At 37.3% G+C, this 57671-nt stretch carries 50 protein-coding genes and 1 pseudogene (1 of these 51 only partly in view); 16 read left to right on the top strand and 35 right to left on the bottom strand.

Annotated elements, in window-relative coordinates:
- The 4 genes in view from K2F26_RS12675 to K2F26_RS12660 are tightly spaced (at most 47 nt apart) and all read right to left on the bottom strand, a layout consistent with a single transcriptional unit that may run on beyond the window.
- Positions 1-184: the 5' portion of a type II toxin-antitoxin system HicA family toxin gene (locus K2F26_RS12675; RefSeq protein WP_220608113.1), read on the bottom strand. It extends 38 nt beyond the left edge of the window; only the first 184 of its 222 coding nucleotides appear in the window; its start codon is at positions 182-184; the stop codon falls past the left edge of the window.
- Positions 181-399, bottom strand: a complete 219-nt coding sequence (locus K2F26_RS12670; protein WP_096569157.1) for a type II toxin-antitoxin system HicB family antitoxin — start codon at positions 397-399, stop codon at positions 181-183. The genes K2F26_RS12675 and K2F26_RS12670 overlap by 4 nt, the downstream gene beginning before the upstream one ends.
- A 47-nt stretch (positions 400-446) precedes the next feature.
- Positions 447-1277, bottom strand: a complete 831-nt coding sequence (locus tag K2F26_RS12665; protein ID WP_220608112.1) for a hypothetical protein — start codon at positions 1275-1277, stop codon at positions 447-449.
- A 4-nt stretch (positions 1278-1281) separates the two neighbouring features.
- Positions 1282-2055, bottom strand: a complete 774-nt coding sequence (locus tag K2F26_RS12660; RefSeq protein ID WP_220608111.1) for a hypothetical protein — start codon at positions 2053-2055, stop codon at positions 1282-1284.
- 627 nt (positions 2056-2682) lie between these two features.
- Here K2F26_RS12660 and K2F26_RS25325 point away from each other — a divergent pair.
- Both K2F26_RS25325 and K2F26_RS25320 read left to right on the top strand, forming a co-directional pair.
- Positions 2683-2853 carry a WD40 repeat domain-containing protein gene (locus tag K2F26_RS25325; protein WP_367890299.1) on the top strand — a complete coding sequence of 57 codons (171 nt, stop codon included), beginning with the start codon at positions 2683-2685 and terminating at the stop codon, positions 2851-2853.
- Positions 2854-2880: 27 nt separating this feature from the next.
- Positions 2881-3069, top strand: a complete 189-nt coding sequence (locus K2F26_RS25320) for a WD40 repeat domain-containing protein (protein ID WP_367890339.1) — start codon at positions 2881-2883, stop codon at positions 3067-3069.
- A 55-nt stretch (positions 3070-3124) separates the two neighbouring features.
- Here K2F26_RS25320 and K2F26_RS12650 read toward each other — a convergent pair whose 3' ends face one another.
- The 16 genes from K2F26_RS12650 to rpmB form a co-directional block, all read right to left on the bottom strand.
- Positions 3125-3427, bottom strand: coding sequence for a 30S ribosomal protein PSRP-3 (locus K2F26_RS12650; RefSeq protein WP_220608110.1), 303 nt, complete (start codon positions 3425-3427; stop codon positions 3125-3127).
- Between the two features lie 233 nt (positions 3428-3660).
- A complete protein-coding gene (locus K2F26_RS12645; protein WP_220608109.1) occupies positions 3661-5043 on the bottom strand; it encodes a PP2C family protein-serine/threonine phosphatase in 1383 nt (460 codons plus the stop codon).
- Positions 5044-6097: 1054 nt separating this feature from the next.
- Positions 6098-7762, bottom strand: a complete 1665-nt coding sequence (gene ftsY / locus K2F26_RS12640) for a signal recognition particle-docking protein FtsY (protein ID WP_220608108.1) — start codon at positions 7760-7762, stop codon at positions 6098-6100.
- A gap of 211 nt (positions 7763-7973) precedes the next feature.
- The gene (gene nusB / locus K2F26_RS12635) at positions 7974-8615 is read right to left on the bottom strand and encodes a transcription antitermination factor NusB (protein ID WP_220608107.1); all 642 of its coding nucleotides are present in this window, start codon (positions 8613-8615) and stop codon (positions 7974-7976) included.
- A 200-nt stretch (positions 8616-8815) separates the two neighbouring features.
- Positions 8816-9526 carry a DUF502 domain-containing protein gene (locus K2F26_RS12630; RefSeq protein ID WP_220608106.1) on the bottom strand — a complete coding sequence of 237 codons (711 nt, stop codon included), beginning with the start codon at positions 9524-9526 and terminating at the stop codon, positions 8816-8818.
- 511 nt (positions 9527-10037) lie between these two features.
- A complete protein-coding gene (hpsJ-B, locus tag K2F26_RS12625; protein WP_220608105.1) occupies positions 10038-10874 on the bottom strand; it encodes a hormogonium polysaccharide biosynthesis protein HpsJ in 837 nt (278 codons plus the stop codon).
- A 75-nt stretch (positions 10875-10949) separates the two neighbouring features.
- Positions 10950-11585 (bottom strand): TIGR04282 family arsenosugar biosynthesis glycosyltransferase, encoded by a 636-nt coding sequence (locus K2F26_RS12620; protein WP_220611867.1) that lies wholly within the window; start codon positions 11583-11585, stop codon positions 10950-10952.
- A 285-nt stretch (positions 11586-11870) separates the two neighbouring features.
- Positions 11871-12407, bottom strand: a complete 537-nt coding sequence (locus tag K2F26_RS12615) for a pilus assembly FimT family protein (RefSeq protein WP_220608104.1) — start codon at positions 12405-12407, stop codon at positions 11871-11873.
- A gap of 184 nt (positions 12408-12591) precedes the next feature.
- Positions 12592-13608 carry a hormogonium polysaccharide secretion pseudopilin HpsC gene (gene hpsC / locus K2F26_RS12610; RefSeq protein WP_220608103.1) on the bottom strand — a complete coding sequence of 339 codons (1017 nt, stop codon included), beginning with the start codon at positions 13606-13608 and terminating at the stop codon, positions 12592-12594.
- A gap of 123 nt (positions 13609-13731) precedes the next feature.
- Positions 13732-14433 (bottom strand): hormogonium polysaccharide secretion pseudopilin HpsB, encoded by a 702-nt coding sequence (hpsB, locus tag K2F26_RS12605; RefSeq protein WP_220608102.1) that lies wholly within the window; start codon positions 14431-14433, stop codon positions 13732-13734.
- A gap of 119 nt (positions 14434-14552) precedes the next feature.
- Positions 14553-18974 carry a hormogonium polysaccharide biosynthesis protein HpsA gene (gene hpsA / locus K2F26_RS12600; RefSeq protein ID WP_246605346.1) on the bottom strand — a complete coding sequence of 1474 codons (4422 nt, stop codon included), beginning with the start codon at positions 18972-18974 and terminating at the stop codon, positions 14553-14555.
- Positions 18975-19212: 238 nt separating this feature from the next.
- On the bottom strand, positions 19213-19884 hold the full coding sequence (locus K2F26_RS12595; protein WP_220608100.1) for a PulJ/GspJ family protein: 672 nt from the start codon (positions 19882-19884) through the stop codon (positions 19213-19215).
- Between the two features lie 68 nt (positions 19885-19952).
- A complete protein-coding gene (locus tag K2F26_RS12590; protein ID WP_220608099.1) occupies positions 19953-20465 on the bottom strand; it encodes a pilus assembly FimT family protein in 513 nt (170 codons plus the stop codon).
- Positions 20440-21336 (bottom strand): type IV pilus modification PilV family protein, encoded by an 897-nt coding sequence (locus K2F26_RS12585; protein WP_220608098.1) that lies wholly within the window; start codon positions 21334-21336, stop codon positions 20440-20442. Before K2F26_RS12585 ends, K2F26_RS12590 begins: the two co-directional genes overlap by 26 nt.
- 11 nt (positions 21337-21347) lie before the next feature.
- Positions 21348-21989, bottom strand: coding sequence for a hypothetical protein (locus K2F26_RS12580; protein ID WP_220608097.1), 642 nt, complete (start codon positions 21987-21989; stop codon positions 21348-21350).
- 620 nt (positions 21990-22609) lie between these two features.
- On the bottom strand, positions 22610-22846 hold the full coding sequence (gene rpmB / locus K2F26_RS12575; RefSeq protein ID WP_096569572.1) for a 50S ribosomal protein L28: 237 nt from the start codon (positions 22844-22846) through the stop codon (positions 22610-22612).
- A gap of 53 nt (positions 22847-22899) precedes the next feature.
- On the opposite strand from rpmB, the gene K2F26_RS12570 reads away from it, so the two are divergent.
- Positions 22900-23721 carry an alpha/beta hydrolase gene (locus K2F26_RS12570; RefSeq protein ID WP_220608096.1) on the top strand — a complete coding sequence of 274 codons (822 nt, stop codon included), beginning with the start codon at positions 22900-22902 and terminating at the stop codon, positions 23719-23721.
- Between the two features lie 61 nt (positions 23722-23782).
- Here K2F26_RS12570 and K2F26_RS12565 read toward each other — a convergent pair whose 3' ends face one another.
- Both K2F26_RS12565 and K2F26_RS12560 read right to left on the bottom strand, forming a co-directional pair.
- Positions 23783-24844 (bottom strand): J domain-containing protein, encoded by a 1062-nt coding sequence (locus K2F26_RS12565; protein WP_220608095.1) that lies wholly within the window; start codon positions 24842-24844, stop codon positions 23783-23785.
- A 91-nt stretch (positions 24845-24935) separates the two neighbouring features.
- Entirely contained in the window at positions 24936-26339 is a 1404-nt protein-coding gene (locus K2F26_RS12560; RefSeq protein ID WP_220608094.1) for a carotenoid oxygenase family protein, read from the bottom strand.
- Between the two features lie 79 nt (positions 26340-26418).
- Here K2F26_RS12560 and K2F26_RS12555 point away from each other — a divergent pair, with 79 nt between their 5' ends.
- The 4 genes and pseudogenes from K2F26_RS12555 to era all read left to right on the top strand — a co-directional run bounded on the left by K2F26_RS12555 (position 26419) and on the right by era (position 28980).
- Complete coding sequence (locus K2F26_RS12555) at positions 26419-27057, top strand: histidine phosphatase family protein (protein ID WP_220608093.1); 639 nt, start codon at positions 26419-26421, stop codon at positions 27055-27057.
- A gap of 136 nt (positions 27058-27193) precedes the next feature.
- Positions 27194-27451: pseudogene (locus K2F26_RS25455) on the top strand (succinylglutamate desuccinylase); the annotation flags it as partial.
- Between the two features lie 8 nt (positions 27452-27459).
- Positions 27460-27672: a hypothetical protein gene (locus tag K2F26_RS25450; protein ID WP_437441032.1), complete on the top strand. Its 213-nt coding sequence runs from the start codon at positions 27460-27462 to the stop codon at positions 27670-27672.
- Positions 27673-28023: 351 nt separating this feature from the next.
- Positions 28024-28980, top strand: coding sequence for a GTPase Era (era, locus tag K2F26_RS12545; RefSeq protein ID WP_220608092.1), 957 nt, complete (start codon positions 28024-28026; stop codon positions 28978-28980).
- A gap of 1151 nt (positions 28981-30131) precedes the next feature.
- On the opposite strand, the gene dxs is transcribed toward era, so the two are convergent.
- Positions 30132-32027, bottom strand: a complete 1896-nt coding sequence (gene dxs / locus K2F26_RS12540; protein ID WP_220608091.1) for a 1-deoxy-D-xylulose-5-phosphate synthase — start codon at positions 32025-32027, stop codon at positions 30132-30134.
- 483 nt (positions 32028-32510) lie between these two features.
- Entirely contained in the window at positions 32511-33257 is a 747-nt protein-coding gene (locus K2F26_RS12535) for an S-layer homology domain-containing protein (RefSeq protein ID WP_220608090.1), read from the bottom strand.
- Positions 33258-33501: 244 nt separating this feature from the next.
- Between K2F26_RS12535 and rpiA the strand changes: the two genes are divergently transcribed.
- From rpiA to K2F26_RS12515, 4 genes are all read left to right on the top strand, one after another.
- Positions 33502-34212 (top strand): ribose-5-phosphate isomerase RpiA, encoded by a 711-nt coding sequence (rpiA, locus tag K2F26_RS12530; RefSeq protein ID WP_096569597.1) that lies wholly within the window; start codon positions 33502-33504, stop codon positions 34210-34212.
- 145 nt (positions 34213-34357) lie between these two features.
- The gene (locus K2F26_RS12525; RefSeq protein ID WP_220608089.1) at positions 34358-35539 is read left to right on the top strand and encodes an aldo/keto reductase; all 1182 of its coding nucleotides are present in this window, start codon (positions 34358-34360) and stop codon (positions 35537-35539) included.
- Positions 35540-35584: 45 nt separating this feature from the next.
- Positions 35585-37768 (top strand): aminodeoxychorismate synthase component I, encoded by a 2184-nt coding sequence (gene pabB, locus K2F26_RS12520; protein ID WP_220608088.1) that lies wholly within the window; start codon positions 35585-35587, stop codon positions 37766-37768.
- Positions 37769-38105: 337 nt separating this feature from the next.
- A complete protein-coding gene (locus tag K2F26_RS12515; protein WP_220608087.1) occupies positions 38106-40421 on the top strand; it encodes a 7TM-DISM domain-containing protein in 2316 nt (771 codons plus the stop codon).
- A gap of 39 nt (positions 40422-40460) precedes the next feature.
- Here K2F26_RS12515 and K2F26_RS12510 read toward each other — a convergent pair whose 3' ends face one another.
- The gene (locus K2F26_RS12510) at positions 40461-41768 is read right to left on the bottom strand and encodes a hemolysin family protein (protein ID WP_220608086.1); all 1308 of its coding nucleotides are present in this window, start codon (positions 41766-41768) and stop codon (positions 40461-40463) included.
- A gap of 296 nt (positions 41769-42064) precedes the next feature.
- Between K2F26_RS12510 and mfd the strand changes: the two genes are divergently transcribed.
- A complete protein-coding gene (gene mfd / locus K2F26_RS12505) occupies positions 42065-45547 on the top strand; it encodes a transcription-repair coupling factor (protein WP_220608085.1) in 3483 nt (1160 codons plus the stop codon).
- Between the two features lie 141 nt (positions 45548-45688).
- On the top strand, positions 45689-46246 hold the full coding sequence (locus tag K2F26_RS12500; protein WP_220608084.1) for a Uma2 family endonuclease: 558 nt from the start codon (positions 45689-45691) through the stop codon (positions 46244-46246).
- An 89-nt stretch (positions 46247-46335) separates the two neighbouring features.
- On the opposite strand, the gene K2F26_RS12495 is transcribed toward K2F26_RS12500, so the two are convergent.
- The 6 genes from K2F26_RS12495 to K2F26_RS12470 all read right to left on the bottom strand — a co-directional run bounded on the left by K2F26_RS12495 (position 46336) and on the right by K2F26_RS12470 (position 51297).
- Complete coding sequence (locus K2F26_RS12495; protein ID WP_220608083.1) at positions 46336-47451, bottom strand: LptF/LptG family permease; 1116 nt, start codon at positions 47449-47451, stop codon at positions 46336-46338.
- A 174-nt stretch (positions 47452-47625) separates the two neighbouring features.
- Positions 47626-48354: an LPS export ABC transporter ATP-binding protein gene (lptB, locus tag K2F26_RS12490; RefSeq protein ID WP_194053455.1), complete on the bottom strand. Its 729-nt coding sequence runs from the start codon at positions 48352-48354 to the stop codon at positions 47626-47628.
- A 26-nt stretch (positions 48355-48380) separates the two neighbouring features.
- Complete coding sequence (locus K2F26_RS12485; RefSeq protein ID WP_220608082.1) at positions 48381-48878, bottom strand: LptA/OstA family protein; 498 nt, start codon at positions 48876-48878, stop codon at positions 48381-48383.
- A 296-nt stretch (positions 48879-49174) separates the two neighbouring features.
- Positions 49175-49567, bottom strand: coding sequence for a DUF309 domain-containing protein (locus K2F26_RS12480; protein ID WP_220608081.1), 393 nt, complete (start codon positions 49565-49567; stop codon positions 49175-49177).
- 6 nt (positions 49568-49573) lie between these two features.
- The gene (locus K2F26_RS12475) at positions 49574-49939 is read right to left on the bottom strand and encodes a ferredoxin-thioredoxin reductase catalytic domain-containing protein (RefSeq protein WP_220608080.1); all 366 of its coding nucleotides are present in this window, start codon (positions 49937-49939) and stop codon (positions 49574-49576) included.
- Positions 49940-50139: 200 nt separating this feature from the next.
- Positions 50140-51297, bottom strand: a complete 1158-nt coding sequence (locus K2F26_RS12470; RefSeq protein ID WP_220608079.1) for a DUF58 domain-containing protein — start codon at positions 51295-51297, stop codon at positions 50140-50142.
- Positions 51298-51484: 187 nt separating this feature from the next.
- Between K2F26_RS12470 and K2F26_RS12465 the strand changes: the two genes are divergently transcribed.
- Both K2F26_RS12465 and K2F26_RS12460 read left to right on the top strand, forming a co-directional pair.
- Positions 51485-51928, top strand: coding sequence for a DUF29 domain-containing protein (locus tag K2F26_RS12465; protein ID WP_220608078.1), 444 nt, complete (start codon positions 51485-51487; stop codon positions 51926-51928).
- A gap of 27 nt (positions 51929-51955) precedes the next feature.
- A complete protein-coding gene (locus tag K2F26_RS12460; RefSeq protein WP_220608077.1) occupies positions 51956-52744 on the top strand; it encodes an endonuclease/exonuclease/phosphatase family protein in 789 nt (262 codons plus the stop codon).
- Positions 52745-53019: 275 nt separating this feature from the next.
- Here the strand turns inward: K2F26_RS12460 and K2F26_RS12455 are convergent, their stop codons facing one another.
- Positions 53020-53298: a hypothetical protein gene (locus K2F26_RS12455; protein WP_220608076.1), complete on the bottom strand. Its 279-nt coding sequence runs from the start codon at positions 53296-53298 to the stop codon at positions 53020-53022.
- Between the two features lie 296 nt (positions 53299-53594).
- On the opposite strand from K2F26_RS12455, the gene K2F26_RS12450 reads away from it, so the two are divergent.
- On the top strand, positions 53595-54632 hold the full coding sequence (locus tag K2F26_RS12450) for a hypothetical protein (RefSeq protein ID WP_220608075.1): 1038 nt from the start codon (positions 53595-53597) through the stop codon (positions 54630-54632).
- 34 nt (positions 54633-54666) lie between these two features.
- On the opposite strand, the gene K2F26_RS12445 is transcribed toward K2F26_RS12450, so the two are convergent.
- The 3 genes from K2F26_RS12445 to typA all read right to left on the bottom strand — a co-directional run bounded on the left by K2F26_RS12445 (position 54667) and on the right by typA (position 57638).
- A complete protein-coding gene (locus K2F26_RS12445; RefSeq protein WP_220611866.1) occupies positions 54667-55302 on the bottom strand; it encodes a Uma2 family endonuclease in 636 nt (211 codons plus the stop codon).
- A gap of 63 nt (positions 55303-55365) precedes the next feature.
- Positions 55366-55527, bottom strand: a complete 162-nt coding sequence (locus K2F26_RS12440; RefSeq protein ID WP_220608074.1) for a hypothetical protein — start codon at positions 55525-55527, stop codon at positions 55366-55368.
- 320 nt (positions 55528-55847) lie between these two features.
- Positions 55848-57638, bottom strand: coding sequence for a translational GTPase TypA (gene typA / locus K2F26_RS12435; protein ID WP_194053471.1), 1791 nt, complete (start codon positions 57636-57638; stop codon positions 55848-55850).
- Positions 57639-57671 lie beyond the last annotated feature (33 nt).

Raw genomic sequence — 57671 nt, 5'->3', positions numbered from 1 at the left:
CTTGTCGAATAATTCCCCGCAAAGTACCCCTATCTAGTTCTTTATGATCTGGTACTGATATTGTAGTTCTAGGTTCTTCACGAACCAAGATAATGTGACTTCCTCTTTGTCTATCTACAAAAAAGCCGATTTTTTCTAATGCTTTCACACATTCTAAACCTGAGATAATAGGTAATTTACTCACACCAATACTACCTCAACTGTATCTTCTGGAACAGGTTCACCTCTATCTTGTAAAACTTCAATATATAAAGATATTGCTTCTTCAATATTAGCTAAAGCCTCCTCACGGGTTTTACCCTGACTAATACAACCAGGTAAACTGGGTACTTCGACAACAAAATACCCATCTTCACCATGAGATAATAGCACTTTTCTTTGAGATTTCATCGTTTTCATAGTTCAAGTAGTTTCTTGATGGAATGACAAATACAATGATATATCTTTTACTCAGGTAAAGCATCTATATCATATAGCTTATTTTGCAAGGTTGCTTGATTAATTTTTTCCAAATACTCCGCTATTAAATTAAATTCATCCGATGAAAAAATGAATGTATCTAAACTTCCACGTACTATTTCTTCTTCTGTATTTGAACCATTTTTAATCCTTAAATAATAAGAGTACATTCCTCCTTGATAGTAGAAAATCGAGAATTTTGCTACAAAATCTCCCGCACTAGCTATTCCTGAAATAGTTTCTGAAGCTTCCACATCTGGTTTATATTTATACTCAAATTTCCAAGTTTTTCTAATTACTCCATTGTGGATTTTTTCAAATAATTTTTTCATATACTCTAAACGAGTAATTTTTTGCTCGTCCATGTTAAAAATCATTTCTTCTGGCATATTTTCACCTTGTCCATTATTTTGTAATATGAAAATGCGGTATTTTGCTTCGTTCAAAATTTCTTGATTATTTATATCAGGAAGTTTTGCACATTCTAATTCTAACCTTTTAACCAAATAACCATAAACCTCTAAACCCTTTTCCTGATTTTTTGGCTGATTCAATAAATCATCACAAGCATTCAAAATATCTAAAGCAAATTGATAATTTCCCTGTTCACAATGATGATAAAAAGCATCAAGATAATCTGTTAAATCATCTTCCCAATCCCAATTTTCTAGCCAATCACCTTCTATATCATCAACATAAAGATGAATATAATCAGCACCATAATTTTGCTTATCTAGCTGCAACTGTTGGGATGCTTCCAGATACTTCCAATCTATCTCATAACTGGACTGATTATAAATCTTTACATCGTTAGTCATAATACTATCCAGGGAAGGGTATAACAGTAATAAAATTATTTGGGCGATCGCTACTCTCTTTTAGCATAACATCAGCTAACTTGAGTAGATGGTTTGGACTGTTCACTTGAGCATCATGAGCAACTAATAAAGCCCGTTTAATACCCCAACATGATAGAGTGTTATTCCATCGCTGCTGCTTATTCAAAAAATCAGGGTTAGGTTGTCCATCCCGCAGGTTAGAAATACCCGTAAGCTGAACAAAAACAGGCTCAAGTGTACTAGGAACATGACTAACAAGTAAATCTGTAGCCATAGATAAATCTAGAATGTAACGATTTGAAGCACTCCCATCAGTTCTAGAGTTGATAGTTTTAGTCAAATTAAAAATTAAATCTTCATCATTACCAGTATACTCTTCTTGTATAAGTTTTTCAACCCAGTAAGAAAATTTTGGATCTTCTTGACTCAACCACTTAGGCAAGATTACCGTATACCAATAATACTCAGTTACAGATATATTCTTTTGCTGGCAAAATTTTTCTCTTTCTGCTGGCGATAACTTTAAAAGTGGTTGGATTGTATGTAGATAAGTTTGAATATCGTAATAAAATTCATTCAGAAAGTCTATTAAAAACCGTTTTTTCTCCAAAATTTCGTTTTTATATTTAGATAGTGTAGTTCCAATTTCATTAATCCTAGCTGCTAACTTAGGTTCTATAAATAAAGCTTTCTTTTTTAGAAGTTGCAACCTGGGCTTAATCTCATTTGCTTGTAGTCTAATTCTATATTCTGTCAATTCAAATCTCCATCAATCTTTATTAAATTAATTTAATAAAATTTCGTATGTCAAGTTTATCAAACATGGGTATTCCAGAGAAACACCCCATCACAATTATTTAACATTCAACCTGGCAAGAACTAAAATGTAAATCCTGTAACTCTTTATATTATCATGCCCTGGACTTTTTGAAACTCTTAAAAATTCCCATCCTGTAAATCCTTAAATCCTGGACATCCTGATTCAGACAAAAATACATTTAAATCATCATTATTAAATATCTTCCTCATCTTTATTTATTTCTTTTTCTGTTTTCTCAAGTCCTAAAAATGATATATTAGCTAGGGCTTGCTGAATAAATGTAAAACCCAGATAGAACAAAGGTTACAGGCTGATAAAAAGGAAAAAAGTGCAAGGGTTTTCAAGGGTATACCTGAAAAAGTGTGCATTTTTTTGGATTTCTAGAGATAGTAAAGAAATTTTCAAACCTCCTCCTGACTCCTGACTCCTGACTCCTAACTCCTGACTCCTAACTCCTAACGAAAAGACTTTTTCAGCAACCCCTAGCTAGTTATAGTTGCGATCGCACAGTGCGTCTATGGCAATTACAAACAGACCAAAAACCAAAAAAACCGTCCCTATAACTTGTTAACAACCCTTTTAGAGCATACAAGGACAGTTTTAGCAGTTGCCTTTAGTCCCAACGGAGAGATTTTAGCAACAGGTAGCGATGATAACACCATTAAATTATGGAATGTTAATACTGGTGAAATAATTAGCACACTTTTAGGACATTCCTGGTCAGTAGCAGTATGAGCTTTTAGCGCCGATGGAAAAACCCTAATTAGTTGCAGTTGGTATAAAACCATCAAACTTTGGCATATCAGCACCAAGACAAAAATAGCAACTCTTGTAGATCATTTTAACTCAGTATCTACAGTGGCACTTAGTCCTGATTCCCAAATAATTGCTACTGGTAGTAGAGACAAAACCATTAAAATATGGAAAAATTGGAAAATCGGGACTGGGTAGTAATTGATAATTACCAATTACCAATTACCAATTACCAATCACCAAATTAAAACAATCAGGCGCTACCTGTAAAGGCAACTTCAGGAAACTTCAACTGCGCTTCTGCCATTGGGCGGTTTCTGCCTTCTTCTTGCCAGTAGTTAATCACTTCAGTTGCTTTGTTGAGCAACTCAACGCGATCAATATCAGTAATCCAGTGTTTGGATTCTAACTCTTTTTTAAGTTCTTCCCACGCATCATTACGAGGCCAGAAGAAGTATTTAGTTAAGGGGCTTGTGCCTTTACCAACAACCTGATCAACTGCTAAGGCTACATTCTCATCTAACCAGAGAATTTTTAAGATAAATTTTGTGGTCAATCGTACCTCCGGGACAAATCCGGCTATAACTTACTAATGTTTGCGACCATTTATTATAACTGAATATCTGTCCAATTGACCAATGAGTTTAGAAGCGTGGCGTTAGCCATTCTCCTGACTCCTGTACGGGCGTTCGCGAAGCGTGCTGGAAGCATCAGCATTCGGGCGATAAATTATCAATTTTTGTCCAAGGTTGTTTTCCGAATGCTTCGCCCCTACGACTCCTCCTGTAATCACAAAATTTGTAAAACCACCAAAGTCATATCATCAGTATTTTGTCGTTCAGAACCGATAAAATCCTGAACCTTATCAAACAAATAATCAACAATTTCCTGGGGTCCATTGCAATAACGACAAGCAGCATTAAACGAAGTCACAAAATTATCTTCATCAAAGCGATCGCCACCAGCCGCCGCCGCATCCGTTAAACCATCTGTATAATAAATAACTGTATCCCCTGGTTCTAATTGTGCTTCCCCATTCTCATATTGACTATTTGCATCCAAACCAATCAACATCCCCATAGTATCCAATCTCGTCACTGTTTTAGTAGCCGCGTGCCACCACAAAGGCGGATTATGTGCTGCATTACTATAAGATAACAATCTTGTACGGGGATTATATTCTGAATAAAACAAAGTGACAAACCGGTGGGAATTTTCCAAATCAGCATACATCACACGATTCAAATTTTGCAAAATTCCCGCCGCAGAATTACCATGTAATACTTCACCTCTGAGCATTCCTCGCAACATGGTCATAATTAAACCAGCAGGAACACCTTTACCCATCACATCCCCAATTACCAAAGCCCAACGGGCATCTTCTTTACTGCTATTAAGATTAGATTTAAACTGATTATGATTTGTGGGAATAAAATCATAATAATCTCCACCCACACGATTAGCCGGTTTACAACGTGCGGCCAAAACAGCACCAGGAACATTAGGACATTGACGCGGTAAAAGTCGCCGTTGAATCTCAGCACCAATTTCTAATTCTTGATCTAATCGTTCTTTTTTCCTCAATTCTACTGCTAGTTCATCGTTGTCAATAGCTACGGCTGTTTGATCTGCAACTAACCTGACTAACTTTTGTCTAGTTTCTGTCCAACTATATTCTGGATCACGGCTTAAAACATAAAGCCATCCCCTTTCTGTATGTTTAACTATAATTGCTGTACCAAAAATCTGCACATCTGGTCCTAAATATTGATGCATCTGAGCATCTAAAATTCCTGTGGTTGTCAGTGGTGCAGAATTAGGTAACAGTGTAATTTTACTTGTAGCATTTTCTAGGGCTTTGCGGATAATTTTCCGTTGTTGACTATCCTGCCAATGTAGCTGCTCTAACCTAATTTGACCATTTGGTTTATAGAGAAATAGGGCGCTACCTTCAGCATCGGTAACTCTGGTGGCCATGAGAGGAATCAGTTCCAAAAACTGATTCAAATTATTGAAACTTCTGAGAGCAAATCCTAAAGAACTCAGCAAATCTTGAATTTTGTTCTGTTCCCGATGCAGTCTAGCCACAAGTTCTTTCAGTGCCACAACTGGAGTGACATCTGTGGTGGCACTACTATTAATTTCGGTGGAGTGAGAAGGAACTTGAGACACAGGTAAATATACTATTGCATTTGATATTAACAGATGGCAGATTGATGATTTATGAGCAATTTTTTATTTAGTGTTGCTCAATCATATTCGACAAGATTAGTCATTTTAGCAAGAGTAGAAAGATTGAAGATGTAATTTTGAACAGTATTGCATTTGCTGGTTTTATTGTTTGCCATTTATCAGGAGTTTCCGGTCATTGTATTTTTAGTTAAACCCTGTCTAGTATAAAACAGTAATTTTGATAACGCTACAGACGGCTTATAATTTTTTCATGTCTTAATTAGTATTTCATATATCTTGGGAAATAAAGCTTTTTTGTGATCAGATTCATCTCTTACACTTATAGAGTAAGTCTGGAGATTTTTAAGTTAATGGATTTGAAAGTGCTTGATGGCTAAGGTGTTCTGGATAGCAACGATTTTTTCTTTAAGTAGGAATTAAGTGCAAGGTTTTTCAGTTGCCACCTCATAAAAGCTTGTACTTTTTGAAAGTCAAAATAGCTAAAACCCTTTACCTGTAAAGTTTTCGGATTTATTTAGCAAACCCTACTTACCAAGTTTCTGTATCCAGTTGATTAGCTATGAAATTTTGAATGGCTAAATATGCAATTTAGCTCAAGACAAAAGATATAGAATCTATAAGAAATAGAACCTAGACTCAGGATACTCTGGAATCTTTCAACCAAAACCTATATCGAGTGTTTTAGTTAAACCATGATAATTTACATCTGTAAATGGTCAAGAAAGAGTATTTATATGTAATTTTGCCAGTAGAACCTGATAACCAAGTTAGGAGTCATTAGCTACTTTGTTGACACTCATCCACTTGTGTGTGAATACCTTTTACAGTCATCCATGAACCTTGGTGCTGCATTAGATAAACTCCTTGGGCAGTGATAAAAATAGCTTTAGTGTGCAATTCTACCAGAAGTTGGCCATTTTTTGTAAAAAAAAAGAATTATTTTAATTTATGGGACTGCAAGGGACTGGTGACTGGGGACTGGTGACTGGGTAATCAATTTTATGTTTCCCAATCACCAATCACCAATCACCAATTACCCATTTAAAAGTGCTTCGACAAATTCATAACTAGAGAAGGGGCGTAAATCTTCAATTCCTTCTCCAGCACCAATAAAGCGAATGGGCAAACCTAACTGTTGTACAACTGCTAAGGCCACTCCTCCTTTAGCCGTACCATCTAGCTTGGTTAAGACAACGCCGCTGAGTTGGGCAGCTTGGGAAAATACTTCAGCTTGTCTCAGTCCATTTTGTCCCAAGGTAGAATCTAAAACTAAGAGAGATTCCACATGGGCATTTGGGGCTTTTTTGTCAATAATTCGCCGAATTTTACTTAATTCGTCCATTAAGTTTTTCTTGTTTTGCAGTCGTCCAGCGGTATCTACTAATAATAATTCCGTGCCTCGTGACTGGGCGGCGGCGATCGCATCAAATACCACGGCGGCTGGATCTGTATTCTTCCCAGGATTAGCTATAACTTCTACTCCGCTTCTTGTTCCCCAAACTTTCACTTGTTCTACAGCAGCAGCCCGGAAAGTGTCAGCAGCACCAATTAAGCAGTTATAGCCGGATTTTTGGGCTAAATGGGCAATTTTACCGATTGTTGTAGTTTTACCAGCACCGTTAACTCCTGTAATTAACCAAATGGTTAAGTTATCTTTTTCTGGGGCAAAGCTGGATCTGGGTGATGCTTCAATTGGTGCATCTAGCATATCCCGAAGGATTTGTTTCAGGTAGGCGATCGCCTGTTCTGGTGGCGTAACTTCATCCCGCAATTTTTGCTGTAAAGCATCAATAATCAAATCTGTGGCTTCTACACCCACATCAGCTTGCAGCAGTAATGCCTCAATTTCAGTTACAGCAGCTTGATTTAATGGTCCTTGTCCAACAATGGCTTTGAGTTGGTTAAGGATATTGCGCCGAGTTTTATCTAAACCTTGGCGTAATTTTTTCAACCAGGTAATTTCTTCTATAGAAATATCTTCGGCCTTTCTACCTTGTGCTGCTAAAACTTCTGCTGACCATACAAACCCATCATCAAATTCTATGACGGGAATTTCTGCTGCTGTTTCTGGTGTGGTTGTAGTTGATGTTGAAGTTGGTGTTGAAGTTGGTGTTGTTTCCGGTTGTGCAACTTCAACGGCACTGGCTATCAATCTTTCCTGTTTGGCTTGCCTTTCTGCTGCTGCCCGTTCTAAAAACGATAAAGTTGCTGGTTGTTGATCACTAACTGGAGTTTCTGAGCTAGTAACTTCTAATTCCTCAGTAACAGATGTTGCTTCTACTGATGTTGGTGCAGTTACTTCTTCTACAGATATTTCTGCGGTTTCTTCAGTAACAGAGGTTGTTTCTACTGGTGTTGGTGTAACTGCTTCCTCTACAGATGTTTCTGCTTTTTCTTCAGTAACAGCAGTTGTTTCTGCTGGGGTTGGTGTAACTGCTTCCTCTACAACAACTGTTTCTGGTGTTTCTTCAGTAACAGATGCTTCTGCTGGTGCAGTTTCTTGGGGCTGAGATTGTTGTTTTTGCTGAATATTTTTATAAGCAGCTTTAGCATAAGCCAATAGGTCCGCAGTATCAGGTGTAGTTTCTGCGGCTGGTTCTGGCTGTGCTTCTTGTGTAGGCTGAGTTTCCCCCTGTGGTTGTGTTTGGGGGGGTTGAGAAGAATCGTTATGTTGACGGCGGAACCAATTAAAAACCATTGCAGCAATATTATTAGTTAATTAGATATCAATTATCAGTTATTAGTTAGCTAGTCACAGTAATCTACCAGTCCCCAGTCCCCAGTCAAGGGTCTCCAGTCACTTGCTATATCAGTTTAATTTAATTTGCCACTTTTTCCGGGGTGGGAAGTTTTCCAAATATCCTCACTTTTAACGCACTCAAAGATCGGGAAGAAGTGAGGATATCACTCTATGCTATTTGTTTCTGCTCTGTAACACGACGGAGAACACCATTAATAAAGCGATGTCCTTCATCTCCACTGTAGCGTTTAGCTAATTCTACGGCTTCGTTGATGGCAATACTGGCGGGAACTCCCATAAAGTTCATTTCGGCTACGGCAATTTGTAAGATATCCCGATCTATTTGTGCTAGTCGTGTTACTTGCCAATCTACTAAAGCTCCAGAAATTATTTGATCAAGGACGTTGCGGTTTTCATCAACGGTGATCACTATTTCTTTAGCATAATTGCGAACTTCCTTATCTTGATTGGCTAACTGAATCAATTCTGGAAAATCAACGGCTGTACCTAATTGATTGATAGCTGTCTGGGTATAGGTGATCGCTTCTTGCAGCATGGTTCTAGCTGTATTTAGGTCTGAAGCCCGCGTTTGGCTCGTTAAAAGGCGATCATTACTGCGTTGTAGTTCTGCGGCCGCATTATTGAGGGTGTCTTGCACTTCTATAGTCAAAGTGCGGACTGCACCCAAAACTAATTTGGCTACCAGTTGTTCATCTGGCAGTTTCTCTAATTTTTTGGGGTTGACTGGCAGTTGGCTGAGGCTTAACAATGCCAGTTCTCTGGCTATTTGCTGGGGTTTACGACGTTGCATAATGGTGGTTCTGGTTAGGGAAGAAGTAATGAAGTAAATGGGGCAAACTTATTAGTATATCAAGTTTGACACATTTTCACAATTAGATTATCTGTTGGTAGTGGGTAATTGGTAATGGGTAATTGGTAATGGGTAATTGGTAATGGGTAATTGGGGGATGCTGAATAAACCAAAAAGCCTCTTCAATAATTGACAATTGATCAAGCTTCTTCTACAGAAATAACGTGATTTTTGGGTTCTATCGCTGACACTGCGGTTGGTAAAACCAATGGGGCTATGCCAGTATTGGAGGCAACGATACCACCAGAGACTACTATTTTAAAAGCGTCTTCTATGGACATTGAGAGATTTACTACTTCGGTTTCTGGTACTACTGCATACCATCCAGTGGTAGGGTTAGGGGTGGTGGGGATAAAAACGCTCAACATTGGTTGATTCATCTGGGTTTGGATATCGCTGCTCACTGCACCAGTGACAAAGGCGATCGCCCAAATTCCTTTTCTGGGATACTCTAATAAAACGACACGGCGAAATTTACCATTGGAATCTTTGAGTATTGTTTCTAATAATTGCTTGAGGGTTTTGTATACCTGACCAGCTAAGGGTATAGCTTGCAGTATTCTCTCCCCAAAATCTAGCAACCACTTACCAACTATATTCCGAGCCATCAAACCAATGACTAGGATGCTCAGTAGTGGTACTGCCAGTCCAACTAGCAAATTCAATAAATTGACTAATATCGGATGTAGACCATCAAAGGGATTTAGCTGTTTGGGGATTTGGGTGAGAAAGTTAACTACCCAACTGGCAATAGTAATAGTCAGCCAGATGGTAGTTGCTAGGGGAATCACTACCAACAAACCAGCAATCAGGTCATTTTTTAAGTCCTGTTTCAGCCGTTCAATTACCAAGCCCCGATTCTCCTTTTTTTAGGTTACTACAATTTTTCTGACTGCTCTGAAAAGTCCCATAACCATGATCAGGTGCGATAAGACACCTTTTATGATCAGGTTAATAGCTATTGGGTATTATGGTTAATTAACCAGTGTTACTTTTCGTTGTAATACTTGTAAATGATTGTTGCAAGTTTCTCAGGTATTATCAATCCTAACGCGCTATTTGACTAGATGCTCAAAATTTATAGATGATAATTCAGAAGGCAGGAAGCACAAGGTAGGAGTCGGGGTTGGGCGTTGGGAGTTAAATAAGTTTTGTTAACAATTTTAATTGTCGTTATTCACAAGCTGTTATTTGTTGGGTAAAGCATAATCTGTCAAGGAGAGAGTAGCATACATCATGGTGACTGCCCCTCAAGGGGCAATTCGTTCGCCTACATCCACTGTTCCTTAGCACAGCAAAATATCTTCGCCACGCTCAGATACTTTGCTTCAGTGGTTTTGGCTCACTCCATTTTCTTATAAATTAACGCGCTGGCGCTTTCCGTTTCCCACCTTGTAAAGATCCCATCCCTTTTAATCCTGTCCAACCGATGATGATATAACCGATAGCTAATAATAAACTGCTAATACCTATCCTTAGTCCAGACTTCCAAGCACTTTCTTTCGCTTGTTTTTCAGCTTCTTCTTTCTGTTGGCGAATTTGATTGATTCTTTGTTGGGCTACTTGATTAGGATCTGTTTGTTCAGCAATAAATTTGTCCAATTCTTGAGGATTGGCTTTAAATTTCTTCAGTAATTCTTTTTGATCTGCGGGCAGTTGAGGGTTTTCCAGTGCTTGCTTATATCTCTGCTCGTCTTTAATTAGTTCAGTAAACTGTGCCTTGGCTTGGCTTCGGGCTTGTTCTAACTGTGCTTTGGCCTGATCATTATTTAGCTGATTGAGAAATTGAGATAGCTGGTTGTTAAGTTGGGTTTCTGCTTGTTGGGCTTCTTGGGAAATTTGATTGACTCTTTGTGTGCTGGCTTGACGGACATTGTTGAGATGGAGAGGGAAAATCAACAAGAACATCAAACCTAAGAGGCTGGCAAGTATCAAAGAGGGAAATCTGAGATCCAAACTTGAGCGATCGCCTCCCTCAGCACTATCAAACCAATATGCAGCCAAGATCATCCCTAAACCTACCATTGGTACAATTCCCCGATCAACCAGGGCTGTTGTTAAGCCAATTTGTGCTTGCTTGTCCGTGGGACTAAAACCCAACAACAAAATCACAAAATCAACAAAAAAAGACAAAATGCAAACTATCCCAACTACCTTGAGTGCGAGGGAAGTATTAGAGGAAACAACACGGTTAACCATATTTTTGTAAATTTCTTGTGAATAAACTGATTGACATTTATCAAGTTACAACTATCAAGTTACAACTCTCGTCTGTCACCTACAAAATATCTGTTCCCAAACCGGTAAATCTTCTGGACGGTCAACATCAGCTAAACTAGGTAAGTATCCAGATAATAAATTTAGTTTCTGGGCAATTTCTATAGTTTCTTGGAATACTTTGGCAGTTCCCCATGAGATTTGAGAAAACAACTCTGGGACGACTCGACGTAAACCAATCAAGTAATAACCACCATCCAGTGCCGGTCCTAGCACTAAATCACAAACCTTAAGTTTCTCCAAGGCTGATGCTAAAATGTGTGAGTTTAGACCAGGACAATCAGTACCAATGATGATTACCTGTTCTGCATTGTTACTAAAAGCATCTACAAGCGATCGCATCATCCGCTCACCTAAATCGCCTTCACCTTGAGTTTGATATACAAAACCAACACCTAACCAATTTTGCATTAATTCCCAATTACCCCCAGCAAACCGCACTTCCACATTTATAGCAGATATCTTTTGTAATTCTTGCACCTGCAATATGGTATGTTCAGTCATTTGCTTTTGCAGATCAGCCGCACCAACTTCACCCAAAGCAGGTATCAGTCTGGTTTTGGTCTTCCCTGGTTCTGGATAACGGGTAAAAATAATTAGATGCTGTTTTGGGATATTTAGTAATTTCTGCACAGCAGCGCCCTTTTTCACAAGTCTAAAGTCACAAGTTAAAAAATAGAGAATTGGGAATAGGAGGCAAAAGGCAAAAGGCAAAAGATACAGCAGATTTCGTTTTTATGAGGTACAAATCATAATCATGAAACTCTTGTGGGGTGGGCATCTTGCCCGCCCCTAGTGTACCTCATGACACCGGAAAATGCTGTAAATATTCTCGCCCTGCTTCCCCTGCTTCCCCTGCCTCCCCTGCCTCCTGCCTCCTGCCTCCTGCCTCCTGACTCCTATTCCTTAGCAACTTGGTTAATAACAATATTTACCATCTTCAGGAGTCGGATTTTCTTTTGCGGTTCGCAATGCTCCTAAAATTGTCGATACAAAAACACAACGCTTTGCTTTGCCACCAGATTTACTAGATAGGGTGATTCTACCTAATGGGGGTTTTCTGACACTACCTAAATAATCAAACTGAATATGTCTTATACCATTAGACTGCTGTAAAATTGTTTCTGCATCTAGACGAACTGTAGCATCTAAACTATTCCATATAGCATTAAGTGGGTTAACTGTTCCTGGATGAATAGCCCATTGAAGTATATCATTTTCTTCTCTAAAACTAACTTGCCAAGTCAATTTCTCCTTTTTTGCTTGACTTTGAGCTTGACGTATTGCTTGATAAACTTGATTTTGAGCAGTATTCAAACGCAAATTATTCAGAAAAGACATCCAACTTGGTGCTGCTATTCCACCCAATATACCAATTATTAAGAGAATTATTAAATTTTCTAGCAAAGTAAATCCGTTATTTGATTTCTCAGATATTTTGTGCATTGTATTCATTGTTTGTTTCAAACTCAACTTTTTTATATACCAATCACCAATTACCAATCACCAATTACCAATTACCAATCACCAATTACCAATTACCAATTACCAATTACCAATTACCAATTACCAATTACCAATTACCAATTACCAATCACCAATTACCAATCAGCAATCAGCAATCACCAATCATCAATCACTATTTATATAAATACCCACGTCCTTTAACTTTAATATTCGCGGTGGGAAAATAAGTTTTTTGATCGTTACTGTAGTCAATACCAATATGATGATTAAGACGAGCCAAGGCATTACCGCGAATAAATATTTGTGCAGTTGTATTCAAACTATCAACGCAAGCATAAAAACTAGTCATTTTACCTGTTGTAGTTGTATTAAAACTATCAGGAGTTACTTTTGACCAAGTAATATTAGGATTTGTAGAATTAGGAGGACAAATTGCTGGGGGTGGATTATTTGTAGTTTGATCAATATAATCAACCAAAACTAATGTATTAGCAGTATAAGCATTACTTCCCTTTTGCCAAGCATTCATAATTTCTTTGATAGTACCTTTACCATTGATATCAAAAGGAGCAAAACCATTACTAGGACAATATTCATTTGGTTGACTAGAAGAACCTTTTACATATTTACCTGGATATCCATTACATGATATTGTTTTCTTATCAGCGATATTAGCGAGGACACCATCTCTAATTTCCCATCTACCAATACGAGCTATTTTAGACCAATTAGAATTAGAATTATTAGTATCTTGCATTAAAAAATAAACCACTAGGGAATAAACAAAAGTATCATTTTTACCTCTTCCAGAAACTGGTAAAACATCAGTGATTAATTCTCGTTGCCAAAATACAAGTACCGGATCTCTATCAATACCTCTGGGGGGTGCAGGTAGTTGATTTTTGATAGCTTCTATACCTTGAGCATCATAGATATAAAAAGCCTGTTGTAAATCGCGGGAAATATACTCTAATGCTGCTTGAATTTCCTGTTCTGATTTGATTTTAGCTTGTTCTCTGCGGTCAATTTCCATCACATTAATCATGAAACCTAATAATGTCGTGATAATAATAGATGACATTACCAGACCTACCATTAATTCAATTAATGTAAAACCACTGTTGACTTGAACATTTTTACGTATTTTATACTGGCGAAAGATGATTAAGGTATCTAAGATAAATTTCATGGTGATGTTCCAATTCAATAATATTAAAACCCCAAAAATAAATTAACAATTGAAAATTAAATTTACCTTAAAAGGGCAGGTTTTAAACATTGAAGGCAACAATTATCAATTGTCAATTGTCAATTATCTACAAGGTGCAGATAAAGGAGTACCTAAACGCTGACATAAAGCTTGAAATGTCGTCCTATTATTGCCTATATCAGTGGTCATTTCTATTAATGGTGCTTGTTTATCACCGAGTCCATCAGTGATAGGAGAAGCAGTTTGTTGACTTGTTGCACCAGTATTGATTTTGATGGTTTGGCTAAAATCAATATCTGCGCGATAGACTCTAATTGCTAACCGATAACCGTCATTTTTTTTGGTGGTTTGGACAATTCTTCCGGCTTGAATATAAAACATATTATTTGTACAATCTGTGTTGTGAATAATGCCATATTGATTAGCACAATATAGTTCACTAGGTGATGAAGGTGGAGGCATTTCTGATGTATTGATTAAATAATCATCTGGAGTAATAGCAAGATTTCTTGGTGCATCTTGAGTAGATGTCAGTTGAGATACTATTGTTGGTTTATTGATAGAACCAATTCTCACTCCGTCAATAAATGTTCTTGCAGTTTGAGATGCCATTTCTACTCTTCTAGCTTGCATACGAATGGCTGTTGACATCACTAATACTGGGGCGATCGCTGCTAGTAATATGGAAGCTACAACCATTCCTACTAATGCTTCCAAAATAGTAAAACCAGAGTTATTAAAGGTGACAGGGAACAGGTGACAGGTTACAGGGTTTAAAGTTTTTTGATATCTAGGTTTTCTCATTACTAATACCACGAAATTGGTTTAAAAAGTAATAGTTTACGGTTTTGTCTGTCTAGCTGCGATTTATAATCGCTGGGTGCTATTATTGATGATTAATCATCAAATTAATCACAAGAAAATTAATCACAATCAGGACGTTGATCCTGATCTACTGCATAAGTGCCAGTGGCAGTTTTGGCACATAACAAAGTTTCTATCCAGTCATCATCTCGACTGACTTCTCTAAAGTATTCATTGGGTAAATTATTGGACATGGTGACTAATTTTTGAGAAAATAAATCAGGTACTTGAGATAATATTCCTACGTCATAACTCCATTCTCTTTTTGGTGGTAGGTGGCCAGAAGACATCCCATTATTCAGGCTAATTTTGTACAGAAATTCGCTAGATTGAGTATTAATTGCTGTACTATAAGTTCCTGTGGCGTAAGCACTTCGTTTCATTTGAATGAACGCACCGTTAATTTTCATGGGAATAGCATTACCTCCAGGATGCCAGTTTTCTAAAAAGCGGACTAAGTTGGGTAAACCTCCGTTATCTTCTGTGGGACGACCAGGATTATCTCCTGTGGCTATAATTAAATTAAATGTATTTTCTGTGGCAACTTGTAACCAGTAATTATGTGAACCTGTGGTAATGCTGTTAGTATTATTGGGATCATCAGGGGTAGCAAAGGGTTGTTTAATTTGTAAAACTGGTTGCCAATTGCCATTTTCATCAACTTTTAACCAAGGAATCAGAAAAGTGTTGCCTTTGTCGTCTTTTGCAAGTCTAGGTAATGTTGAACCTGACACCGGAAATGCTTCAATTTCATTTTTGTCATTGACTCCATAAAGAGCTAGAGGTGTAATTAATTCACCTGTGTCAATATCTCGTTTAAAAGCTATTCTTTTGGGTAAATTTTGAGCATCCCAACCATTGGATGGTTTGTTTGCATAACCAAGAGATCCGGTTTTGATAGCACTCATTGATAAACCATCAATATTTCCTCCATTGCGCCAGCTATTTTGCGATTTACTATCATAACTATTATAAGGAACGCTAGTAATTACCCATTGTTTTGGGTCATTATTACAAAATTCAATATCTGGAACTGCACAAACTTCAAAGAGAAATTCTCTAGCTTGTATTTGTTTGACTATGGGTGTGACAAAGTTGTGAAAATAAGAACTACCTTGAATACCGCTAGTATTAGGATCTAGGTCTACGTTGGGGATACCTTCGCTGTTATAATTTTTTGTAACTGTGGGAGCGTAGGCATTATATTTAAAGGGAACTGGACGATTTTTTAATGAGTCACTATCACCAATGTTATTATTCCAGTCGTAGTCTCCCTCATCACGAAAACCAAATCTGAAGTTATCAGAAAGTAAGGTGATAGAGTCGGCTAAAACTACAGCATTGCGCCATTCATCTCCACTCTGGCAATTTGGGCGTTTTGGATCTCCTGGACGACAGGCAAAGTTATTATTAGCTTCATTGCGAGTGTAGAAGTTACTCCAATCCGATGCTAGTTCTGTGGTAAATTCTGTTTGAGTATGTTTATTGAAGTCGCCTTTAATATAAACAGGTAAATTGCTGGCGAAAATTAAACCTTTTGCCCCTGGTATGTAGGTATTATTTGTACCCCGAAAAAGTTTAGTTGCTGACCCATCACTGGTCATGATCATAATTCCGTTGGGACGACGGGTGGAGTCAAGTTTATAGTCTACGGGACTTTCTAATTTTGCTGCTGCTGATGTTCCTGCACTCATATCCGCTAGGGCATCATCACGGGTGGCATAAATAATGCCACTATTAGGTAGTAAGTATTCTGATCCTATGGGAGTGGTACGTAGTTGGTTGAGGTCGATAACTGTGGTACGAATTTCTAAGGGTTGTCGGTCTTGTAGTGGTAAATTATAAGACAAGTCAGCATCTATACTGCTGGTTTGATTTGCTTTGACTTGTCTAGAGTCTAAAAAGGCTATTTCTTTAATTGCACCGTGGGGAATAGGGGGAGTATCTGTAACTGGACTGATGCTACCATCCATAATTTGCAGGGCGCATAGGGCTGCATCTATGGCAGAATGTTCGGAAATTGTGCGATCGCTCTCTGTTTTTCCTAATGCTTTTCTCAATGGTTCATTTACCCAGCGGCCATTAGGATATTGCAAGCTGGCTTGATAATTCAGTAAGTTATTATAGCTACTTGCACTTTTATTTGGCGGTGTATAAACTATACCATTGTTAGATAATCCATTCACATCTTTTTCTATCCCTAACGCATCAGGTAATGTTCCTATATTTTTCGCTGTGGTACTATTTGTGGGAATATAAAAACTACTGATACAAGCTAATGGTCGGGGATGTTTCTGACTGTAATTAGCTGATTTATAGTGATAAACTACTGTTGCTCTCATCTTTAAATAAGGGGTAGTTATGTCACTTCCAAGCATTTGAGGCAAATGAAAATTTAGTGATGAATCATAAATTGAGTATGGGTTAAATGTTGTCGATGTTGGTGGTTGTGCTTGTTCTTTGGGGACAGGCAACATATCCGACCAGATTTTTGTAGAAGCTGCTGTGAAGTTAGTGCTGTTGGCGGTATCATTTCTCGGTAAATAAATTCCTGCCCCAGTAACTACACGCAAACCACCAACTAAATTTTCTTGTTCTCGGTTTTTTGGTACTTGCGCTGCTGCATATTCCCAGTCTCCATCTCTCTCGGTTGCAGCTAAGTCAGCTAATATCTGCAAACTTGTTCGCCGAGTTCGGGGTGTAGGTTTATGACTCAGATCCCAATTAATACCTTCAAGTTCCTGAGTATCGTCTATGTTTGCACCACGAAATTGCTTTGTTTCCTTATCCCACCACTGTTCAGGTAAGTTATTAGCAACTATGGTTCTATCACCTAAATATTGTTCTACATTAGCTAATTCTTTTTGTAGTTTATCAATGGGTTCGGTAGCCAGAGGTTTATGTGAACTACCAGTTATATTTAAGGTGATTTGACTATAGCCAGATCCGGTTATACCATCACTGTCATAGGGATAAGACCACTTATCTATAGGGCGTAGTGTATCACCACTACCTTGCAGCTTACCCCCACTATTAGCATCGTTTTCTTCATCACCAAAAGCAACTTCTGCAAAAGGTACGCGGCGAGTACGTCTTCTAAAATAAAGTTCTAATTGATGACGACGAATATTGTCATATTTATCTGTTGTATATCCTGTGTCTAATTGTCTTTGTTGTTTCTCTATTCCGTCTTTGACTTCTTGTGGATCTGTGGTTAAAGAATTAGCAAATTGAGCATCAACTAATTTATTAATTCTTTTGGCATAAGCTAAACTATTATAAGCTAAATCTTTAGGGGCATTGGTTACTGATTTATTAGTTGTAATTTGAGGATTATAACCTGTGACATTTTCAGGATTTGTATTTTTATCTTTAAATAAATCGACTGTGGTTGCTGTTCCTAAATCACTATCATCTGTAAATCCTCCAGCGCCTAAATTACCACCAACAATAATCTTAGAATTGTCTGCTTCGTAAAAACAAGAATTGGGACTGCTAACTTGATAAAGTCTGACATGGGCTGATTTTCCACCCGTTAAAAAGTTGCCATTAGTAAAGATGCGTCCGTTGATTTTAAAATCTTCATTTGGTGTGATTTCTAAATCATCTTCATAAATTATCGCGTGGTTGGTAGGGAGAATTTGCTCTCTGTCTTGTTGATATTCTAGGGCAGAAAAGCTTTGATTGCCTTGATACATTTCATAATTCTTTGCTTGATCAGAGGCAATATTATTTGTGCTAGTAATAGGAAATGTGATAGTGCTAGTAATAGGAAATGTGATAGTATAAACAAATAGAGCTTTTTTCATTTTACCACCCATTTTAAACCAGCCATTAATATCTACTAATTTGGGATTTGTCCCAAAAATAAGGTGACATTTGCTAGTTAAATCACTATGATTTATGGGTGTACTTCTGGCTTCTAAGGTATTTCTAGTCCGAATATATTGATTATTATCGTTATTTTTAGGAGGATTTCTATAATAAATTGCGTAGAGTGTATAACTATCAAATTTACCGTTATTATTTGTATCTACAGGATATTTCCAGGCTGTTTTTAGAGGTTGATTATTATTAATATTTAATTCTAGGGGTGTTTCATCTCCGAAGGTATATTCATTAATATGTTCGGTTAAGAGTTGATCTAAATCTTGATCTGATGGTAAGGATCTGGAGATGCGTTGATCTTGAAATAGTTTATTGATTTTTGCCCTTCCTCTATCAATAGCTGGCATAGCAGCATTAATGACTGTTTGATTTACTCGGACATTACTGGCGTGTTTAGACCTTTCAAATGAGCGAATCATGATAGCAAGGGTTAATAATACAACTACCATTGAAACCATTGTTACTGTTGGTAATACAAAGCCAGAATTAGTTGAATTTCGTCTTTTTTTATTGCCAAAAATAGCTTTTAATAGCCTAGAGATGGTTTTTTTAATTGCACGTGATTTTATTGCACGTGAACATTTGAGGATCATCTTTTTAGCTATCCTAATTATAACCTTGGTTGGCTGATATGTTTTGGTCATAAATGGAGATGCTACCCTGTCAGGTATTGGATAGGTGTAGATAATGTTTTATTGACCTCTGTAGAGACATTACATCAATGTCTTTACATGGGTTTATAGTTGTTATTGTTATATGTTTGGCAGGATTTTATATACCGTATTTATACGGTTTTTTTGTTAGATAATGGTTACTTAAACAAATGTTGATTTAATTTAATTCATTGGCTCTGGTATATACTCTAGTTCTCGCTAGATAAGGTGGTGTGGTATCGCTAGATATGTTATTGCTCTTGATCTTGCCATACAAAAAAACTTCTGCGCTTTTATTAGCTGAAGGCGCTGTTGAAGATATACAAGCATAAAAACCGTTACCACCGCTTTGAGTACCACTTGGACAGCTAAAAGATGATGGTGCTTCAATACCATCAACTAATAAGTTGTCAGTAGTAGGATCTGGTACTGTGGTGGTGGTATCATTACTGGCTTGAAAACGCATAATTGATCTTGGCGATTCCCATCCCGTCAAACTATTAGATATATAATAAATTACATGATAAGGGGTTGACACTGCGGGATCTGGGTTAGGGATGGTCAACTTGAGAACACCTGTTGCACCAGAAGGTAAAGTTAACCCAGTAGTAGACTCTATTGTTTTTGCCATTCTAATGTCATTAGCAATATAATCTAAGGCACGATTTAAATTAGTACGTCTATCGCTTTCAGCTTTTGCTTTTTGATTTTGTTGGAGTAGGGCTACAAATGCAGTGCCGGCTAGAGTCACAACAATTGACATTATGGCTGCTGCTACCAAGATTTCTATCAAAGTAAATCCTTTATCAGCAGCATGATTAGATTTGATGAATTTTAGGTAATTTTTCATTTTTCGACACCTATATAAGCAATAAATTAAGCAATGAATATTGATGCTACTGATGTTGATAGAACAGGTTATTCTGGAACGCAACTACTAGAAGTCGTTGTACCACTAGCACCAGTGTAATTACCTCTTCTAATTAAGCCGAGAGGTTGGGATAAAACTAAACATTTGCGGAAGTTATTACTGGAATAATTGGCAGACGGAGCAACCACAACTGTTATTTCACTGGTAGTATTTCCTAGATGGTCAAAATTAAGAGATGTCGCTGATGCTGCTAAAGTTACATCGCTTAATGTGCGATCGCCTGTCAGAAGACATTTTATTTTTGGTGGGCTAGTGGTTCTAACGTTCGGGGAAGATGTATCCAATGTCACATTACAATATCGTGACATAGCCATAGCTTGTCTTTGCGCTTCTTTAATTGCTCCCTCAATGCTAATAATAGCATCATCTACAGCCCTTCTTTGTGACCATGCAAAATAGCTCGGTCCAGCCATAGCTGCAAGAATACCAGCAAACACTACTACTATTAGTGCTTCTAGGATTGTAAAGCCCTGATTATCTGATACATTGGAATGACGCATTGGGTATTACCTCAGTAGACAATTCAGCTAGGATTTCAATATCTAGTTTCCCGTCTTTATCTTGATCTTTACTTCTGACAACTACATACTTGACTTGCAAAACGTCGTAGGGACTCCGAGCAAGTTCTTCAGGTACTATATCTTGTCGGATCATCCACAATTCCAAACCTGTGTTAGTAATCGTATAAGGACTGTAATCATTTACAGCTTGATAATCAGTGAAACTTTTAGCCTGCTCCTCAGTGAAATTATCAGCAAGTTCAGAAGGTATTGTAGTTACATTAGTTGCTATTTTATCCTTCAATTTTTTACCCAGTCCTGTATCTGGATCTGGAGTAGTTGAACCTGGACTTGGAGGTATGGCACTGCATGATGTATTACTGACAACTCTAGTACCAATTTCTACTGGCGTTGGAGTTACTGTTGATACTAGTGATGGTGTTGGTGGTGGAGTTATACCAGGTGATATTGTAATAGTTGGGGTATCTGTGGGAATTGAGGTAGGTTCTGTAATAGTATAAACATTTGGCGAGCCTGGAAACTGGATTTTGTCATTATGTTTTAATCCGTTGTCTGATGATAAAACTAAAACACTTGGAAAAACAGTTGGACTATCAGATGGACTGGGAGTGGGACTGGGAGTGGCAGAAATTGTAGGAAATTCATATTGATTAGCTATACTCCTAATATTTTCCAAGTCCTGTTGAATCAAATTGGCTGCTGTTGCATACTCCTTAGCTCTAGCTCTAAAAGCTGTAGAAACTATCACCATTTGCATTGCTACTGTAGTAAAGAAAGTCACTATTAAAATAGCAACTAGAACTTCAAGTAAGCTAAAGCCTGAGTCGGGATGAAATCTTGGTTTGTTCATAATTATTTCTTTTAATTCTCATTAACCGTTTTTTTTTCCCATTTGGTGATAGCTCCTAGTGAGGGGTTGCTATTACAGTTGACAGGTATAACCACCTGTAACCTAGTAATGGCTTTTGTCTCTTCGTTGTTACTTGTTGAATTAGCCATGCGCCCTTCAACAATGAGTGTACCTTTGCCTGGGTAATAAGATAGATCATCGTTAGGATCAGGATTGTTATTATCGGGCGTATATCCGTAAGAAACAAGTCTAAATTGCCCTTTTGTGACATCTGTAGAGTCTACTGCTTGCCAACTTGTGCGTTTTGCATCGGCTATAGTCTCTGGATCTGCTGTACCAGGATTACTACAACCTGGGCTAATTCCTGAAAGTTTTGTAGTCCAAGTCGAATTTGGATGTGCTGCCAACATCCGATTAGTATTGATCAATTGCTGATAAAAAACAACGCCTTGTTCTGCTGCGGCTAATGCTTGATCTGTGGCTTTTTGCTGTGAAGCTGTTATCTGATCACCTTGCGATCGCATAGTCATGGTTAACCCTACCAAGATCATAATTAACCCTAGTGAAACAGCGATTACCATAGCAAACCCTGATTCTCTAGAGTGGAGTAGCAAAGCCATTTTTAATCTAGTATGCAAAGATTTAGTATTCATAATTTTTCCGGGTATGGTTAATTTTTGACGATAAAAGATATATGATTAGAGCCTGATTGCAGAAAAGTAACTTTATCAATTGATAATTGACAATTGATAATTGATAATTGTTTCATTCAAGGTTTAAAACCTCCCCTTTCCAGGGGAAAAAAGAGAAAAATTCCGATTTTTCAATCCTCTCCCTTCAACGGAGAGGTAACTGTCAATTGTTCATTGTTAATTGTCCATTATTGAAGTTTTTATACTAATTGAATAAAGCTGTTAAAAATGATAAATCACTTCATACAATCACTTCTCACACTGATTAAACAGCTTTGGTGATGTCAGGCTACATGAAACTGTGATCATCAGACACAGGCGCAGGTGTTGATTTATTCTTAGCATACCCTATTATCAGGCTACTAATTTCAGTAATTGTACTGAATTATTCAAGTAGGGGCAAACCCTCCGTGGTTGCCCCAAAAACAGGGGTAGGCACGGAGGCGCTCTCCCTACTTCCTTGAAAACTGAAGATTAAGTAGAAAGGCGCGAAAAAACAGAAGTATGTAACAAAAAGCAAATTTGTCTAAAAACCTCTTCTCTGCTGCCTTCTCATCACAACAATTTTTAACCCTGACTACTTAATAGTGATTTAAATTGATACCAGCTTCTTTAGCCATTGCTTCTATACCTTTGCTATCTAAGGTTTTAATCGCTTTGGTAGAGAGTTTTAGTTTCACCCAACGATTACCACCAGGCCACCAAACGCGCTTAGTTTGCAAATTAGCGTGTTGTAAACGCTTGGTACGACGGTGAGAGTGGGAAACGGCCATTGCGTTATTAGCCTTTTTACCAGTAAGTTCACAACGACGGGACATGAAAAACCTCCAAAATTCTATTCTATTTAAGTACAACCTTTCTATTTTAGATCATGAATAAACAACGGCTCAAAAAACTATTAATTGGGGATTTTACTTGGAAGCGGATGATTCGGTCTTTAGTTGTAATATATACCTTATTTGCCGTCTATGTGTATTTTCGTGCGGATAGCATGATTTTTTTACCCCAACCTTCCAGCTATGAGGATACAAAAGACATTATTAAGCTGAAAACCAGGGAAAATCAACAAATTTCGGCAGTTTATTTGCCAAACCCTAGTGCTAAGTACACTATTCTTTATGTTCATGGAAATGCGGAAGACTTGGGAGATATTAGAGCAACTTTAAAAAAAATACGGGATTTGGGTTTTAGTGTCTTTGCTTATGATTATCGGGGTTATGGTACGAGTCAGGGAACACCTACAGAAAATGCTGCTTATCAAGATATTGATACTGCTTATTATTATTTAACTGAAGATTTAAAAATCAAACCAGAGCAAATTATTGTGTTTGGGCGTTCTGTAGGAGGAGGTTCAGCGGTAGACTTAGCAGCTAGAAAACCGATAGCGGGTTTAATTATTGAAAGTACCTTTACTTCTGCTTTTCGGGTAGTTGTACCTTTTCCCATTTTACCTTTTGATAAGTTTAATAATTTAGAGAAAATCAAAAAAGTCCAAGTTCCGGTTTTAGTGATGCACGGTAAATTAGATGATATTGTTCCTTTTGAGCATGGTGAAAAATTGTTTGCTGCTGTTACTGCACCGAAACTTTATTTGTGGGTTGATAATGCAAATCATAATGATTTTTTAGAAGTTGCACAAGAAAAGTATGGTAAGAAGTTGAGGGAGTTTGTTGATTTATTAGAGCAATATTAGCAAAAAATTGATCCCCCTTTTTAAGGGGGGTTAGGGGGGATCAGGGGGTTGCCCCTACTCCTTAAAAAATAATTCTTCCCCCCAATTCTTCCATCATTTCTTCTAATAGTTCTTCCATCATTTCTTCTCTGAGGGAACGCAAACTAGGAGGACCTTCCAGAAATTCTTTGATGGTAATTTTCTTATCTCTAAACTTCTGAATAAAATCACGAATATCAACAATAATTTCAATTTGAGATTCTAATTGATTTAACATGACACCAATAGAATCAATTCCGTATTTAGCCGCTTTACGAGCATCAGAAACCATTGCTCCTTCGGGAGTATTTTTAGCTAATCTTAGTTCTTGTTTTAATTTATCATATTGAGTTTTGAGAATTTCATTTTGCTGTTCTAAATTTTTACATCTGCGATTTAAATCATCTTCGCTATTATTATCAATTGTTTCTCCTAACTGATGTTGTCTTTCAATTTCCAATAGTCTGGCTAAATCTCCTTCTTGGTAAGCTTTATTAATTTCTTTCATGATTTCTGTATGAGATTTATGTGTTTCAGAATCTTGTACTTTGTCTGGATGAAAGATTTCTGCTAGTTTTAAAAATGTCTGTCTAATTTTTCGAGAATCTTCGCTTCTACTAGCAGAGGTTGATTCTACTTCCTGTTGTGAATCCCAATATTGATGTTGATGATGTTGATGATGTTGATGATTGTCTGTTTCTGGGTTTTCAAACATTTCATCTAGTTCAGTATCTTCATCTTTTTCATTAATAGCTTTGGGGCTAATTATTCCTGACATTTGTAAATTCATGTACAGGGATTCTATTTTGTTTTGGGTTTGTTTACCAAATTTTCTAGTAGTCAGAAGTTCCTGAAAAAGTGCATGAATTTCTTGATCCAAATCTGACATTTTTTTCATGCAAGGACTAGCTTTTTGAAATATCTCTGTAGCTAGAGAACGCATTTTTTCAACAAAATTATTGATTTCTGTGCGCTTTTTCTTAATCTGTTTCAATAAGGATTGATGTTCTTTTTCTAGAGATGCTAAATATATATGCAGGTCAGAAAGTGCTAGTGTGGTGGTTGTTGGGGATGTTGGTGATGCAGACTTGGTTTTTTTAGGCATAAAATTGAGAATGGGTAATGGGTAATGGGGAATAGGGAATAGGCAAGAGTCTATTAATTTAATTTTACAATGCCCCATGCCCCATACCCAATTATCTATTTAATTGTACTGCGGATATCCAAGCACCGTGAAAACCATAGGGTACTCTTTGGGGAATAATTATTCGTGCAACGGGTTCACTGGTGATATCTTGAGCATTGATAACTACTAATTCAGAAGTTTGTGAATTTTCATCATAAACAAAGGTGATCAACCAACCATCATCTTCTGTGCTTGCATTTGTGGTTGTATTTAAACGTGGTGCAAATACAGCTTCACCACCATAACGCCCTTCTCCAAATTCATGGGTTTGGGTTTTGCCATCTGGGAAATTATACTTAATTACACCATCAAATAAAGGCATAGGACTATTAGCCATTTTCCCAGCATAACCGTATTGGGTTTTTCTCCCTAGCAGGTTTTCGTTAAGACGGGGAAATTCTGCGGGTACGTCGTCTAACATTTCTTCTGTGACTGTACCTGTTTTGAGGTTAAAACGCCAACGATGTAAGAGGGGTATATTTGCGGTGGGATCATTTGTTGATATATCGGTTTCTAATACGGTGGTGGAACTCATGCGACAAGCAATAAGGATGATTTCGTCTTCTGTTTCATAGGCGTTGAGGGTGTGGAAAACGTAACAGGAAGGACCCTCAAACCAGCGGATATTGCTGTTGTCTCCGTGACGGGGTAAAATGCCAAAACGACTGGGGCGATCGCTCTCAAACATCATCATTGGTTCTCCCCTCTGCATCCGTTCTACACTGAATGTCAGGGGTAAATCCATGAAAATGGTATAATTTTCAGTAATGGCGAAATCGTGCATCATTACCCCTATTGGTAGTTCAATGGGTACTGTACGCAATATTTCCCCTTGTGCGGAAACTACGCCATATTGTAAGTATGGGGGTGCAAAAGAATAACCAAAGAACATCATTTCCCCGGTAACTGGATCTACTTTGGGATGGGCGGTAAAAGGGGAAGTTAGTTTATTATTGTAAGTATATTCACCAATGGTTTGTAATTCAGGAAGTTGGATATTATGGGGTGATCCTCCTTCCCACAGTGCTAAAAATTGTCCAGCGTGCCAAACTAAAGCAGTATTAGCGGTGTTTTTCCCTGGTCCATAAGGGTTGTCCATTTGCGGTGGTTCTAAAAGTCCACTCCAAACAGCTTTACCTACTTGGTTTTCAATGTTCCAACCTCTGGTACGCACATAACGGTTACGATAAATAGCTTTACCATTGGTAATTTCTACACCGTGCAACATTCCATCACCATCAAACCAGTGATATTGTCCTATGGGTGAATGTTGGGGGTTTGGTCCATTACGAACAAACATCCCGGAAAGGTCGGAGGGTAGTTCACCAATGACTTTGAGGGTGTCTGCGGTAATTTCTTGACTAACTGGGGCAAAATTCCCATCTAAATAGGGATTTACTAAGGTGGTGGTCATTGTTATTGTTGAGTTTTATAACGCACTTTCTCTAATATAGCCATACCTCAAAATCTAAAATCTAAAATCTAAAATTGTTATGAGCTTAACTCTTTACCTACTGCGTCACGGTGAAACAGAATGTAGTCGCAATCATGCCTTTTGTGGTTCGATAGATTCAGAATTGACTCCTGAAGGTGTGGAAATGGCTCATGCTTTTGCTGCTGGTTATAGTTCTACTCCTTGGGAGGCGATTTTTTCTAGTCCCATGCGTCGCACTATGGAGACTGCAAAACCTCTATGTACAGTGTTAGGAATACAACCAGAACTGAGAGATGGTTTAAGGGAAATTAACTATGGTAAATGGGAAGGAAAAACCCCAGAAGTGATCAGTCAGGAATATCATGATGATTATTTGCGCTGGTCTGCTGATCCGGCTTGGTATGCACCCAATGGAGGAGAATTAGCTGTAACAATTGCTTCTCGCGCTATGCAGGTGATTGAAGAAATTAAACAGCTTCATAAAAGTGGTAATGTTTTAGTTGTGACTCATAAAGCAACAATTAGAATTATTCTGTGTAGTTTGTTGGGTATTGATGTCGGGCGTTTTCGTTATCGTTGGGGATGTCCTGTTGGTTCTGTCAGTGTTGTGGAATTTACAGAACATGGTCCGATGTTGTTAACTTTAGCAGATCGAACTCATTTAGATGCAAGATTGCGAAGTTTAGGAGGAACGTAAATTGGTAATTGGTAATTGGTGATTGGGAAGAATAAACTCTTGGTTTTTTACTGTCACCTGTTACCTGTCACCTGTCACCTGTTAGCTATTCCCTGTTTTTTAAGCAGTTTTTGTATTATCAAGTAGGAATTTGATTATGTTGCCTGTGATTGAAACTATTCCTTTACGTCAAATGGCTTCGGGTGATATTCTATCACTTCAAGTTTACAAATTTATCGGAGATCATCCTGGAAAAAAGGTTTATATTCAATCTAATTTACATGGAGCAGAAATAGCTGGTAATGCAGTTATTTATCAATTAATTGAATTTTTATCATCACTCAATCAAAGTGATTTATTTGGAGAAATTTGGTTAGTTCCTGTTTGTAATCCAATGGGAACAAATCAACGCGCTCAAGTGGTATGATTCTATTGAGAGTCGAATTAGGTAGTGCGGTCAAAGCGGGAGATAAACTGTATCAAATTATCAGTTTTAATAAAGAAGGTAGATTACCGATTATAATTGATATTAACGCTGAAGCAGATGGATTAGTTTATGATATATCAACAAATCAGTCTGTAAATCAAGGTGAGTTTGTCCTGGGAGTGCTTGAAGAAGCAATCGTCAGAATCTAGGAGTTAGCAGTCATAATAAGTAGGTGGGCGTTAAAAATTGTCGTTATGACAAGGCAGGAGGCAGGAGGCAGAAGGCAGGAGGTAATAAGCTTTTGGGCAACTTTACTTTTTGTTACATACTTCTGTTTTTTCGCGCCGTTCTACTTACTTGTACTTTTACAATTTTTATAAATTTTTATCATTTTTTATCATTGCTAGATTTTTTTTGACGAGGAAATTAAAATAGATTCAGTAATAGATTAAACTAAGAATAAGGACATACTCGCACATACCAGGGTGATTTTATGTCTGTTGTATTTTCGGTAAAAAACCAAACTATTCTAATTTGAAAATATCAAGGTGTAATTAAAAGTGAGTAATATTGATAATTATAGTTTTACAGTTGCTGAAGAATTTGCCATTCCTCAAGCACCTGCTAATTTTAAATCTGGTTTTATCGGTATTATTGGTCGTCCTAATGTCGGTAAATCTACTTTGATGAATCAATTAATAGGACAAAAAATAGCGATAACATCACCGATAGCACAAACTACCAGAAATCGGTTAAGGGGGATTTTAACAACTGAGAAAGCGCAGTTAATTTTTGTGGATACTCCAGGGATTCATAAACCTCATCATCAACTGGGGGAAGTGTTGGTACAAAATGCCAAAATAGCCATTGAATCGGTAGATGTGGTATTGTTTGTTGTTGATGGAACAGTTGCTTGTGGTGGAGGCGATCGCTTTATTGCTGAGTTATTAAGTCGGAGTGAAATCCCGGTAATTTTAGGTATTAATAAAATAGATCAACAACCAGCAGATGCGGAAAAAATAGATAATAGTTATATTGAATTAGCGCGAGAAAATGAATGGCAAATTGTCAAATTTTCAGCGGTGAATGGTGAGGGTTTACTAGAACTGCAAGATTTATTAATTGCACATTTAGAACCTGGACCTTTTTATTATCCACCGGATTTAGTGACAGATCAACCAGAAAGATTTATTATGGGGGAATTAATCAGGGAACAGATTTTATTGTTGACTCGTGAAGAAGTTCCTCATTCAGTGGCGATCGCTATTGACTTAGTAGAAGAAACGCCAACTATTACCCGTGTTATGGCAACTATTCACGTAGAAAGAGATTCCCAAAAAGGAATTTTAATTGGTAAAGGTGGGACAATGTTAAAATCTATTGGTAGTGCGGCACGTCAACAGATACAAAAGCTAATTGCGGGTAAGGTTTATTTGGAATTATTTGTGAAAGTGCAACCAAAATGGCGACATTCACGGGTGAGGTTAGCAGAGTTAGGATATCGAGTGGAAGAATAGAAGATGGGGGGATAGGGATTTTGGGGATGTTATTTAATGATGGTTGGTTACGCACAAGATATGAAGGAATGAACCACGAAGGACGCAAAGGACACAAAGGAAAGAGGTTTTAGAGAGATTTTCTATTTTCATCCTGTACATCCTTTAATCCTGGTTATCCTGATTCAGACAAAATTTATCTATTTCCTCACGCAATCTCCGTCAGGAGATCCCGTGAGTTACCTTAACAATTCTTAACTCAATTTTCTCAAAAAAGTTTTAACACCCTTTTTTACCCCGAAAATTATTGAGAATGCTTGCGAATGACTAACGTAATATCAAGGGTCTTGACTTCTGAGACGGTTATGTTATGATAGGTTTTAGAATAATCCAAGGGAGTAGTATTTTCTGAATCAGGATTTCCAGGATTTTAGGATTTACAGGATAAAAACGCAGATAAACGCGGATAAACGCAGATTATCAGAATCAGGATCTCCTCTTTATTCGAGATATATTAATCAATAATTAGGGGTTGCTGAATAAATGCAAAACCCAGATAAATCAAAGGTTTGGGGCTGAACAAGAGGAAACAAAGTGCAAGATTTTTGAAGGTTAGACCTGAAAAACTGTGCATTTTGGGGCTAAGAAATCCAAAAATTTGGGGATGACAGATAGCTGAAACTGTTCCCTGCCTCAACGGAAAGACTTTTTCAGCAAACCCTAAATATATTACTTGATGATAGCATCTTGTCTGAATCAGGATTTCCAGGATTTTAGGATTTACAGGATGTTATTTGATGATGGTTGGTTACGCACAAGTCATAGAAGAATGAACCGCAAAGAACGCAAAGAACACAAAGGAAAGAGGTTTTAGAGAGATTTGACAATTTCGAGTTGTAAATATTCACTCTGAAAATCTGCGTCTATCTGCGTTCATCTGCGTTCCCAACCCAAGCTGTTAAAAACCCTATATATATTGCGCCCACAGATTCCCACTCATAACATAAGTGTACAAAATTATGAGCAGCTTGTCAAGTCTAAAAATAAAATATGTAGGGTTTGCTGAATAAATGTAAAACCCATATATATCAAGGGTTACAGGTGGTCAGTGAGCTTGCGGTAACAGAAAATTACCATTCCCATACTAAAGTATGGGAACGAAAAAAAGAAAACTACTTAACAGCAGCTAGTTCTTTCTTAAAGAAAGCTTGCAAAATATTTTCTGCAATTTGCTGACTGGTTAAACCTAAAGTAGTCTTAGATTCATCAGGTGTGGCATGATCTACCAACTCATCAGGAACACCAATTCTTTTAACTGGTACAACAACATCCGCATCCAGTAAAGCTTCCGCTACCGCAGAACCAAAACCACCCATTAAACAACCTTCTTCTAAGGTGACAACTTGGCCAATTTGTTTTGCCAAAGGTACAATTAAATCTGTATCCAAAGGTTTCACAAATCGGGCATTAATCACAGTCGCTTCAATTCCATGTTCGCTGAGAATTTCTGCTGCTTGCATTCCAGGGTAAACCATCGTACCATAGCCGACAATTAACACATCATCGCCTTGACGCAAAATTTCCCCTTTACCAATTTCCAAAGGTTCCCAACCTTCTTCCATCAAGGGAACACCATGACCATTACCACGGGGGAAACGCATGGCAATGGGTCCATCGGTATATTCAATACCTGTGACTGTCATCCGTTGTAATTCTGCTTCGTCCTTGGGTGCCATTAACACCATGTTGGGAATACAACGCAGATAAGCTATATCATACATCCCTTGGTGAGTTGGACCGTCAGCACCTACAATTCCTGCCCGATCTAAACAGAAGAAGACAGGCAAGTTTTGAATGCAGACATCATGGATAATTTGATCATAGGCACGTTGTAAGAAGGTGGAATAAATAGCAGCTACCGGACGCATACCTTCACAAGCTAAACCCGCAGCTAAGGTAACGGCGTGTTGTTCAGCAATACCCACATCTATATATTGATTAGGTAATTTAGCTTGTAATTTATCTAAACCTGTACCTGTGGCCATGGCGGCCGTAATACCGACAATTTTCGGGTTTTGTTCTGCTAATTTCACCAAAGTGTGAGAAAAGACTTTGGCGTAAGCAGGTGGTTTAGGTTTACTGGAAGGAATAGCTTTACCAGTGGCTAAATTAAAGGGGTTCTGGGCATGATAGCCTACTTGGTCTTTTTCTGCCATTTCATAGCCTTTACCCTTGACGGTGGCTACGTGAACCAGCACTGGACCAGTTATTTGATGTGCTTGTTGGAAGGTGGCAATAAGTTCTTCTAAGTTATGGCCATCCACTGGACCCATGTAGGTAAAACCTAGTTCTTCAAAAACTGCGCCAACTTTGGAAACAGCTAACCGTTTCATCCCTTCGGTAATGCGTTCTAGTTCATCACCAACAAAGGGAATATTTTTAAATTGTTCCTCAATGTTATCAGTGAGAAATTGCATCGGGGGGCTAAGACGCATTTTATTTAAGTAGCGGGGAATAGCGCCGACGTTGGGAGAAATGGACATCTCGTTGTCGTTGAGAACCACCAACAGGTTAGTTTTAGGGAGGTGGCCTGCGTGGTTAATAGCTTCTAATGCCATACCGCCGGTTAAAGCACCATCACCAATGACAGCTACTGTTTTAAATTTTTCCCCTTTTAAGTCACGGGCTAAGGCCATACCCAAAGCGGCAGAAATACTTGTAGAAGCGTGTCCTGCGCCAAAATGGTCAAATTGGTTTTCACAACGTTTGAGATATCCCGCTACTCCGTCTTTTTGTCTAAGGGTGTGGAAGTCGTTGTATCGTCCGGTAATTAGTTTATGGGGATAAGCTTGGTGTCCTACATCCCAAATTACTTTATCCCGATCTAAGTCTAATGTCTGGTAAAGTCCCAAGGTTAATTCTACAACTCCCAAACCTGGACCCAAATGTCCCCCACTTGCTGCTACGGTTTGTAAGTGTTTGTCTCTAATTTGTTTGGCTATTTGCTGTAACTGCCGAATAGACAAACCGTGCAACTGGTTAGGATGGGTAATTTCACTCAGGTGCATATTATAAGGTTTTCCTCTCTAACTCTACTTTTTGGCATTAATTGATTTTCCCACTTCCGGGACTATAAAAATCTCACTGTTACCAATGTTTTATTACTATAACTTTGGAAGGGAATAGGGAATAGGGAATAGGGAATAGGGAATAGGGAAAGGCAAAAGGCAAGAGGCAAGAAGTAATATCTTGTTAACCCCATCTCCCCACCCTCACAGGGGTAGGTTTTTAATATTATCTGTTAAGGCAGGACAAGGAAGACAAGGAGGGAACGTAGACAAGGAAGATTTTATACAAAAAATGGTCTGTTGAGCGGCGCTTTTTGTTACCAATTGTACATTATTTGTACGGATTTCCGCCCTTGTCCACTGTCCTTCCTTGTCCTCCAAGTCTTGCCCTCACGACAATGTAAAATACCTACCCTTGTGAGCCTCCCCCACTTCCCCCACTTCCCCTACTTCCCCTACTTCCCCTACTACCCCACCTCTCCGTTAAAATTGCAGAATAGTGGGAACTATAGGTGTTTCTGCCTGTTTTTGCTGGCGTTGCAAATATCTACTTAACAAGTAGGCCATGTCACCGCGAGTCATAGGACTTAATGGGTTAATATTTCCGTTAGGGTCTGTGTTGATAAAACCTTCTGCTATGACTGTGGCGATCGCCTTTCTCGCCCATGTCGGTATAGAATTTTGATCAGGGTATTTTGATAAAATCTCGTTCACAGTTTTATCGGGAAATTGAAATACTCCATAAGCTTGGGCAAAAATTGCTAACCCTTCTGCCCTAGTGACTTTTTGGTTTGGGAAAAACATATTCCCCCTATATCCTTTCATAATATCAGTTTTCAGCACTGTTTGAATATCTTGATATGCCCAATGATATTTCGGAACATCTGGTACATTTATGGATTTTTCTTGTTTCGCTGCTTGGCGTTTATCTAAATAAAATGCTTTGACTAAAATTGCTGCTAATTCTGCTCTACTGATTAATTTTTCTGGATAAAATTTTCCATCGGGCAAGTTATCCATTAATTTGGATTCTACAACTTTTTGGATATAATCTAAATCGCCGTTATCTGTATTTTCAACAGGATTTTTAACAGGATTTTTAACAGGATTTTCAACATTATTTTCAATAGATGGCTTGGCTGTGTTGACTTCCTGCGCTATTATTGGCAAAGTAGGAACAAAGGTTAATAAATTTAATGTCCCCAAGGTCAAAATTGCTAATTTATTCATATCCCAGATTATTGTAATTGTTTATTTTCAACTTCGTTCTTGGATATTGACGGTTACTGTTTTTTAATGTTTCTGATTTTCCGAGAAATCTATAATTAATGTAATTGAAAATTATATATTATTTATTTAGCCAATTACCCATCACCAATTACCAATTACCCATTACCCATTACCAATCACCAATTTTGTAGTATATTCGGCTATGAGAGTATTTTTCATGTTGTGAAATTTTCAGGAGTTGAGAATGTCCGTATCAGCAGATCCCGTAAAGTTAATGAAGCAAGAAGTTGGTAAAGCAGCAGCGAACCTAGTAAAATCAGGTTCTATTGTTGGGTTGGGTACGGGTTCAACTACAGCTTATACTATACAGTTTTTGGGCGATCGCCTCAAGTCTGGTGAACTCAAAGATATTGTCGGTATCCCTACTTCTTTTCAGTCGGAAGTGTTAGCAAAACAGTACGGTGTTCCTCTCACCACTTTAGACGCTATTGATCATATTGATATCGCTATTGATGGTGCTGATGAAGTTGACCCCCATAAAAACTTGATTAAAGGTGGTGGTGCTGCTCATACCCGCGAAAAAGTGGTAGATTATTTAGCAAAAGAATTTATTGTGGTGGTTGATAGCGGTAAGTTGGTTGACCGTTTGGGTTCTGTTTTTGCAGTACCCGTGGAAGTAATTCCGATGGCTATCACTCCTGTAATTAATGCTATCAAAAAACTCGGTGGTCAGCCAGAATTACGTATGGGTGTGAAAAAAGCAGGTCCAGTCATCACTGACCAAGGTAACATGGTGGTAGATGTCAGATTTGATAGTATTGATGATCCTGTAACTTTGGAAACAACACTGAATAATATTCCCGGTGTTTTGGAAAATGGCATCTTTGTTAACTGTGTCAGTCAGGTTTTAATTGGTGAAGTTATTGATGGTCAACCTGTTGTTCGTCAAATGTAGCTAAAATGAAAAGGGTGGGTTTTTCCCACCTATGAGAAAAGCTCACGCAATCTCCGTTAGGAGATCCCGCAGGGTAGACGCAAAGGCGCAAAGATATTGCTGTTTTCAACTTATACTATCGTCATCTAAAATCTAAAATTACGCGATGTTATACAGAAGATTTGGACGTACAAATTTACAAATGCCGGTGTTTTCCTGTGGAGGAATGCGCTATCAATTTAAATGGCAAGATGTTAAACTAGAGGAAATTCCTTCAGATAATCAGGATAATTTAGAAGCTATTATTCGTCGTGCTGTTGAGTTGGGTATTAATCATATTGAAACTGCACGATTTTATGGTACTTCGGAAATGCAGTTAGGTCAAATATTGCCTAAATTGGCACGAGAAAAGTTGATTATTCAAACAAAAGTTCCTCCATTTGCAGATGGAAAAGAATTTAGAAAAACATTTGAAACATCTTTATCATATCTCAATTTAGACTATGTTGATTTATTAGGTTTACATGGTATTAATAATGCTGAATTTTTAAATTATAGTCTTGGTGATGGTGGTTGTTTAGAAGTTGCTAAGGAACTACAAAAAGAAGGAAAAGTCAGATTTATCGGTTTTTCAACTCATGCACCTTTAGATATAATTTTACAGGCAATTAATACCAATCAATTTGATTATATTAACCTGCATTGGTATTATATAAATCAATGGAATTGGTCAGCGATTGAAGCTGCTAATAAGTTAGATATGGGGGTGTTTATTATCAGTCCTTCTAATAAAGGAGGTTTGTTATATCAACCTTCTGAAAAGTTGGTTAATCTTTGTCAACCATTAAGTCCAATGGTGTTTAATGATTTGTTTTGTTTAAGTCATCCCCAAGTAAATACATTAAGTATTGGTGCTGCAAAACCCAGTGATTTTGATGAACATTTAAAAACCTTAGAATTATTAGACAAAGCTGATGAAATCTTACCTCCAATTATCACCAGGTTAGAAAATGCTGCTATAGATGTTTTAGGGGAAGATTGGGTAAAATCTTGGGATCAAAATTTACCAAGTTGGGAAGAAACACCAGGACAAATTAATATTAAATTTGTGTTATGGTTGTTGAATTTAGCTTTAGCTTATGATATGGTGGAGTATGGAAAAATGCGTTATAATCTATTAGGTAATGGTAATCACTGGTTTCCTGGTAATCAAGCAGATAAATTAGATGAATTAGATTTGAGAGGATGTTTAATTAATAGTCCTCATGCTGAGAAAATCCCCCAAATGTTAGCTAAAGCAAATGCAATGTTAAAGGGTAAAGATGTAAAAAGATTATCTCAAAGTTAGTTGAGTTATCACCATTCCCTTATTACTGTCACCTGTCACCTATTCGTGAAAACATTAATCATTGATAATTATGATTCTTACACCTTTAATTTATATCAATTCATTGCGGAGGTAAATGGAGAAAATCCTATTGTCATCCGTAATGATGAAGTTGACTGGGAAAATTTGACCAAGATTAATTTTGATAATGTGGTCATTTCTCCAGGTCCCGGTAGACCAGAAAAAATAGAAGATTTTGGTATTTGTGGTCAAGTTTTAAAAAGTCTCAAAATTCCTGTTTTGGGTGTCTGTTTAGGACATCAAGGTTTAGGTTATTTTTATGGTGGTAAAATTATTCATGCACCAGAAATTAAACATGGTAGATTGAGTGAAGTTTATCACAATAATTGTGAATTATTTCAAGGTTTACCACCTTCATTTTTAGCTGTTTGTTATAATTCCTTAGTTGTTGCGGATGACATACCCGAATGTTTAGAAAAAATTGCTTGGACTCCAGAAGGTGTAGTCATGGGTTTGCGTCATCGACATTTACCTTTTTGGGGTGTACAATTTCATCCTGAATCAATTTGTACTGAATACGGAAAAGAGATTTTTAAAAACTTTAGAAATATAACTGCCAAATTCTATAATTCTCAAATTCCCGAAAACATAGATAAGAGAAATATATTTTTACCCAAAAAAAATCAAAATCAGCAACAGAAACAATATCAAGTTTATAGTAAAAAATTAGATATATATCCTGATGCAGAACAGGTATTTACACAGCTTTTTGGTGACAAGGTAAATAGCTTTTGGTTAGATAGTAGTAGATATGAACCTGGGTTATCTCGCTTTTCCTTTATGGGAGATAATAGTGGTATTCATAGTTTATTAGTTGAATACTGGACAGAAAATAAAGAAATTAAAATTACTCAAGGTGATAAAATAACAACTTATCAAGAAAGTATCTTTGATTATTTACAACGAGAAATTAAAAATAGACATTTTGTAAATGAAGAATTACCCTTTAATTTTAACTGCGGTTTTGTGGGTTATTTTGGATATGAATTAAAAGCAGAATGTGGAGGAAATTTAGGACATAAGTCTAATTTACCTGATGCTGTGTTTATTTTAGCAGATAGAATCATTGCTTTTGATCATCAGGAACAAGTTATTTATTTAGTCTGTTTAAGCACAGAAGAAGAAACTGCAAAATCATGGTTTTTAGAGACAGAATTAAAATTACAAAGTTTGTCATTATTAAAACCAATCATTAAACCTGCACAGCAAAAAAACAAAACCATTAAATTTCATTTACAACAGATCGAAAAAAACTATCTTGACGATATTCAAACATCATTAAAAGAAATTTATGAAGGTGAAACTTATCAAGTTTGTTTAACGAATAAATTATCTACAGAAGTAACACCTGAACCTTTAGAATTTTATCGCACATTACGGAAAATTAACCCTGCACCTTATTCAGCTTTTTTGAAGTTGGGAAACTATAATAAAAATTTCAGTATTGCTTGTTCTTCACCAGAAAGATTTTTAAGTATAGACTCTCAAGGTTGGGTAGAAACAAAACCCATCAAAGGAACATTAACCAGGGGAAAAACACCCCAAGAGGATGAACTTTTAAAAGCAAGTTTACGTAATAGTGAAAAAGATCGTTCTGAAAATTTAATGATAGTCGATTTATTGCGTAATGACTTAGGGAGAGTTTGTCAAGTTGCTAGTGTTCATGTTCCCAAATTAATGGATGTAGAAACCTATAGTACAGTACATCAATTAGTAACTACAATTAGGGGTTTATTACGTCCAGAAATGGATGCTATTGACTGTATTAAAAATGCTTTTCCTGGTGGTTCAATGACAGGTGCGCCAAAAATTAGAACTATGGAAATTATAGATAAATTAGAACCCAAAGCAAGAGGTATTTATTCTGGTGCAATTGGTTTTTTAAGTTGTAATGGTGCAGCAGATTTAAATATAGTCATTCGTACTGCAATTTTAACATCTGAAAAAACTTCTATAGGTGTAGGAGGGGGTATTGTAGCTTTGTCAAACTCTCAAGCAGAACTAGAAGAAATGTTGTTGAAAGCAAAAGCATTAATTGAAGCTTTAGTCATTACTGTTAACGGTGAATTTAATTCTGAACAATATCAAATTGTAGATGCTCACAACTTTGTATTTAGGGATCAAGAAATTCCCGATCCAGTAATTTTATTTATGAAGAAAGTTAATTAGATTAACAGAGATAATTGTTTATTTGATAAAATAACCCACATTCCGCACTTCGTTTTGTAACATACAAAGACTACAACAATTGGGGTTAATGGTCGTTGAATAGCGAACTGCTTGCAGCAGCGCTTCGCTATCGCCAAAGGTCTGTAGTTTATACGTTTAAATACTGAATTATGTCAATATTTTTTGTAAAAATAATTGAAGTATTACTGTATTACATTTTGAATTGCGGAAAGCCGATAATAACAATATTTTATTTTTGTCAATAAAAATGCGTAAAATATTTAAATTACCTAAACTACTGAGGTATTGTATAAGTATATCATGCCTGTTAATATTATTGCTTGGCTACTTACTGGTATGGGAAATTTACTTACCTGTAAAAGCTACCAACTCCTCCTTGACAAATACTGTAGTCTTAAATGACGAACAGGGAAAATATCAACTGGGAAAATATTTAGAAATTTTAGTAGATCCCAGCCAAAAATTAACTATTGCAGATGTCACCCAACCGCAACAAAAATTTACCCCCAGTCAATCTGATATTCCTAATATGGGTTTTTCTCGTGCTGCAACTTGGGCTAGAGTAAAATTACGCAACGAAAGCAATATTACCTCAGAATGGTATCTGCAAGGTGGACCTAACAATATAGATCAGGTAGAGTTATATATTCCTCAAGGAAATTCTTGGATTAAAAAACAAATTGGCCGGAAACTTCCTTTTTCTGGACGTGAACTGCGTGATAGTAATCTTGTGTTTGTTCTCCCCTTAGCAATGGGTGAAGAAAAGAAAGAAGAAAAAACTATTTACTTGCGGTTTACCAGTCAGGGAACTATTGCTATGAATGTGATTCTTTGGCAACCTGTTACATACTATCAAAATAATTTAACTCAGCAATTCTTAATAGGTGGATTTTATGGGATTTTATTGATTATTATCGGTATCAATTTACTGCTTGTCTTATTGTTAAAAGATATAATTTATAGATATCATGTTGTTTCCCTAATCGCTTTGACTGCCAATTATTTTATCAGAGATGGTTTAGCCTTTGAGTATTTATGGCCAAAATTTCCTGAATGGAATATTAGTATTATGTTAATATCTGCGGGCATTGCTTTAGCAAGTGCTTCCAGTTTCTATATTTCATTTTTACCAGTGCGTCTTTACAGTCGTCAACTCTACACACTGATGAACTGGGTACGCTGGATTTGTGTGGGATATACTTTAATTGCTTGTTTTTTACCTTTTAGTAAGACTATAATTGCTGGTCTACTTCTGGTAATAATTGTTTGTGGATTGGTGAATTATGCTTGTTTATACACATGGCATAAAGGATTCATGCCAGCTAGATTCGCAATTTTAGAGTGGGGCTGTATTTTATTAAATACAAGTATCTGGTGTTTAAAAGCCTTTGCTTTGTTACCTGCCAATATATTGACTGAAGACTTGCATCGTTTAGGGTTAATCGGTTTAGCCTCTTTTGTAGGGTTAGCATTGGCTGATAATATCAATTTAATAAAAACAGAACGTAATAAGCTGCAATCTGAACAAAAAAAACTAGCATTAATAGTTGAAAAAAGTTCTGAATTTATTAGTATTAATAATCTGAATGGGGAGATGGTTTTCATTAATGATGCTGGGATGCAAATGATTGGTTTAAATACAGAAAATGCTTTAATAGAAGGTAATATTTGGGATTATTTCTGTCAAGATGATAGATATTTATTCCCATCAAATATTTTTCCTACTGTCTTAAAATCTGGATATTGGGAAGGAGAATTAACACTTGTCAATGGTAAAACTAGAGAAGAAATTTATACCATAAGTTCTTTTTTCTTAATTAAGGATCAGCAAACGGGAGAAGCTACAGCTTTAGCATCTATTATCCGTGATATATCTCAACTGAAAAAAGCTGAACAGGAGATTTTGGAAACTTTAGAAAAAGAGAAGGCAGTCAGCGAAATGCGATCGCGCTTTATTGCAATGGCATCCCATGAAATTCGTACACCTTTAGCCATTATTTCCTCATCTACAGGCATTTTACAAACTTTTGGCGATCGCCTGAATGCCGAAAAAAAATATAAACATCTCAATACTATCCAAGAAACTATCAAACGCATGACTCAACTGCTGGATGATGTCCTGATGATCAACCGTGTCGAAGCGGAAAAGATGGAATTTAAACCACAAGCATCAGATATCATTGCTTTTTGTCATCGTCTCAAAGAGGAAACAGAAATAACTACTACTAAACATATAATTGATTTATCCTATAATTTAGATGAACAAATGGCAGATGGTTCTTTAATTGTGCAGTTTGATCAGAAACTATTACAGCAAATTCTCACTAATCTTCTCACTAATGCTATTAAATACTCTCCTGAAAATAATTTAGTAAAGTTTACTTTGACTAGAGAAAATGAGCAACTGGTCTTTACAATTACTGATCATGGTATTGGCATTCTTGAAGCAGATAAAGTAAAATTATTTGCACCTTTTTTTCGGGGTTCTAACGTCGGTAATATTTCTGGTACAGGTTTAGGACTATCCATAGTGAAAAAATGTTTGGACTTGCACCAAGGTAAAATTAGTGTAGATAGTCGACAGGGTGAAGGAACAACATTTACAGTTAGTATTCCCTATTTGAAAGGCTAAAATTAATGACGTGGTTAATCACCAATCACCAATCACCAATCAACCATTACCATTCTTAGGAATCACCAAAACTTTATCAACTCGATTTCCATCCATATCCATCACTTCAATCCTCATACCTTCCCATTCAAAATGATCTGCTGCTGAGGGAATACGCCCTAAATGAGTAATAACTAAACCGCCTAAAGTTTGAAAACTTCCTATCTCTTCAATATTAATTTCTTCTAAACCAAAAAGTTCAAAAAATTCTTCTATTGGTAACATTCCATCCACCAACCAAGAACCATCTTCTCTTTGTACTGCTTGAGGTTCTTCCTGTCCAGGTCGTGCAGGAACATCACCGACAATTTCACTCATAATATCATTGAGCGTTACTAATCCTTGAATAACTCCATATTCATCAACTACTAAAGCAATATGAGTGGCGGTTTGTTTAAATAACTCTAAAACTTTTAAACCCTTGGTACTTTCGGGGACAAATATGGGTTGACGTAATCCTATTGTTAAATCAAAAGGTTCATGGCGTAAACTCCTGGCTAATAAATCAGTCACAGGAATAACACCTAAAACATGATCAAGTCCCTCTTGACATACCGGATAACGAGAATAACCACTGGTAGACATTTTCTGACGGTTTTCTTCTGGGGAGTCGTCCAAGTCTAACCAAACAATATCAGGGCGGGGTGTCATTAGAGAACTTACAGGGCGATCGCCTAAACGAAAAACCCTTTCTACCATATCCTGTTCTGCTTCCTCAAAAGTCCCCGCTTCTGTTCCCTGTTCTATTAAAATCTTGATTTCTTCTTCTGTAACTTGCGGTTCTTGGGAAGGTGTAATTCCCAAAAGTCGCAATACTGTTTCTGTGGATAAACTTAAAAGATAAACCACAGGAGAAGCTAACGCCGCTAAAGTTCGCATGGGAAGGGCTACAGATGAGGCTATTTTTTCTGGGTTGTTTAATGCTAACCGCTTGGGTACAAGTTCACCCACAATCAATGATAAATAGGTGATGACTAAAACCACCACTCCAAAAGCAATAGGTTGGCTATAATCTGCCAAAAAAGGAACTAACTGAACATATCTCTCTAGCCTTTGGGCAATGGTAGCACCACCGAACACACCATTGAGAATATTAATCAGTGTAATCCCTACTTGTACAAGAGATAAAAAATGATTAGGAGACTCTGCCAGTTGCAGTGCAGCTTGGGCGTTGAGGTTTCCTTGATTGGCTAGTTGCTGTAATCTGACCTTACGGGCGGAAACTATGGCCATTTCAGACATGGAAAACACACCGTTGGCAAGAATTAGCGCCAAAATGATTAAAATTTCAACAGAGATTGAGGACATTTTATTTGGGAGTCGGGAGAAAGAGGTGACAGGTGACAGGTGACAGGTGACAGTAGAAAGGAGTTAGGAATAAGAATTATTTTTTTCCACACTCTACAGTCTGTTACCTTTAACCACTGACTTTATAAAATAGTGGATATGGCAAGAACAAAGGATGAAGGATATTGATCAATGCTAAACATAGATACTAAAAGACTGTTTACACTGTCACCTGTCACCTGTTCCCTGTCACCTGCTATATCTAACTACAATCTAAATTTTCCCATTTTTCCAGACTTCTCACTCTAGTAACACTTATGGCTTTTTCTTCTATTGTGCGTGCCTTGGCGCGATTGCCTTTGACCGCAGAACTCAACACCAAACTGAAAAAAAATCAAGAACTGCATTTAAATGGTATTTCCCGCTTACCCAAGGGTTTAGTTACTTCCGCTTTGGCTCATCATGAGGGTAGAGATTTATGTGTAATCTGTGCCACTCTGGAAGAAGCTGGGCGGGTTTATGCCCAAATGGAAGCTATGGGATGGAATACTGTACATTTTTACCCCACTTCGGAAGCTTCTCCCTATGAACCTTTTGACCCAGAAACTGAGTTAAGCTGGGGTCAAATGCAGGTTTTGGCAGATTTGATTAGTAGTGGCATTCCGAATAAAAATACAGCTATTGTTGCTACTATAGGCGCACTACAACCACACCTTCCACCCCCAGAGGTATTTAAATCTTTTTGTCTCTCTTTACAAAAGGGGATGGAATATGATTTAGATGAGTTCAGCGAAAAAATTACCGCTTTGGGTTATGAACGGGTTTCTTTAGTAGAAACTGAAGGTCAATGGAGTAGACGAGGGGATATTGTTGATGTTTTTCCCGTATCTTCTGAGTTACCAGTCCGTTTAGAATGGTTTGGGGATGAAATTGAAAAAATTCGGGAATTTGACCCCTCTACCCAACGTTCTGCTTTAGATAAAGTTAATCAAATTTCTCTTACTCCTACTAGCTTTGCACCTATTGTTTTAGCAGCATTAAAAAATCATCCCAATTTTACAACTATTGTAGAGACGTTTCATGAAACTTCTCTACAGGAATCGGAATTACAATCATTAGAAGGAAGTAGAAGATTTTTAGGTTTAGCTTTTAATAAACCGGCTTCAATTTTAGATTATTTATCTGAAAATACCCTGGTTGCTATTGATGAGGTAGAACAATGTCACGCCCATAGCGATCGCTGGGTAGAAAATGCTGATATTCAGTGGTCAGTAATCAGTGAACAGCTATCAGCTAAAATACCAAAAATACATTTTACTTTTGATGAGTGTTTAACAGAAATTGGCAGTTTTCACAAGTTGTATTTATCAGAATTAGCGGAAGAAAATAGCGGTACTAATTTAGCGAGTAGACCTTTACCTGTTACACCTCATCAATTTGCTAAATTAGCAGAAACCCTCAGACAAGAAAGAGAAAGAAAATTTGCAGTTTGGATCATTTCTGCTCAACCTTCCCGTTCTGTTTCTCTCTTACAAGAACATGATTGTCCTGCCCAGTTTATCCCTAATCCTCGTGATTATCAAGCAATTGATAAATTGCACATCAATTATACACCAGTCGCCCTGAAATATTCGGGTTTAGCAGAATTAGAAGGTTTTATTTTACCTTCTTACCGCATCGTCATTGTCACAGACCGCGAATTTTACGGACAACATTCTTTAGCTAATTTTGGTTATGTTCGTAAACGTCGTCAAGCTAAATCTAAACAAGTTGATCCGAATAAATTAAGACCAGGTGATTTTGTTGTTCATCGTAGTCACGGCATTGGTAAATTTGTCAAGTTAGAAAGTTTGACAATTAATAATGAAACCCGTGATTATATAGTTGTTCAATATGCTGATGGTGTGTTAAGAGTTGCGGCGGATCAAGTTGGTTCTTTATCTCGATTTAGAACTAATGCTGATAACCCCCCCGCACTCCATAAAATGACGGGTAAAGCTTGGGAAAATACTAAAAACAAAGTTAGAAAATCTATTAAAAAATTAGCGGTAGATTTGCTAAAATTATATGCTGCCCGTTCTCAACAACAAGGTTTCTCTTATCCCCAAGATATGCCTTGGCAAGCAGAAATGGAAGATTCTTTCCCTTATCAACCTACCACAGATCAACTCAAAGCTGTGCAAGATGTCAAGCGGGATATGGAAAGTGAAAGACCAATGGATCGCTTGGTTTGTGGTGATGTGGGTTTTGGGAAAACAGAAGTAGCAATTAGAGCGATTTTTAAAGCTGTTACTGCTGGTAAACAAGTGGCACTTTTAGCCCCAACCACAATTTTAACTCAACAACATTATCACACTATTAAAGAACGATTTTCACCCTATCCTGTGAATGTCGGTTTATTAAATCGTTTCCGCAGTGCAGAAGAAAAACGCAACATTCAAAAACGTCTAGCGACTGGAGAATTAGATATTGTTGTGGGAACACATCAATTATTAGGCAAAGGTGTGCAATTTAAAGATTTAGGACTTTTAGTAATTGACGAAGAACAAAGATTTGGAGTTAATCAAAAGGAAAAAATCAAGAGTTTAAAAACACAAGTTGATGTGTTAACTTTATCTGCAACTCCTATTCCTAGAACCTTATATATGTCTTTATCTGGGATTCGGGAAATGAGTTTAATTACCACACCACCCCCAACCAGAAGACCAATTCAAACCCATTTAGCACCTTTAAACCCGGAAATTGTTAGAAGTGCAATTAGACAGGAATTAGATAGAGGTGGACAGGTTTTTTATGTCGTTCCCAGAGTCGAAGGAATAGAAGAAACTACAACAAAATTAAGAGAAATGATCCCAGGGGGAAGATTTGCGATCGCTCACGGTCAAATGGATGAAAGTGAGTTAGAATCAACTATGCTCACTTTTAGCAACCATGAAGCTGACATCTTAGTTTGTACCACAATTATCGAATCTGGTTTAGATATTCCGCGAGTTAACACCATTTTAATTGAAGATGCTCATCGTTTTGGTTTATCGCAATTATATCAATTAAGAGGACGAGTAGGACGAGCAGGAATCCAAGCTCACGCATGGTTATTTTACCCCAAACAAAGAGAATTATCTGATGCAGCCAGACAAAGATTGAGAGCAATTCAAGAATTTACTCAACTCGGTTCTGGTTATCAATTAGCAATGCGAGATATGGAAATTCGCGGTGTAGGAAACTTGCTAGGTGCAGAACAATCTGGTCAAATGGATGCGATAGGATTTGATTTGTACATGGAAATGTTAGAAAAAGCAATTCGAGAAATTAGAGGTCAAGAAATACCCCAGGTTGAAGATACCCAAATTGACCTGAATCTCACTGCATTTATTCCTTCCACCTACATTACAGATATAGATCAAAAAATGAGTGCTTACCGTGCAGTTGCAACAGCAAAATCTCAAGAAGAATTAAAAGGAATTGCCGCAGAATGGACTGATAGATATGGTGCAATTCCTGTTCCTGCGAATCAACTTTTAAGGGTGATGGAATTAAAACAATTAGCGAAAGCTTTAGGATTTAGTCGCATTAAACCAGAGAATAAACAGCATATAGTTTTAGAAACTCCAATGGAAGAACCTGCTTGGAATTTGTTAGCAGAAAAGTTAACAGACTCGATGCGAAATCGCTTTGTTTATTCTCAAGGAAAAGTAACAGCAAGAGGTTTAGGAGTATTTAAAGCTGAACAACAATTACAGACATTAATTGATGTTTTTTCTAAAATGCAAGGAGTTATTCCTGAAGTAGCTTTAGTCTAGTTTTAGTAGGTTGGGTTGACGCAAGGAAACCCAACATAATTAATATTGTTGTTGGGTTTTGTGGCTTGCGCGATCGCTTCACCCAACCTACTATAAAATAAACATCTCAATTAATTCAATAAAATTCCCATAGAGGTGACAATGGTTGTACAACTACTCAGACACCAATTTACAGTTAAGCAATTTCACAAAATGGCTGAATCTGGTATTTTATCAGAAAATGATCGAGTGGAATTAATTCGGGGAGAAATGATTGATATGTCACCTATTGGTACAAGACACTCAGGTTGTGTTCTATTTCTAACAAATTTACTAGCTTTACTATTGGGAGGACGTGCGTTAATTAATGTGCAAAATCCTGTAGAATTAGATGAAATTTCCGAACCACAACCAGATATAGCATTATTAAAACCCCGTCCTGATTTTTATAGAAATTCACATCCCCAACCAGAAGATATATTTTTAATAATAGAAGTGGCTGATACAACTGTAAAATATGATCGCCAAGTGAAAATTCCGTTATATGCAGAAGCAAATATTCCTGAAGTTTGGTTAATAGATGTGAATCAGGAAATCATAGAAGTATATCGCCATCCTCACCAGGGAATTTATCAATATATCCAGACTTTAGAGAAAAATCAAAGTTTATCAATTTTAGCTTTTCCTGGTGTGAGTATTAATGTAAGTGAGATATTTTAAAGAAGTTGGGTATTTGTTTTATTAGCAATGAAGGTTATGCACTTTTAATTACCAGAGAGGAATAGTTTTTCAGTCAGTTAATTAAGACCTTACCTTTGGGCAACTCGCATTAACAGAAATACACCGACTCCCAAACCAAACAAATTAGGCAACCAAGCACCGACAACGGGAGAAAGAATTTCCGCCTGTGCCAAAGCCCCAGAAACTGATAATAATAAGTAATAACTGAAAATGACGATTACACTAATACCAAAACTTGTACCTCTACCAGTACGTTGAGGTATAGTTCCCATCGCCGAACCCACTAAACCAAAAATAATACAAACAAAGGGAAAGGCAATTTTTTGTTGAATCCGCACTTCTAATTTTCTAATTCTTTGGGGATTACCTGCTAAACGTTCAATTTTTAATTGTTCTAGGGCTTGAGAAATATTCATTTCTCCATAATCTCGACTATTTTCTGCAACATTTAAAGGCGTGCGGGGAAGTTGCAATTGTTGATGTTCAAACCGCAAAATATTCCGATAAGAACGGTCTGGAGCAACTAAATAAATTGTACCATTATAAAAATCCCAAACTTGTTGAGCAGGATTCCATGCAGCAGATTCGGAAACTAAAATTTGATTAACTCCTTCTCTAGAACGGTCGATAATTGTTAAACCTTTCATTTGCTTACCGTCAAATTGATCGGCATAAAACAAGCGAGAAAGGACTTTATTTGTGCTACCATCGGCTGCTTTTTCGTCCCGGTATTCAGGATAATAAATATTTTGTTGTTTAAATGATGGTTTGTCTGATTGCAGTGCTTGTTCTAAAGTTCGAGTAGCTTCATAATTGGCGGCTGGGGCTATTTGTTCATTAAATACATAAGTCATACCTGTGACTAAACTACTTAATAAAACAGCCGTGAATACCATCCGATAAACACTTACACCACATCCCCTTAAAGCAATTAGTTCACTTTCACTAGATAACTTGCTGTAAGTCATCAACGTAGCAAGTAAGGTGGACATGGGGAAAGAATAAACCATTACATAGGGTAATTTTAATAAAAAAACTTTTAATGCAATATTAATTGGTAGTCCAGATTCTACGACTTTTCGTAATAATTCAAATAAACTATCAATGGCTAAAACTACAGAAGTAAATGCCCCAACTCCAAATAAAAAAAGCGGGAGTAACTGCATCGCCAAATAACGATCCATGATCGAAAAAGGCAGCAGTGAATTAAGGGTATAGAAAGATTTAATTGGCTTAGATGTCATAAGAGAAATTAAAAATAAAAATGTCAGGAAGCATGAGTCAGGAGTCAGAAGAAAAATAATTATTACCAATTACCAATTACCAATTACCAATTACCAATTACCAATTACCAATTTTTAAACATTAAAATTATCACCTAAATAATATTGTCGAACAAGGGGATTATTATAAAGTTCATCAGCAATGCCAAAAGCGAGAATTTGCCCTTCGCGCATAATGTAGGCACGATCAGTAATAGCGAGGGTTTCGCGGACATTGTGATCGGTGATTAAAATACCCATACCGCGATCGCGCAGTTGTGCTACAATTTGCTGAATTTCTGAAACTGCTATAGGATCAACTCCGGCAAAGGGTTCATCCAACAATAAAAATTTCGGACCTTCTCTACCTGCTGCTAAAGACCTGGCTAACTCTGTGCGTCGTCGTTCACCTCCAGAAAGTTGAATACCTTTACTATTGGCAACTTTTTCTAAGCGAAACTCTGTTAATAAATCACCCAACCGTCTTGACCATTCCCTACGTGGCACATTAGTTTGTTCTAAAACCAAGAGAATATTATCTATAACAGACAGTTGACGAAATACACTAGCTTCCTGTGCCAAATAGCCAATACCCAATCTAGCTCGTTTGTGCATTGGCATTCCCGTAATCTCTAAATTATCTAACCACACCCTACCCTGATTAGGTTTTTCTAAACCTGTGGCAATATAAAATGTTGTGGTTTTACCAGCACCATTGGGTCCAAGTAAACCAACAATTTCACCTTGGGCTACAGAAAGATTAACGCGATTGACAATGACTCGCTTGCCATAAGATTTATGAATATTTTCTAAAACAATTTTCACTATTCGCGTTTTTGTGGTAATGAATACTAATTAGAACGCTTGAGAGGTGGTGTTTTAGGCGCTGGTTTAGCGGTTTGTCCACTCACATCACCATCATCCACCATGTAAACAGATTCTACCTGACGATTGGACTGAGGTAAGGCGATAAATCGACCTTCGTCAATTAAATAAGTGACTCTTTCTGCCCTAATACTGTTATTACCTTGTTGCAAAATATAGACGTTGCCACTGAAATCAATGCGCCGTTCTTTGCTAAAGTATTGTGCTTGGGCGGCTGTGGCTTGTATTTGACGTGCAGGATACAACATCTGCACGTTACCGCGAGCAGTGATGACTTGAGCTTTAGCATCATATTCTTGGACATCCGAGCGAATAGTCAGGGGGCGGTTTCCCCCAGCAGATTGGGCTGTAGCAGTGGGAAGTTGGTTAGTAAGGGTAACTGTACCCAAGAGGGCTACAGGCAGCATTACAGCTAATCCTAAACGGTGCATCTGTGATTTTAGCAAGTGATAGGGAGTTATCATAGTAATTTGTGATAGAAGTTTTTCAGGTTATGGCAGGTGACTGGGGACTGGTGACTAGTGGCAGATTTACAAACCTGTTTGTTTCCAAGTTTGATCACAAGTTTGATCACAAGTTTTATGATCTGTTTGTGAACTACCATTTTGGCAGTTGCTTCATATTCTAATTTGGAGGTTTGACGGTTTCCTGCATCCAAATGTTTCTTTATTGGTAGGGTTTCACTTTGCTGATGCCACCAAATATTCTGACTCTTGTACGGGTTTAGCATTGCTAAACCCCTACTCACTCCTGAAAACTGCTATTCTTTGATCATAGAAATTTGGGGTAAAGGCAAGGCTATATTTTCACCCACATCACCACCAGCGATTTTTTCTATATCAACCTGTTGAATTGCCTTTAAAAACTCCACACTCTCAAGTAATAATTTTTCCACGTTGATACCGCAATCATAGTCTGAGTAACGACGGAGACGATTAGTACCTTCTCCTAATAAGATCATTGCTCCTCTTATGTTGCCATTACCCAGGTGATATAAAGCTACAGCAATTTGCAGAATACCTTGATACAAAGTTTTTTCTGGCTCTGTTGCTTCAATCCACAAAGCTTCTAGGGTGTCATGACAAGCGTAGAACTGTCCAGAGTTGAACTGTTCTACTCCTTGCCAAAACTCTTGGGGCAGGTTTTCGCTCATCTGCTATTAACCCATACTATCCCGCACTTCTTTGATCGTTTCCATAGAGATTTCTTGACTGGTACAAGCAAAATCATTTTCTGGGGTCAGGAACAGCATACAGTGACATTCTTTGCGTTCTCGCATGGGTACGCAGGGGCAGTTCCAATAGGCTGCGTTAACTTCCGCTTCTTTATCTTCATAGTGACGACAAGGACACAAAGGCGCACCGAGGTCGTCTTTATGTTTGGCTAAACCTTCGATAACAACTGCTGTCACGGAAGATTCAGAACAGAAGAAAGTTCCAGTCCGTTTGGCGTATTGTTCGGAAAAATAACGCATTGCCTCTAGGCTTTTATCACTGGCTTTTGTGCTAGGTTCTGAATTGATCATTGGATCGGCTTTGATAATTTAAATATTTCTTTGCATTGTACAACAGGCTGGGGATCAGGGGACTGGGGACTGGTGACTGGTGATTGGTAATTGGTAATTGGTAATTGGTAATTGGTAATTGGTAATTGGTAATTGGTGATTGGTAATGGGGTTATTTACTTCCCCTACCTCCTGACTCCTGCCTCCTGCCTCCTGCCTCCTTAATAACTTAATGGTTTTTGCAGTTGCAGTTGTAGTTCTTGTTCACTTTGCAAAATTATACCGGGGTAATCTCCATTAATGACATTGTGTTCTGGGGTTGAGTTGGCATTTTCCCATAACACCCAACGACTACCTTGGGGTAATTTAGAGATGGTAAGAGGGTCTTGGGTCAGCCAAATTAAAGGATTGTTTTCTGGTGGTGTATTTGCGTCTTCTAGGGGGTTGGTTGCTGCCAAGGTTTCGAGAATGATGGTATCACCTTTGACTACTCCTGTGGCTGCTGTCCAAAGTTGGACTTGGAGTTTTTGTCTTTGTGCGTAAAAATACAAGGATGCAGCAGCAATGACAGCTTGTTCAAATTGTTCTTCTTCCCATTTGGCGGCAGTATCAAGAGCAATTATCACTTCTTGTCCACCTGTAATAATCTCTAATTCTCTTACTCGTAATTCTCCGTACCGGGCGCTGGTACGCCAATGGATGAGACGGGTAGGATCACTGATACGATAAGGACGCAGCGATCGCACTAATCCTGATGTTGCTAATTGTAAGGGTTTTCCTCGCGGATCGTTTCTTTCGCTGTCGTCTTGGCCAATTTCATCCACTAATGGACAATTGGTCAGGGGTAAGACTGTAGGATAAACTATGGCGATCGCTTTACTTTCTCTTTGACGACGACACCAAAATAATCCCCAAGGCGCACCTGTAGCTAATTCTACTTTATACCATCTGTATAATCCCCGGCGTTGGGTAGGTTGGTAGTATTGCCAACGATAACTATTTTGTGCTTCAATGGTATCAATTGGATTTTTGATGGGTTTGCCTAAAACGAAGGGAAGTATATCGCTAACTTGTAATAAAGTTACAGGTTTTGGGGTGGGATTATAAATTTCTATTTCAATGTTGAGTTCATCTCCAACGGTGACAGGTGGGATGGGGGAGCGTTTGACGACGAGATTTTTGAGCGATCGCGGTGCTAAGAATATTGATACACCTAATAAAGCCAAACATACGCCACTAATTACATATAACCATCCCGCCATTGTGTTAATAGCAGCACCTAAATAACAAATAGCAATACCGACTAATACCCAACCGCCATAACTGGGAGCAGATGCGTGAGTTTCTAACCAATTCGTGATGTTTTTGGTGATGTTCATAATTTCTGGGGACAGGTGACAGGTGACAGGTGACAGTAAAAAGAGGAAGAAAGTTAGTTTGATTAGTTAGCTATAGTTTCTTTTTTAACTCAAAACTAGCGGAAATGTACAGTATTTTAAAGTTTTGGATTGATCATTTTGTCATTGTGTATGATTAAATTATGAAATATAGGTAGAAAAGAACAATATGACAACTACCACCAACTTAAAACAACTCTATGAAACCGATGAAAATTTATGGTTAGAAGCAACTATTAACCTCTTAAAACAGAAACAGTTTAATGAAATTGATGTAGAAAACTTAATAGAGGAATTAATCAGTTTGGGTACAAGAGATTTAGCTAAAGTCAAAAGTCTTTTAAGACAAATAATCATTCATTTATTATTACTACAATTTTGGCAAGTAGAATATGAAAGAAACCATCGTCATTGGAGCGGGGAAATTAAAACCTTTAGATATGATTTAAATAATCATCTAACCACAAATTTAAGGAATAAGTTAGAGGATGATTTAGATAATATTTATGAAAGTGCGGTTGACTTTGTGAAACATAAAACTGATTTAAATATTTTCCCAGAAAAATGTCCTTACACCTTGACAGATTTATTAGATAACAATTATCCAACCTAACTATAACTATTGTTTGTTTTTAAAAACATGAAAATCATCACCATTAATATTTTGTTTAAATTGAATTATTGGACACAAAGACGAGATTTATTGATTGCAGGTTTAAAAGCAGAAAATCCTGATATCATTGCTTTACAAGAAGTAAGTTTAACAGAAGATACCGCCGCTTGGATTGCTGAAAAGTTAGATATTCCTTATATTTATAAAGCTGTTCCTCAAGATGTTAATAATAGTGATTTACCTTTTGGTTTAGCTATTCTCAGTCGGTTTCCGATTACAAAAACCGCAGCATTGAATTTAGAACATCAGGGAAGAATTGCCCAATATGCACAGCTTCAGTTAAATGATAACACATCTGTTGTTATTTGCAATGGTCATTATTTTTGGTATCCCGGTTCACATAAAAAACGGAATAAACAAATAAAATTAATGTTAGATTGGTTATCAGAATTTGATGAGCAAATACCTGTGATCTCTGTGGGAGATTTTAATGGTACTCCTGATAGTTCGGGAATTAAAATGATTAAAGAAAGATATCGTTCAGCTTATGAAGTATATCATGGAACTGATCCAGAATATACTTGTCCAACAATGTTAGATCAAATTAGTTGGAAAAAACGCATTAGGCAATTTTGGAGAACTTTGATTTTTAATAGAAGTTGGAAACCTTGGAAGGGGACTTTAGATTATATTTTTATTAATCAGCGTTTACAGGTGCGAGATTGTCGAGTTATTCTCAATCAACCAGCAGCGAATAATCGTTATATTTATCCTTCGGATCATTTTGGGATTGTTGCAGATTTGGAAATTGTTTAATAAAATAAAACTTCTTTCTTTGCGTCTTTGCTTCTTAGCGTCTTTGCGTGAAATTAAATACAGAATGAACCACGAAGAAGCGAAGAACACGAAGAGAAGAGAGTTTTAGAGAGATTTTTTGTGAGTTTTGTAAATTTTCAAGTTAGGTTTTTTGTTGGTTTTGATTAATGGAACAGAGAAGCAATGCTCGCTGTTGCATTATTAATATGCTCCATTGTATTTCGCGCTGACTCATTTATTCTGTCCATTGGGGTGGAACTGTGCAACATTTGTGGTCAAGCTGCTAGTTGTGCGTAAACACTTAATAAAAAATCAGGGTCAATAACTGGTATTCCATTAGTTTGAAAATAAGGATTTCTAGTGACAACTAAAACTGGTTGACCTTGATAAATGACGACAGGAGGGTTAAGACAATAAGTATTATAAGGACTGTATACAGCGTATGGACTACCATATAAACCGTAAGAGTTACGAATACTATAAACTCCCCAATCACTACCATATATTCCATGAAGATTATTTATCGAGTTTGGATCATGTGGGTTACTGGACAATAATCCGAGAAATACATTATAGTCATTTAACTTTAGATTGAGACATTAAGCTAAACAATAACCACGGAAATTTAATCTTCCAAACAATTGGACTGCCTTGGTTATCCTAAAATCATTATCTACAGAACCTATCACTTTTTGTCTCATTTTTAAGTTAAACAACTATATCAGCACTCCATAACTGAGCGTTACCATTAATGGCTATGAGAAATTCTAAAATTGACATTGTTTTAACTGGTATAGTTAGTTGTTTGAGAATATACTAATTAAAGCATAAATAAATTCTCTAGGTATCCATGATTTCACCTAAAGCAGCTAATTTTATAATTCGTTACTTTGATGCTATTGATAAAGCAGTATCAAAGCGATTAGTGCGAAAACGTCCTTGGTTTGAAACTGCATTGACTTCTTTGTTGTGCGATCTTTTAGACGGAGAAACCCAAGATGAACAAAATTTAGAATATTCACTTGAAGAACTCAATAAAGATTTAAATGAAATAGATGGACTATTAAATATAAGTTTTGCAATTGACACTCATGAATACAATCAGAATGTAGAGCGTTATATAACTCAATCAGATATTGGTTTTATCCTTAATTTTGAAGATTATTTGCTACCAGAAGAATCATGGAGTGCAGCATACTTACTTCAAGCAAAACGTTTATTTCCTGATCAATCTGAGCATCCTATTACATATAATGAAAACTGTCGGTTTGATATAGATACAAAACAGAGAAATAGAATAGAAATTTTAAATAAAATATTGGGAGTTAATTGTATAAAGTATTTACTATATTGTCCTAGACCATCAATGCTAGATAATATTACAGAAAAAAAGCTCTCTTATCTTCGTAACCAAACAATTAAAAATCGCAATAATTTTTTTGACAACATATTCTGGATATTCTGGCTAAAATTTTATCAAGAAGCAGAACTTTTAGAAAATAGTTTATCTGCGGGTATTTTTGTCAATGAAATAGAAAATTTACCATATAATTTAGGTACTGTTCATAAGTCTATCTTTAAGAGTTGTTTACCCTTTTCTTGGTTTATAGTTCAGCATTTATTTGGTGAAATATTTGACGAGTTTAAAGATTTTAAATATTCCAGTTCTAGCTTATATGAAAATTTGTTAGGAGATACACAATGGGAAGGTATCAAATGGGTACATGGTATAGTGTCAGGAAATTCCGAAGCAATAGATAAGCTAATTGAGAAGTTGCCATATATACCAGAAGAGAAAAATTTTTATTTTCTACCAAGACATACGATAAATATAAAAATAACTGTTGGAAATGATATAGATCCTAATTTTCGATATATCCGACAATAATCAATGAGGTTATATTCATTTTCAAGTACCTCTTTTACTGATCTCTCACCCAATTCCTAAACCTCTTAATAGTTGCATTCCTCCCATTAATTCCACTACTTTCCAAATAGCGAGGAATCACATCAATCAAAGGTAAACCGGGAAAATTCAAACTCGACTGAGACACCACATAACTACCATCTACTAAAACATTAATTTGCAACTTCCCGTTTTCAAACCTCCACAACTCAGGAACTTTTAAAGCTTCATATATATTCGGATGAGTGCGGGAAGTAACATCAATTTCTAAAGCTAAATCTGGAGGAGGATCAATTGTTAAATCTAACCTTTTCTTACCCCTAACTAAACCCTCATTCTTAATATAAAAACATTGATCAGGTTCTATCCCCTTTTCCATAAATTGATTTTTAAAAGTCGTAGAACCAAGACTGAGAAATTCAATATCCAATTCTTCTAATAATGCTTTAATTAAATCACTAATAATTTCCTTATCAAATTCATGTTCTGGTAAAGGAGTCATAATTTCTAATATTCCCTGATCATAAGCAATTTTCGCAGCACGATGTTCTCCCAACTCCTCTAAAATTGCTTCCAATTCTGTCCAAGTGACATTTTCTAATAAAACCCTTTGTCCTGGTGGTACATGAATGCGCTTTAATTCTAACAACATCATTTCCACTCCTTAAACTTAGTAAATCTATTTTACTAGATAAATAATAGATTTGAGTGAAACTTAACCTTTCCTTTTCACCCAACTAAAAACATCCTCAACAGTAATATTCACACCCAAACCATCCAACACAGGTAAAACATCATTTCCTAATAATAATAAAGGTAAAGAATGAGGTTGAAAAACCAAAATAGAACGCTCACTAGGATCAATCAAGGTTTCCATCTTATGTATCTTGTGTAAATCTTTTAACCGTTCTTCTCTTTGCGCCTTTGCGTCTTTGCGTGAGATAATTTCTTAAAACTCTTATATCAATCCCTTGGGATTTTACACAAAAATATCAAAAACTCAAAACACTGTCAAGAGCAATGGCTGAAAAAACCAAAACTCGTCAAATAATTGAGAACATTATCAATAATATTGAGAATAGAGGGGGGATTATTGACACAAAACTTTTTTTCAGGAATTTAGAATAGAACGTAGATAAACGCAGATACATACAAATAAAAAATAAGGGTGGGTTTAAATTTCCCACCCCCGATAAATTAGCGTTTAGCTAACTTCTTCGCCATTTTGCGGAGACGAATAGATTGGGGAGTTACTTCCACCAACTCATCGGGTCCGATGTACTCCAATGCTCGTTCCAAACTCATTTCTATAGGTGCTTGCAACTGTACCAGTTCATCACCACCTGATGCCCGGTGGTTGGTTAACTGCTTGGTTTTGCAAACATTCAACTCTAAATCTTGAGGACGGTTGTGTTCACCGACAATCATGCCTTTGTAAACCTTAGTCCCTGGAGTGATGAAGAATGAACCTCTATCTTCTGCGTTCTTCATGGCGTAGAATGTGGAAACGCCTTCTTCAAAAGATATCAGAACGCCTTTGTTACGGGCTTCAATGTTACCTGTGATGGGACGATAATCAAGGAAACTGTGGTTCATGATACCTTCACCGCGAGTCATCCGCATGAACTCACCCCGGAAACCAATCAAACCACGAGCGGGAATCACAAATTCTAATTGGGTGCGATCGCCAACACCGGGTTGCATATCTTGCATTTCCCCTTTCCGTTGTCCTAAACGTTCAATACAGCTACCTACTGCATCGCTGGGAACGTCTAAAACTAATAATTCAAAAGGTTCGCAAGGTTGGCCGCTGACTTCGCGGTAAATTACTTGAGGCTGAGAAACTTGGAACTCGTAACCTTCCCGTCGCATGGTTTCAATTAAGATACCCAGGTGCAATTCACCCCGTCCAGAAACGTGGAACTTATCAGGTGAGTCGGTTTCTTCTACTCTTAAAGCTACGTTGGTTTCTAATTCTCGGAACAGGCGATCGCGCACTTGACGAGATGTCACCAATTTACCTTCCTGACCTGCAAAGGGTGAATCATTTACCCAGAAGGTCATCTGTAAAGTTGGTTCATCCACTTTAATTAGTGGTAACGCTTGAGGTTCATTAGGATCGGTAATAGTTTCACCAATGTAAGCATCAGCAAAACCAGCCACCGCTACAATATAACCAGCAGAAGCTTCTTCTAATTCCACCCGCTTCAAGCCTTCAAATCCCATCAACTTGGAAATTTTAGACTTGACAATATTACCACTTTCTGTTATCAAAGCTGCCTGTTGTCCAGCGCGGATCGTACCGTTATGGATTCTACCAATAACAATCCGTCCCAGATATTCAGAATAATCCAGAGTGGTAACTTGCAATTGCAGAGGTTTGTTAGCATCACCCACAGGTGCGGGAACATGACGGAGGATCGCCTCAAATAAAGGCTGCATATCTACCGCTTCTGCTTCCAAAGTTTCTTTCGCATAACCAGCCATCCCGGAAGCGAACAGATAAGGGAAATCACACTGATCGTCATCTGCACCCAATTCCAAGAACAGATCCAAGACTTTATCTACAGCGACATGAGGATCAGCCTTAGCGCGGTCAATTTTGTTGATAACAACAATAGGACGTAAGCCCTTTTCCAAAGCTTTTTTCAGTACAAAGCGAGTTTGGGGCATAGGTCCTTCGTTAGCATCAACAATGAGGATGCAACCATCAACCATGCCGAGTACCCGTTCTACTTCTCCACCGAAGTCAGCGTGTCCAGGGGTATCAACAATATTGATTAGGGTATCTTTATATTTAACCGCCGTATTTTTGGAAAGAATAGTAATTCCCCGCTCTCTCTCCAGATCATTGGAGTCCATCACACAATCCGGAACGTCTTCGCCTTCGCGGAAAATGCCGGACTGTTTGAGGAGAGCATCAACCAAAGTGGTTTTACCGTGGTCAACGTGGGCGATAATGGCGACGTTACGAATTGGGAGCGTCATAAGAGCGTTGTTGTGTAATTTAGGGTTTTTAGA

Origin of the sequence: Sphaerospermopsis torques-reginae ITEP-024, assembly GCF_019598945.1 — a bacterium.
Taxonomy (GTDB): Bacteria; Cyanobacteriota; Cyanobacteriia; order Cyanobacteriales; family Nostocaceae; genus Sphaerospermopsis.
Note: the sequence above shows the minus strand (reverse complement) of the source record. Positions and strands in the feature narration are given on the sequence as shown.

What these genes read in the sequence shown, in the direction of transcription:
- K2F26_RS12670 (WP_096569157.1), bottom strand. Translation starts at nt 399, where the DNA reads ATGAAAACGATGAAATCTCAAAGAAAAGTGCTATTATCTCATGGTGAA.
- K2F26_RS12665 (WP_220608112.1), bottom strand. Translation starts at nt 1,277, where the DNA reads ATGACTAACGATGTAAAGATTTATAATCAGTCCAGTTATGAGATAGAT.
- ftsY (WP_220608108.1), bottom strand. Translation starts at nt 7,762, where the DNA reads ATGGTTTTTAATTGGTTCCGCCGTCAACATAACGATTCTTCTCAACCC.
- nusB (WP_220608107.1), bottom strand. Translation starts at nt 8,615, where the DNA reads ATGCAACGTCGTAAACCCCAGCAAATAGCCAGAGAACTGGCATTGTTA.
- hpsJ-B (WP_220608105.1), bottom strand. Translation starts at nt 10,874, where the DNA reads ATGGTTAACCGTGTTGTTTCCTCTAATACTTCCCTCGCACTCAAGGTA.
- K2F26_RS12615 (WP_220608104.1), bottom strand. Translation starts at nt 12,407, where the DNA reads ATGAATACAATGCACAAAATATCTGAGAAATCAAATAACGGATTTACT.
- hpsC (WP_220608103.1), bottom strand. Translation starts at nt 13,608, where the DNA reads ATGAAATTTATCTTAGATACCTTAATCATCTTTCGCCAGTATAAAATA.
- hpsB (WP_220608102.1), bottom strand. Translation starts at nt 14,433, where the DNA reads ATGAGAAAACCTAGATATCAAAAAACTTTAAACCCTGTAACCTGTCAC.
- hpsA (WP_246605346.1), bottom strand. Translation starts at nt 18,974, where the DNA reads ATGATCCTCAAATGTTCACGTGCAATAAAATCACGTGCAATTAAAAAA.
- K2F26_RS12595 (WP_220608100.1), bottom strand. Translation starts at nt 19,884, where the DNA reads ATGAAAAATTACCTAAAATTCATCAAATCTAATCATGCTGCTGATAAA.
- K2F26_RS12590 (WP_220608099.1), bottom strand. Translation starts at nt 20,465, where the DNA reads ATGCGTCATTCCAATGTATCAGATAATCAGGGCTTTACAATCCTAGAA.
- K2F26_RS12585 (WP_220608098.1), bottom strand. Translation starts at nt 21,336, where the DNA reads ATGAACAAACCAAGATTTCATCCCGACTCAGGCTTTAGCTTACTTGAA.
- K2F26_RS12580 (WP_220608097.1), bottom strand. Translation starts at nt 21,989, where the DNA reads ATGAATACTAAATCTTTGCATACTAGATTAAAAATGGCTTTGCTACTC.
- rpmB (WP_096569572.1), bottom strand. Translation starts at nt 22,846, where the DNA reads ATGTCCCGTCGTTGTGAACTTACTGGTAAAAAGGCTAATAACGCAATG.
- K2F26_RS12570 (WP_220608096.1), top strand. Translation starts at nt 22,900, where the DNA reads ATGAATAAACAACGGCTCAAAAAACTATTAATTGGGGATTTTACTTGG.
- K2F26_RS12565 (WP_220608095.1), bottom strand. Translation starts at nt 24,844, where the DNA reads ATGCCTAAAAAAACCAAGTCTGCATCACCAACATCCCCAACAACCACC.
- K2F26_RS12560 (WP_220608094.1), bottom strand. Translation starts at nt 26,339, where the DNA reads ATGACCACCACCTTAGTAAATCCCTATTTAGATGGGAATTTTGCCCCA.
- K2F26_RS12555 (WP_220608093.1), top strand. Translation starts at nt 26,419, where the DNA reads ATGAGCTTAACTCTTTACCTACTGCGTCACGGTGAAACAGAATGTAGT.
- K2F26_RS25450 (WP_437441032.1), top strand. Translation starts at nt 27,460, where the DNA reads ATGATTCTATTGAGAGTCGAATTAGGTAGTGCGGTCAAAGCGGGAGAT.
- dxs (WP_220608091.1), bottom strand. Translation starts at nt 32,027, where the DNA reads ATGCACCTGAGTGAAATTACCCATCCTAACCAGTTGCACGGTTTGTCT.
- K2F26_RS12535 (WP_220608090.1), bottom strand. Translation starts at nt 33,257, where the DNA reads ATGAATAAATTAGCAATTTTGACCTTGGGGACATTAAATTTATTAACC.
- rpiA (WP_096569597.1), top strand. Translation starts at nt 33,502, where the DNA reads ATGTCCGTATCAGCAGATCCCGTAAAGTTAATGAAGCAAGAAGTTGGT.
- K2F26_RS12525 (WP_220608089.1), top strand. Translation starts at nt 34,358, where the DNA reads ATGTTATACAGAAGATTTGGACGTACAAATTTACAAATGCCGGTGTTT.
- K2F26_RS12510 (WP_220608086.1), bottom strand. Translation starts at nt 41,768, where the DNA reads ATGTCCTCAATCTCTGTTGAAATTTTAATCATTTTGGCGCTAATTCTT.
- mfd (WP_220608085.1), top strand. Translation starts at nt 42,065, where the DNA reads ATGGCTTTTTCTTCTATTGTGCGTGCCTTGGCGCGATTGCCTTTGACC.
- K2F26_RS12500 (WP_220608084.1), top strand. Translation starts at nt 45,689, where the DNA reads ATGGTTGTACAACTACTCAGACACCAATTTACAGTTAAGCAATTTCAC.
- K2F26_RS12495 (WP_220608083.1), bottom strand. Translation starts at nt 47,451, where the DNA reads ATGGATCGTTATTTGGCGATGCAGTTACTCCCGCTTTTTTTATTTGGA.
- K2F26_RS12485 (WP_220608082.1), bottom strand. Translation starts at nt 48,878, where the DNA reads ATGATAACTCCCTATCACTTGCTAAAATCACAGATGCACCGTTTAGGA.
- K2F26_RS12480 (WP_220608081.1), bottom strand. Translation starts at nt 49,567, where the DNA reads ATGAGCGAAAACCTGCCCCAAGAGTTTTGGCAAGGAGTAGAACAGTTC.
- K2F26_RS12475 (WP_220608080.1), bottom strand. Translation starts at nt 49,939, where the DNA reads ATGATCAATTCAGAACCTAGCACAAAAGCCAGTGATAAAAGCCTAGAG.
- K2F26_RS12470 (WP_220608079.1), bottom strand. Translation starts at nt 51,297, where the DNA reads ATGAACATCACCAAAAACATCACGAATTGGTTAGAAACTCACGCATCT.
- K2F26_RS12465 (WP_220608078.1), top strand. Translation starts at nt 51,485, where the DNA reads ATGACAACTACCACCAACTTAAAACAACTCTATGAAACCGATGAAAAT.
- K2F26_RS12460 (WP_220608077.1), top strand. Translation starts at nt 51,956, where the DNA reads ATGAAAATCATCACCATTAATATTTTGTTTAAATTGAATTATTGGACA.
- K2F26_RS12450 (WP_220608075.1), top strand. Translation starts at nt 53,595, where the DNA reads ATGATTTCACCTAAAGCAGCTAATTTTATAATTCGTTACTTTGATGCT.
- K2F26_RS12445 (WP_220611866.1), bottom strand. Translation starts at nt 55,302, where the DNA reads ATGTTGTTAGAATTAAAGCGCATTCATGTACCACCAGGACAAAGGGTT.
- K2F26_RS12440 (WP_220608074.1), bottom strand. Translation starts at nt 55,527, where the DNA reads ATGGAAACCTTGATTGATCCTAGTGAGCGTTCTATTTTGGTTTTTCAA.
- typA (WP_194053471.1), bottom strand. Translation starts at nt 57,638, where the DNA reads ATGACGCTCCCAATTCGTAACGTCGCCATTATCGCCCACGTTGACCAC.